We start from the raw sequence: 47,698 nt of genomic DNA on the forward strand, positions 1-47,698 counted from the left end.
GGATTATCTCAAGATGAGTATAGAGTGCAAGTCGTTTCTAGATCAGCATCAGGCGGAATGAGTAATCATTAAAATGAATAGGAATTTCCATATTATTGTGAACTTTTTATGAATACAGTAGGTCTACCCCTTTTACTCCTCCTACTAATGATTCATAAAAATAACTTTTATTTCGGGGATAATTAGTAACTAAATATCTTAATTATCCCCTCTTTTATCAAAAAAAGTCGATTTTTCACTTAAATTAACCAAATTTATCTATAACCATTACAAAATGGGCAAAAGTATCCGACAAAGTAACTAGTGAGCCTAATTCGATAATTATAAAACCAAATATCCAATTCTAATACAACTATAGGTAAACCATATTACAGTATGAAAGGATGTTTTATAATGTTCAGAAAGACACCGTTAGCCATGTTAATGGTGATAACTACACTAGTTGTAAGTACTTTGTTATCACCAAGTTCCGCTTTTGCAGATCGTACCGTAAATGGAACTGTTGTTACCCTAAGTAGTGGAGCAACGACCAATACAGGTCTCAATATCTATGTAGATGGTTCTGTAGCAACTGCTGGAACAGGGACAAAAGATGCTCCCTTCAAAACACTGATCGAAGCTAGAAATGCGATTCGTGCTAAAAAAGGAGTTTTACCTGTTGGAGGAATTACAGTATGGGTCAAGGGCGGCACATACAAATTCACTTCTACAATGGATATGAATGCTTCTGATTCTGGAGCACCTGGTAAATCAATCGTTTATCGTACCTATCCTGGAGAGAAAGTTATTCTTTCTAACGGTACATCTGTTGATCCTACACTTTGGAAACCTTTAAATAGTGAAGCACAATCCAGAGTTAATCCAAAAGTTAGTGCAAGCAAGCTAGTTGAACTGGATGTAAAAGCTTTAGGGCTTACCAATATTAACAGCTTTCCTGGAGGCAATTCATTCTCCGATAAATGGGGCATTATTGATCTGATTGTCGATCATGAACGTCAACCGATCTCACAATGGCCGAATCCAGGCGAAATGGCTGGTTCCAAACGGGCTGGTTGGACAACAGCTAACGGTTCCGCAGATGCTAAATCTTTTTACTACGGTGAAAATGGAATCCCGACAGATGGTAAGACTGATGATGAATTAAATGCAGATGGAACCAATCGTTCCGAGCGTTGGGCTGCTTCTGTAAATGCAGGACATGCTCTCTACCTTCAAGGCTTCTGGAGAACGGTCTGGAGCCCTGTGACAAGCAAAGTACAAAGTATTGATAATGCAGAAGGCAGTATTTCTTTGTTAGACACCCCTACAGGCGGTATGGGTTCCAAATGGAGTAAAGATATTGCTAACTCTAACCCTGTTTACCGTACAGGTGATGGAACAGAAGAATGGCGTGCAGTGAACTATCTAGATGAGATTGATGTTCCTGGCGAATGGGCACTTGATTTCAAAGATGGCAAAGTGTACTACTACCCTGATGGCGATATCAAAACAAAAGATGTAGAAATCGCTGATAATGCTACACCTATCATCAAAATGTATGCGACGTCCTACCTTCAATTGCTAGGCTTCCAATTAGAAGATAGCATGAGTAACGGGATTGAAATGCAAAAAACACACCATATTACAATTGCAGGTAATACGATCTTAAACGTAAGTGGTGGCGGTATTGTCGATTACTATGGCAGTTACAATTTGATCAAAAGTAATGATATTTACGATACAGGTGAATTCGGAATAAGTCTTGGTTATGCAGGTGATCGCACAACGACATTTACCAAATCCAATACACGTGTAACCAATAATCATATTCATCATACTGGTCTACTTTCTCACCTTGCAGGTATTATCGTACGGGATTCCAATAATGTATGGGTCGATCATAACTTGATCCATGATGTTCCCAAAGATGGTATTCGTTATGTAAGCAGTACAAATCTAACCTTTGAATTTAATGAAATTCATAATGCTGCTCTAGTTGAAAGTGATACAGGAGCTTTCTATACGGCTCAAGACTGGACTTCATACGGAAATGATCTTCGTTACAACTTTATTCATAACAATGTACGTGCCAACGGATTCTATGTGGATGGCGGCGATGCAGGCGATAACTTCTACAACAATATTATTCAAGGCTCTGATCGTGCATTCCAATTTAACGGTCATCATAATATTGGTCGTAACAATGTCGTGGTTGCTTCTTCCAAAGTACAGATCGAAAATCGTAGTGATGTACTCACAACTGATGTGGTAGCAAATGCGATTATGACGAAAAGTTATGGAGTCGGCAGTAGCTTTGCAGATGGATTGCGTGCTAAAAATCCTTCATCCGGTGTCTGGGCAGGCTTTGCAAGTGAGCTCAAAACACGTTATGGTTACACAGATAACTTATGGACAGATATCCTAAATGCTAACTGGCATCCAGAGTACTCTAATGGTTCCAAATTAGTAGATAATGCATTCGTTCAAGTCAATAGTATTATCAAACCCAAACTTGGAAATATCACTGTTGAAAAAAATAATATTCTGTCTAAAGTAGCAGATGCAAGCTTCTTCAATTACGGTCAAATGGACTTGCGTACTAACAACAGACAAATTCTTGAGAAATTCCCGAATTTGAATAGTATTTTCCCTCAAATCGGATTGCAACAAGATATGTACCGTATCCGTGTGGTAACTCGTGCAGAGACAGGCGGATTCACCAATCATTAAGTTAAATGGCCAAGATACAGCCGAACTTCTTTTGTAAAGAAGTTCGGTTTTTTGTTGTGTTTAGCTCTAGCTATACTTGTGCATGACATGAACCCATTTGATTAGTTATCCAAGCGAACGGGTAAATGCACTATGAATCCGAACGACACGAAGACGATACAGAACATACAGGAGGAATTCATCATGTTAGGTAAAAAAACAATTTTTATTACAGGTGCTGGTAGTGGACTTGGTAAAGGTGCTGCATTAGGTCTTGCCAAAAAAGGACATAAAGTGATTGCTTCCGTAGAAATTATTCCTCAAGTGACAGAGCTTCGAGAAGAAGCCAAAGCTCAAGGACTCGATATTGAAGTACTCAAATTAGATGTAAATAAACCACTTGATCGTATTCAATTGGAAAAATATGATTTTGACGTATATGTAGCGAATGCAGGTATTGGTGAAGGTGGCCCACTTGCTGAGATTCCAGTCGATAATATCCGTCAAATTTTCGATACCAACGTTTTTAACTCATTAGAAATGGTACAGATTGTCGCTCGCCAATTTGTCGCTAAAAAGAAAGGTAAAATCATTTTTGTCAGCTCTATCGCTGGACTAAGTGTGACTCCTTATCTTGGTGCATATTGCGCTTCCAAACATGCTGTAGAAGCGATGGCTCAAGCGCTTAAAGAAGAACTGAAAGAGTTCGGAATTCAAGTCGCTACAATCAATCCTGGTCCTTACAAAACAGGATTTAACGATAATATGTTTGAACAAAAAGAAAAATGGTATGATGAGAAAACCAACTTCACCAAACGTGCTGATTTGTTAAAAGGTGAAAAAATGCTAGCTCAACAGTTCGATCCTCAAGATATGATCGACAAAATGGTGGAAGTCATTGACGCGAAGCACCATCCTTTCCGCAATGTGTATCCAAAACCATCTGAAGAGCAAGTAAAAGAATATCAAGCAAAAATATGGGAAGAAACAGTATAAATCTTTTCTTTTCTAATCACTACTATCATGTATCCAAAGCACACAGAATGGGCATTTTGACTGCCTTCTCTGTGTGCTTTTATACTGCTAGAGCACTTTGAAGTACCTATCGCACTTCAAAGTGCGTACTTCTCATCTCTTCTATTATGCTGCAAGCTAATCATGTAACCTATCATGATTAAAGGAGAGCTCAAGATGAATACATCGATCAATCATTCTCGTAAAGTCGCTCTGGTTGTTGGAGCCAACGGAGTTATAGGTAGTAATCTGATTGACCACTTAATTACACTCCCTGATTGGGATATTATAGGGCTATCCCGTAGAGGCGGTATTTCAACAGATCGTGTGACTTTTGTATCGGTAGACCTTTTACAGCGAAGCGAAGTTGAACATGTTTTAGCATCATTTCCCACGATCACACATATTTTTTATGCGGCTTATCAAGATCGTCCAACATGGGCAGAATTAGTAGAACCTAATCTGAATATGCTGATTCATATTGTAGAAAGTGTAGAAGCCACTTCTCCTCAACTTGAACATATCAGTCTGATGCAAGGCTACAAAGTATACGGTGCCCATCTGGGTGCATTTCCAACCCCTGCCCGTGAAACAGATGCGAAGCCGATGCCACCTGAATTCAATATGGCACAACAGGATTATCTAGTGCAGCAACAACAAGGTAAAGATTGGACATGGTCTGCTCTTCGACCTTCTGTGGTATGCGGATTTTCAGTGGGTAATCCGATGAATCTAGCTATGGTGATTGCGATCTATGCGACGATTTCTAAAGAACTGCAAATCCCTTTACGCTTCCCTGGCAAGCGAGGAGCTTACCATAGCATTTTAGAAATGACTGATGCAGGTTTACTCGCCAAAGCAACCGTATGGGCAGCAACAACGCCTGCATGTGCTAATCAGGCGCTGAATATCAATAACGGAGATGTATTTCGGTGGGAATCCTTATGGCCTAAGATTGCTCATTATTTTGATATGGAACCGGCTCCGCCTTTGTCGATGAACTTAAACGATATGATGAAAGATAAAGAAGCTCTATGGGATTCGATCGTTAGTAGGTATGGATTAACAGCATATACTTATGCAGAGGTGTCTTCATGGGCTTTTGGTGATTTTGTATTTTCGTGGGATTATGATTTTTTTGCAGACGGTAGTAAAGCACGTCGTCTTGGCTTTCATGAGTATGTCGATACCGAAGAAATGTTTATCACTATTTTTGAGGATTTCCGCAAGCGTAAGATTATCGCCTGATCTTCTGTCGTTTGTATCGATAAATCAATAAAAGCCGACCTTAGGTAAGACAAAGGTTCGGCTTTTATTGATTTACATCACTTGAGGAGGAGACGATAAAATACGCGCTTGATCGCCATAGTGTTTATTCACATGCACTTCTCCCCATTTGCACATCATATGAAGTAACTCTGTTAGAGTCGTTCCGTATGGGGTTAATTCATATTCAACTTTGGGTGGCACAACATGATAAGAAGTTCGCAATACGGTGCCTGCTTCTTCTAATTCACGTAATTGCTGGGTTAGCATTTTTTGCGTAATTGCTGGAATTAACTTTTTAAGTTCACTGGTGCGTTTTTTACCAAATGTAAGATGGAATAAGATCACAGGTTTCCATTTACCACCGATCACTTCTAACGTGACTTCAACAGCAGTATGATATACTTTTTCTTTTTCTTCCATTATTGTTCCACCTTTCTAAGATAGTTAATTATTTAGTATACTTACATCTAAGGTATAACACGAGCGTATGGTATAGTTCTTTCTACTGTAACATAGCCTATGGATAAGAAAGGTAAGCTATTTGGTTTGGTAAACATTACTTTTTTATTACCATGAGTGTATTGCTCAAACCAAGTGCTGTTTGACAGTAGTCCTTTGTTCTACCTATACTAATGCCAACTCAATCTATACCCAAACATATATTATAAGGAGGTGGTCGCTTGAAAGCATCAAACTCGCGAATGATCCTTTTGGGGCTCGCTTTATTCGCTTTGTTACTAGGAGTACTATACTACAGTTTTCATACGAAAAACGATTCGTATCCGTTAAGTAGCGGTGCTGTGAAGGAGTCTGGAATGAATATCTATGTCGCCAAAACAGGGAATGATCAGACTGGAAATGGTAGCAAGAACAGTCCTTATGCGACTTTAAAACAAGCTCAGAAAAAGATTCGTGCCTATCAGGGCAAACTTCCTCAAGGAGGCATAACGGTCTGGGTGAAGCAAGGGAATTATCTGATGGATTCTAGCTTACAACTGGATCAAAAAGATTCAGGAACAGCCAGTTCTCCAATTACATATCGCACGTACACTGGAGAACAAGTAACGTTATCTACAGGCAAAACAGTAACGGACTGGCAACCACTCAGTCAAGAAGCTCAAGCTAGAGTTCATCCGAAGATTGATCCCAAGCAGTTAGTAGAATTGGATGTACGCAAATTAGGGTTTAAGCATATTAATGGATTTGAAGGTGGTACTTCGTTTACAGAAAAATGGGGTATCCTGAACTTATTTGCAAATAATCAAATGCAACCTATTTCCCGCTGGCCGAATACTACAGAAGTTGCTAGTGGACAACGTGCAGGTTGGGCGATTGCTCAAAGTGTCTATAATGCTCAATCTTTTTATTATCAAAAGCCCGGTTCATCGAGTGTAAATATTCTGGATGAAGATGGTACTAATCGTTCCAAACGCTGGCAAAATGCGATTCAACAAGGACATGCGATCTACTTACAAGGTTTCTGGCGTACACTATGGAGTCCAGCCAGTATCCAGATCAGTCAAATTGACCCTGCTCAAAAAACGATCAAGCTTTTAGATACCCCTCAAGGCGGTATGGGTTCTAAATTCAGTGCTCTCGTGTCTCCTTCTGCTCTATCGAGAACAACGAATGAGCAAAATGATAATAGTAGTACACCTTCTACTTATCGTGTCGGTGATGGCTCTGAAGAGTTCCGTGCACTTAATCTATTAGAAGAAATTGATACGCCCGGAGAATGGGCGCTTGATTTTAAAGACGGCAAAATTTACTACTATCCACCTTCTGACATTCATAAATTGCAGACCGTGATTGGCGATCAAGATTCACCGATTGTCAGTATGGATGGTACATCTTATGTGCAATTTAAAGGATTTACGATACAGAATAATATGGGCAATGGTTTTGAAATGAAACGAAGTCATCATATAACGATAGCAGGCAACAAAATTCATGATGTGAATGGCGGTATCTTAGACGTGGATGGTCATCATAATACATTCCGCAGTAACGATATTTATGATACAGCTAGCTTCGGAATCAGTCTGAATAGTGCAGGTGATCGGGCTACCTTATCTTCTGCAAATACTCGCATTACCAATAATCATATTCATCATATCGGCAAGCTGATTCATCTGGAAGCGATTATTATTCGAGATTCAGTCGGTGTGCGGGTAGATCATAATTTACTACATGATGTTCCCAAAGATGCTGTTCGTTATGTATTTAGCAATAAGCTGTTGCTAGAATACAATGAAGTTCATAATACATCTCTGATCGAAGGCGATACAGGAGCTTTCTATACCGCTCAAGATTGGTCTTCGTACGGCAATGTATTACGATATAACTTTATTCACAATAACAAGCGCTCCAATGGATTCTATGCTGATAGTGGTAGCAGTGGGAATACGTATCAGTATAATATTATTCAAGATACTTCCCGTGCTTTCCTATTTGAAAATGGTCATCATAATGTAGCAACGAACAATCTATTAATTGATGTCCAATCGCTTGAAATTAATGATCGTTCCAATCAACTCGATTATGGACTAAATAGCGACAATGCAAATCGTCTACGTGAACTACAACCTTTAACCGGAACTTGGAAAAAATACGGTGAACAACTTGCTGAAAAATACGGACTGCAAGGCAATCTATGGAGTAGCGTATTAAACAAAAAATGGAATCCGCAATATCCAAACGGCAGCAAGCTTAATCATAACGTTATTGTAGGTGCAGATGGACAAGTGAAATTACCGAAAAAAGGTGATGTAACAGCCGTAGGGAATACTACTGTGAGCAGCACATCCAAAGCTGGATTTTATAACCTAGCTACACTGGATCTACGTACCAAAAATGCGAAGATTCTAGAGAAATTCCCGGACTTGAATACTATTTTCCCAACGATTGGATTGTACAAAGATGATTATCGCACTCAGCCTTTTAATCGTGCAGATTCAGACGGTCTTTCCGATCATCAATCGACTTCTTAAATCAAACTTTTATTGATATTACTGACTGATCAGTTGTGCTTCGGTGCAATTGATCAGTTATCTTTTTATAGATTAAGATTTCGTCAGACACACTTGACAAGCAATCTACCAGTATGCTCAAATGGTTACAAAAAAGAAACTAATTTATGAATAAATTGAAATTTTATTAAGAAAGTATGAAAATAGTCTTTGCTAAATATGTATCTGTATTTTATTATATAAAAGCATCTAAAGAAATTACCAAATTATATGTATTTTAGGGGGTGATTAACTAATTAAAACAATGATCTACACCATAGCAGGGATAAACCATCATCCCAACGACATCAGTGTATCTAGAAACGGAGGGAATTTATATTTATGAAGAAGTTCCAGAAAATGATATCGCTCGCAGCTATTCTTGCTTTGAGTAGTGGTATAGCAGTTCCATATGCATCTGCTGACAAAGTTGGAAATCAAGAAGTGATTAATCTTGATAGCGGTGCTGTGACAAAAACCGGTTGGAATCTATATGTAGATACTGCCGGAAGCGATACCGATGGGAATGGCACAAAAGAGAAACCATACGCCACCCTCGAAAGAGCACGTGATGCGATTCGTAGCCTCAAAGGCGCCCTACCCGATTATGGAGTAACGGTCTGGGTCAAAGGTGGAGAATATGAATTTTCCAACTTGGAATTTACAGATGCAGATTCAGGTACGCCTGATAAACCGATTGTCTATCGTACCTATGCGGGAGAACAAGTAACGTTAACCAATGGTATTCGTATCAATGCGTCAGATTGGAAGCCTCTTAGCGCAGCTGCCAAAGCTCGTGTTCATCCTGATGTAGATGCCAATGCTCTGTACCAGCTAGATGTAAAATCGCTGGGCTTGAAGCATATTAGACATTTTGAAGGTGGCACTTCATTTACCGAAAAATGGGGAATCATTGATCTGATCTCTAACGGTATTCGTCAACCGATCTCACAATGGCCGAATATCACCGAATCGGTAGATGGACATCGTAAAGGATGGACAACTGCTAACGGTTCAGCGGATGCCAAATCTTTTTATTATGGTGAAGGCGGTATTCCTGAAAATGGAGATACAACGGACACATTGGATTTGGATGGTAGCAATCGTGCAGCACGCTGGCAGAAGTCTTTGTCAGAAGGTCATGCTCTTTATCTCAAAGGATTTTGGAGAACGGTCTGGAGTCCATTGACCAGTTCTGTACAATCTGTCGATACCAAGCACAATGTAATTACACTTAAAGATATTCCAGATGGCGGTATGGGTTCCAAATGGAGTGCTACCGTATCTGATTATGCATCTGCTACATCCGCTACAGCGAATACGTATGGAGACGATGCCAAGTCAGCTAGTGTGGCTCCATCTACTTCTGCGACAAGTGCGCCTGCGGCAGATGATGCTTTGCATGATACTGATTCTACGCCTCAATCGTATAAGCTGTTTAACGAACAAGGCGAATCAGGATCAGTAAGTTTGAAAGAAAATGTGACAGACGATTCTCAATTAACGACCGAAGCGACGGACTCGGAAAACAGCTTATCGTTACCTTCAGGCGTAACGGAACATACAGGTACCGATGCTACTGTGACAGAACATACCGCTGACTCCGAATCAGCCAACGTTTCTTCATCTGTAAAAAATGATGTCTACAAAACAGCGACAGCCAGCACGTATTTCGCACCTTCATCGTATTCATCCAAAATTAAAGCGCCTTATCGAATCGGTTCCGGTTCGGAAGAGTGGAAATTGATTAATTATCTGGATGAAATCGATGTACCGGGTGAATGGTCACTCGACTTCAAAGATGGGCAAATTTATTATTATCCGAAAGGCAATCTAAAAAGCCAAACGATTATTATTGCCGATCAAGAAAACCCGGTTGTCTCTATCAACGGTGCTTCCAACTTGGAAATGTTAGGGTTCACTGTTGAAGGCGGTATGGGGAACGGAATTGAATTGAAAAATACCGATCATATTACGATTGCAGGTAACACACTTCGTAATCTAGGTAATGGTGGGATTCTGGATGTAGATGGTACCAATAATCTTTTCCAGAGTAACGATATTTATGAAACAGGCGGATTCGGGATCAGTATTAACGATGCTGGCGACCGTAAAAAATTAACAGCAGCGAATAGCCGCGTTACCAATAACCATATTCATAATGTGGGTGATCTTACTCACCTCGAAGCGATACTGGTGCGTAATTCAGTGGGAGTCAAATTCGATCATAATTTACTGCATGATGTACCCAAAGATGCTGTCCGTTATGTGTACAGCAACAATTTAACATTTGAGTACAATGAAGTACACAACACTTCGTTGATCGAAGGCGATACCGGAGCATTCTATACCGCTCAAGATTGGGCTTCGTATGGTAATGTGCTGCAATATAATTTTGTTCACCATAACAAACGTTCTAATGGATTTTATTCAGATGGTGCAGATAGCGGTGATAATTATCGTTACAATATTGTACAAGGTTCCACGAAAGGTATTTTACTCAATGGACATGACAATATCGCAAATAACAATCTAGTGGTCGATTCCAATATGATTCAAGTCGATCAACGGGGCGATAGTAATTCTCATGGTGTGAATAGTATCTATGCAGATCAACTTCGAGAAATGAATCCAACCAGTGGTGTCTGGAAAGAATACGGAGCAACATTACAGAAAACGTATGGTTACGATCATCCGTTATGGAGTAGTATTCTTGATCCGAACTGGCATCCTGAATATCCTAATGGTACAAAAATGAATAACAATGTAATGGTCAATACCCCGAATATTGTGGTTCCCAAATTAGGTGATGTGAAAGTTGAAGGTAATCAATTTATCTCTACGGTCACAGGTGCAGGATTCTACGATTACAGCAAAATGGACTTACGTACCGACAATAAGACTATTTTAGCGAAATTTCCGAATCTGAATGAAGTCATGCCTAAAATTGGATTGAGTCAAGATGAATACCGTACCAAAGTCGTGACTCGTGCCGAATCAGGCGGATTAACCAATCACTAATCTAACCAGCTCTTCTATGCTTTGACCAAGTAGAACCTTTGAATCAACAGGCTGTTTGCCTACGATTCAAAGGTTCTTTTTTGTCTATACATTTCTTTTTTACATAGTTACTATATTTTTTTCATGGAAATGACTTGTAATTATTTTTGTCCATGTTATAATTATCTTAATATTAAGATTTTAAATATAAGCCGATTATGATTCATTCATATATATATTAGGAGGTTGACGATTATGGAATTATTAGGTATTCATCACGTCTCGATTATGACAGGTAAAGCGGAAAAAAATTACGATTTCTATACCAAAACAATGGGTATGCGTATGGTCAAAAAAGGAGTCAATCAAGACGATACGACGTCTTATCATTTATTTTATGGGGATGCTGTTGCTTCTCCCGGTACCGAACTAACTTTCTTTGATCTACCAGGTATCGGACCTAGCTATCAAGGAGTATCTAGTATTTCAGCCACTTCATTACGTGTAGCCAATACAGAAGCGTTGCAATACTGGTCTGATCGATTTGATCAATTGAATGTTACTCATGAAGAAATCAAACAACGGGCTGGACGGGATACTTTAGCGTTCCAAGACTTTGAAGGTACACGTCTTATTCTTGTAGCCGATAATGGCGAACAAGGTGTTGCTCCCGGCAAAGCTTGGGATCAGACTGAAGTTCCTGTTGAATACGGTATTCTTGGACTTGGACCTACCACATTGACACTTGCCAAACCAGCTTCTACAATTATGATTTTGACTGAAGTGATGGGATTCCGTCACACAGGCTCGTATCCTTCGCTTGCAGGTGACTTTGCAGATATTGAAGTCTACTCTACAGGTCAAGGCGGAGCAGGTGCAGAAGTCCATATCGAGACACGTCCTGATCTTCCGAATGCTCGCTTGGGTCGTGGTGGTGTGCATCACGTAGCTTTCCGTGTACCTGATGAATCCGAGTACGAACGTTGGGCAGACAAATTATCCAAATTAGGCATTCCTAATTCGGGTAAAGTCGATCGTCACTATTTCCGTGCTCTTTACTTCCGTGAACCCAATGGGATCTTATTCGAACTTTCTACAGATACACCGGGATTCGATATCGACGAATCTATGGATTCATTAGGTGAGACATTGTCTTTACCTCCTTTCCTTGAAGGTAATCGTGCACAGATCGAAGCTAATCTTCGTCCACTTGTACTCGATGAAGCTTAATGTATTAAATGAAATAGTATTGTTATCATAGGTTTATAACACAAAGAGCAACTCTTAACAGAGTTGCTCTTTTATGATTTAAGCATATTTTTGTAGCTGTGTCTCTTACTTCCCTTGAGAAGACGTCTGCTCAAGTTGCTCTGCTTGCTTCCGCTCTTCAAGATAGGCTTCAAATCGCTCAGGATGAACCACTTTACGCATCAAATGCATCGGTCCTTCTCCTTTACCTGCATCTCTAGAACGGATACTTTCATATCCTCTACGTTCATACATTGGCAGTAACCATGGATGTTTCTCCGCAGTACCCAGTGTAACCGCAGGCGCGCCTACTTCATCACGGATAATATGTTCTTCTACCCAATTGAGTAATTTGCTACCTGCACCTGTTCCTTGTACATTCGGATCCACTGCGAACCACATAATAAACGGTAAGCCCGTCTCAGCGGTTAACTCTTTGACCCGTTCAGGATCAGCTAAAGTCACTGTCGCTACGATCAAGCCATCTTGCTCTAGTACATAGCATTTATTGTGCGTAATATTATCTTCAATTAATGCTAGATCAGCATGAGCTGCTGGCCACGTTAATCCTAATTCACGAATAGTCACATATGCTTCATATGTGATATGAAGTACACGCTCTGCATCTTCTACGGTTGCCAAACGATAAATGTCACTCAATTCTGTCACCTCTTTATTCCGACTATGTTCATCAGATTATTAAATATAATCTAACATTGATTATACCACTTTTCTAATTGATTTTTTCTATAAGTAATTTTCTATAAGTAACGATGGATGATATGAATCCTTATTTTATATGATCTACTTATCGACAATCGTTAGACGATTCCATGTGTGTTGCCAATTTTTTTGTTGAACACGTTGCTGATAAATATGAACGTCTCCGCGTGTCTGAAGAAAGCGTGGATTGACACGTATCTTCATTTCAAATACATCTTCAAGTCCACAAGGAGCGACAAGAATCACTTGATCATCTTCATCTAACCGTACTCCTAATGCTGTCGCAGTTTCGGGAAAGCATGAGATAGCATCTACTGTAGAGGTGTAAGGCTCAATACGATTGGCGATATGCATTCTTGCTTCATTTTTGACTGACCACGGCACTGCTGGTTGCATACAGGATAATTGGCGTTCCCACTCTTTTTCATTATTTTCATCCAGCTGGTTGGGATCGTAATAGACTACATCAATATCAGCAAGTACTGTGCGAGAGTCAATCTGATGTAACCTATCCCAGATCTTCGAACGGACAAATCCTGCACATACCCAGCTATCCGGCAGATCCAGATGTCGTACACTGCGCAAAATATCCATCATCCAACCATCATCTTCAATCCATTGAACAATCGTCTGCTGCCTGCTTTGCTCTTTGTCACTATCATATGTAGACATGTCTGTAGCTCCTCTATACCCTGAATTGTGCTCCTATTTATACGGTTGAATCACTGAGCTGTTGTTGGATTTCATTTACCATATATTCGGCAAATGCTTGTAACTGTACAGGTTCCAATCTTGGATCATCTATACTGCCACTATACATATCAAGGCAAGCACGAATAAGCTCAGAGTAGGTAGAAGGCAATGCAGAGATTCCCCATTCCCCTCCTTCTTTTTTCGATGACACCATATGTTCTTGAAGAAACAGCAAGATCCGACACAAATTAAGTGTGTAATATACAGGTGAATCTATTATATCTGTAGATACATGTTCTATATCTAACAAAAGTGATTGAATATACAAATGAGGGTCGATTGGCGCAAATACTGCGGAGATCTGTTTACCATATAAGGTTAGACCTCGCTGATATGTAACAAAAATATGAGCTGCTATATCGGTATCTGTATCCCCTCCGCAAATATAATGCGTATCTGTACGATACTTTTCGCGGTGATGGGCTGAATAATGGAATTCAAATGGAGTCGGGTATACAAAAGGATTTATATCTTTTTGCAATAATATACTCAACTCGAGCCCGTTGCCGTATATTAAATCTTCTTCTACTATTAGAAGTTTTTGAGCGATATCTAATTTCAATTGCTGACTGATTGCATCTTGTACCACAATTAACAAATCAATATCACTCTGTTCAGGATTGAACTCACCCATCGCCAAAGAACCATGTAGATAAATACCGACTAGATTATCTTCTAATACTGTTTGAAATAACTCTGTAATACCTTTAAGTTTATAGGCATGATCTGAGATATGAGGCTGAATATTCAATATGATCGGCTCCTTTTCAATACCCTATTTCACCAAAATATCCTTCTATCTTCTTCCTTTTAGATGGTATCGTCAACCATAGACAAGGATCTATCAAAAAAAGCATCCCTAATGATCTAGGAATGCTTTTTGCTATACTATTTTACTGATAATCTACATCTTCGGTGAAATGAATCTGTTGCAATCGTTCTTGAATCCGCTGAATCTCAGCTGATGTTAACGGTGCGTTAGGCGCAATCTTATAATTACGTCCAGTCACATAACTAACTTCAGTATGACTGTCAAAAGCATATGGGGTCTGCGGAACAGGCGTTTTTGTATAATCAGTAAAATCAATCACTGACCATGCTTGATCTCCATCGTGCTTGCGCAAAATTAGACGCTGATATTGATTCTCTGTCCATAAATAACGAGTATCAGCTGGAGAATTATTACCATCTAGTGCCGTCGTATAACCGGAACCTCTGAACATCAATGTAAATTGAGCTTGAGCATTGGTAGAACCTGACTTCGTTCGATACGTTTGCCCAAGTTCATTGATCCCTACAATATGCACATTACGTCCTGCTGGAAAATGATCAACAAAGTCTTTCCATCCATTTAGCAAATTATCATGACGTAACACCCAGTTTGTATCAATCACAATAGATAGATAGTTAACGGTGTTCATCATTTGATAAGGATTATCGACATATTGCTGCGCAGTATACAATTGCGGTTCAGCATTAGAGTCTTTGACATACGGATCACCCGGATGAATCGTCCACCGGGAAGACTTTTCTACATAACGTGAACCGATAGGATCGATTGTTACTGGATTCATAAAGACGGCTCCACTATTATCTAAACTTCCCTGTGCAGGCACCAATGGATTATGCTCATTCGACCAGTAAGGCATCAATGGCGAACCTTCTCCAAATAATTGATTTACATTATATTGCGTCGCTGCCCAGCCCATATAGGATGTAATCTCAAAATGATCTTTGAGCCATGTCACTTGCTCGGGATTGACAGCAAAGCTAGATAATGAAGTTGGACGATATGCCGCTGGAATACTTTCAAATACCGATGGTTGTCCGACTGTACCTGATTCATGCAATGTATTCATAGCATTATAGCGATACATATACAACCACTCATTCATCTCATTGCCCCACTGTGCTAACGTATAGTGATTGTTCGGATAACCAGACAAAATACCGACTTCATCTCCATACAGATCAACATACTGTAAGACTTGATGCAATTGAGGACGATTGCTTTCTTGAAAAACAAAATTGTTATCGATTGCCCATGTCAGATGTACATTCGGATCAATCTGAGCAAGCATACTTCGCATCTGCTGCATTTCAGCTAGGGTAGTTGATGAACCTGATCCACCTTCTAACATCACGGATACTGCAAAATATTGTTTTCTACGCTCACCAGCCACTACGTTCAACTCAAATTCTTTATGGAGATATACACTAGTCGAAGGTGATGTCACACTGATTTGGACAGGAATCGTGCTACCTATCGGTGGAATATTATGCACATTGATAATCCGTCCTTGCTCATCAATAATACCCGTATTATTTTCAAATCGAATATGAAGATCGGCTGGCAAATGTTCAGAAGCAATCGGTTGACCATATACATCTTGGAGCACATACCGGATACGCCATGAATCTGGCTTAATCGATACCGATTGATCTAACGTATATGTGTCCAGATAGACAGAACGAATCACATAATCTGGCTTGTATTCCGGTTCTTCAACAGGTGGTGTCACTGGTGGTGCTTTGATTGTCACCATTATCATGGTCTCGATCTTAAGATCAAGCTTCGCTTGTGGTGAGACAATATGAAGTTGAACAGGAATTAATCCGCCTGTGGCTGGAATATGTTCAGGATGAATAATTTTGCCCTGTGTATCAAATATATTTAATGGATCTTCGAATTGGTATGTCAGATCGGATGAGACTCGTTCAGGTAAAGCAATCTTCTGACCCTGATACCAGAAATAAAACGACAGTCGATATGCACTATATGTTGCAGGATCATTCCACAGTACAGGCGCTTCTATATTCACCCGATCAAATACAAATGAAGATTCCACTGGAGGCAACACAGGAGGTGCGACGGGCGGCACAGGCACTTCTGGATCAGGACTAGGGTTGTTGCGATCATGGTCTTTGTCTTTAGGATTTGCCCGGCTCCCTGTAAGTTCAGGCGTACTATCTACAGAATTTGATCCAGACGTTGGTTCAGAATGATCTTTTTCTATTATTACAGGTGGACGCTCGGGAGTCAGTACAGGTGGAGTTGCCTCTGTAGAGCGGCTTGCTAACAATTGCTGTGCACGCTCCTGTAAGTTATCCCCTGATTGCAGTACCCGATAGGCTACCAAAATAGCCGCTTGACGTTGTACAGGTTGCTTGGGCGCAAAATGATGTTGCTCATTGCCTTGCATCAGTCCTAATTGCTCCATTAACCACACACTAGATTTCGCATAATCTGAAATATCGGCTTGATCTTCAAATGTCGATACATTCGTCACCTGTTGCTGATCAGTTAAGCCAAGATAACGAGCGTACCAGACAGCGACATCTTGACGACTAATCGGTTGCTTTACACCGAATTCGGTAGCACTGATTCCTTTGGTAATATCATACTGATATAAAGCACTAACATAAGGAACTGCCCAAGGTGATACATCGGTAAAAGGGAGTACCGTTCCAGGTTCTGATGTCCAATTTAAGCTTTTAACAAATACACTTGCCCATTCTTGTCTAGAAATAGAGCGTCTCGGCTGAAAGCTGCCATCCTGATAGCCTGTAATGACTCCTTGTGCTGACAATGACGTAATAGCATCAACAGCATAAGATTGTCTAATATCTGTAAAGGCTTCTTTGCTCATCGCTGATATATCGGTGGCATTAGTACAGAACAGCAATACAATCAACAAACAAGCTATATATTGCTTCATATGTGTTGACCCCGCTTTGGATATCATATAATTAGTTATAACCTGTTCTATCTCAAACAAGCTATAACGTTGTATTCACCTCCAAACACATCTTATGAACCTATAATTTGAAATTAAATTAATACTTTAGACCCATCTAAGTAAGTAAATATATTTAATCTAGGGTAAAAGTTGAGTAACTATACTACTAATTTATTTACGTATATATCGAATTATACAACAATTTATCGGAATATTAAGGAAAGGTTTGAAGAAAAATCGAAAAAAGTCGTTTTATTATAAACGACTTTCTTCATTTCCCTTCAAATAGTTCATGCGAGGAAGTTAATTTTTATTTTCTTGTCTTCTACGTCTTAATTCTTCAGTAATTTTGCGTCCGGTTGGTGTCTGTGCTAATCCTCCGCGGGCCGTCTCACGATGCTCACTTGGCATAGAACGTCCGACTTGTAACATCACATCGACCACTTCATCTGATGGAATAGCGCTACGCACTCCAGCAAGTCCCATATCTGCCGCTGCTAACGCATTCACTGCACCTAATCCGTTACGAACAATACAAGGAATTTCGACAAGTCCAGCGACCGGATCACAGATTAATCCCAGTGTATTTTTGAGAGCCAATCCTACAGCATGCATAGCTTGCTCGGGTGTACCTTTACGCATCTCGACCATCGCTCCTGCTGCCATCCCAATTGCTGAACCGACTTCTGCCTGACATCCACCTTCTGCGCCTGAAATCGAAGAATTGTTGGCAATCACATAACCGATCGCTCCTGCTGCAAATAGTCCTAGAACCATATGAGCATCATCCCATCCAAAACGTTCTTGCGAACTGACAAATACGCCAGGAATAATGCCACATGAGCCTGCGGTTGGTGTAGCAATAATACGACCCATCGAAGCATTGACTTCAGATACAGCTAGCGCATACGCCATCGCACGAGTAGCATCACTGCCTGAAGAAGTTTCTCCACTTAACATATACTCATGCACACGGCGTGCATCTCCGCCCGTTAGACCGCTTCGTGAAACGGTATCTTCTGTAATTCCGCGGTGTACTGCTTCTTTCATCACTTGATAGTAATCTGCCATCTGCTGGATCACTTCAGGTTCACTAACCCCTGTTTCTTTTACTTGTTCTTCAATCATCAGTTCCGCAATCGTGAGTGAACGTTCTTCACATAACCGAACAATATCTTTTAACGTGCGAAATTGCATATTCTATACTCTCCTTTGTCTTTCATTTACTTCAAGTCTATAACAGCCGCACGAGTTACATAAGGCAATTGTAAAATACGATTCAACACATGCGGATCAGGCGCAGTATCCAATTCGATAACAGTCATCGCTTCACCGCTACGAGCTTTGCGATCCACATCCATAAATCCAATATTGAGTTCCGCATCACTAAGTGTGCGTGTAATATCAGCCAGTACACCTTTACTATCCGTGTGTTCTACAGCAAGCATCGGATACTGACCAGAGCCTCGTACATCGAATCCATTTAATTCATGAATCTCAATATTTCCGCCACCGATCGAAGCACCTGCTACTTCAGCTGTTTCTGTTCCATGCTGTACAATAATTCGCACAAAGTTAGGATGCGGATAATTGCCTGTGCCTTTATCAAAAGAAATCGTTATCCCTTGACGATCGGCTTCTTCTGCTGCATCTGGTAAGCGATCATCATCGGTATCATAATCAAGCAGACCACCGACAAGTGCTAGATCTGTACCATGTCCCCAGTACGTTTCTGCAAACGAACCATACAAAACAATCTTTACATGCTCAGGGCATGCTCCTAAAAAATGACGAGCAGCTCTTCCTAGGCGAGCTGCTCCTGCTGTATGTGAACTAGACGGTCCTACCATCGCCGGCCCTATAATATTGAATACATTTTTAAAACGCATAAATTCCTCTTCTCCCTTATCACCAAAATATGCGCGCACAAAAAAAGACAGGGAATAGCCCGCGCGTGGCTTATTCCTCTGTCCTCGTTACCTGAGAGTTTGGACCGAATCGTATCGGTTGTACTCCTTGGGTGGCTGGTATGCTCTCTCCAGAGTTGCATCCGATAGCGGTTCGGGTACCTGAGAGATTAATCAATCATCGCCAAATGATTAACTTGCTCCTTCGGTGGTGGATCACATACATCCACAGACTCTCCCTCTATCTTCATGTGCAGTTATTTATTTGAATGGTTCGTTATTAGTTAAATCACGTGAATACGTTCGATACCTTTAGCTTAATTCAGCACACCTGACACTGTCAATTGATTGATTTGAAAAAGGATACTTTTGTGCATAAAGACAACAAAGTCCTTTCCCGATATGCTCGAAAAAGGACTTTGATAGGACTAGCATAGTATCATTTATCTATCTATACTTGTAGATACAACTATCCTCGTAATAACGATTCTGCGCCATCTACAAATATCTCTGTACCTGTTACATGTGAAGCTTCACTAGAAGCCAAGAATAGCACTAGATTAGCCACTTCTTCGATTTTACCAGGTTCGCCTTTAAGCGGATGATCGCCTTCTGGGAATTCCATTGGAATTTCGACTTCTTTTAGATCGTCACTTGGATACGTATTGTCGTCGATTTCGGTATCGATCGCTCCCGGACAGACCGCATTAACTCTGATTTTATAGCGTGCAAGTTCTAGCGCCGCCATTTTCATAAATGCTACTTGTGCTGCTTTGGTTGAAGCATATGCAGAGAATCCTACATTAGAGAATACACGATTACCATTAATTGAACTTGTAATAATAATACTACCGCCCTTTTCTTTCAAATGAGGGATAGCGTATTTTACAGTTGCAAATGTGCCTCGTAAATTAATCTCTACCGTTTGATTCCAATCATCTATTTCTAATGTTTCGATAGGGGCTTTGCTACCATTGATTCCTGCATTCGCAAATACAATATCCAACTGACCTGCTTCAGCCACTACTTGTTTCATAGCACTTTCAATCATTTCTGGTTTGGAAATATCGCACTCAATCACATATGCTTTTCCGCCAGCTTTTTCAATTTCGGCTTTGGTTTCTTCTGCATTTTCAGGCGTACGATCTAACATATATACAACAGCACCTTCTGCTGCAAATCGTATCGCTGATGCTTTACCTATTCCTGATCCGCCACCTGTTACTGCTGCTACTTTACCTACTAATTTTGTTTCTGCCATGTGGATAAGCCTCCATATTTCAGAATGTGTTTGTACTAGATAACTGTTTTTTGATACTCACAACGTTATCTGTTTTCCTATTGTAAGTACCCTAGCAGACAGAACAATGAAACAGATGATAACGTATTATTCGATAGAATGTGCAGAATCATTCTTTTTGGGCTTCGGTAAAAGAACAGAAAAGACAGAACCTTCATTCGGTCTCGATACAAAACTTAATTCACCCTTATGATCGTTAACAATTCGTTGCGTAATATATAATCCAAGCCCCGTTCCTTTGATTTGATGTTCAGACGCAGAACTTGCTCGGAAAAATTTTTGGAAAATACGAGCTTGATCTTCAACAGGAATACCTATTCCTGAATCTTCTATAGATACACGAATCTGATGAGGTAATTCTTCAATCACAATATGAACAAGCGATTCAGCAGATGAATATTTAAGCGCATTGCTGATTAGATTCTGAAAAACTTGAATTAAACGATGATGATCACCGGTAATAAAGACTTCATCGACCCCTTCATGATGAAGAATAATACGATCTCTCGAATCTGGATTCCATTGATGACAGATTCCTTGTAACAGTTCATACAGAGGAATATACGTCATATGATATTCGGCATGATCTGCTTCGATGCGCTGAATATCGAGGAAATCATCTAACAAATGAGACAATCGTTGCCCTTCTTGATGAATCGTTTCTATAAAAGTATGTCTTTTCTCAATCGACATATCCTGATAGATCATTAACATTTCGATATATCCCATCATCGCTGACAGAGGAGTACGCAACTCATGAGAAACAACACTAATTAACTCATTTTGCATTTGTTTGACCTGTTCTTCTTCTGTACGATCCCGAAAAACAAGAATAACACCATGTTCAATCTGTTGGACGGTATCGGTCACTGGAGTGACATAAAGCGATAAAATCTTTTCATTTTTCAGCAATACAAGCTCGCCTTGATTCCAATGAGGTTCACCATTTAAGAATTGTTCTAACTTTTCAATCCATGATGCTGTACCTTCAATCAGTTGATCTTCAATATGATGTAACAATTGCTGTACCGAGTAGCCGGTATAATCTTTGATTTTGAATAGCGATAACATGGTAGGATTGATAAAAGAAATGATTCCTTTTGAATCACACATCACAATACCTTCTTGTACCGATTCAAGTAGATTCCCTGTAATACTTTTCTGCTTTTCAGCTACACCCTGCTCTTCTCGCAAGCGATCATTAAGTGCTTCTAATTGACGTTCATGCTCATTGCGCTGTGCACGTTCTTTTTCCTGCTGGGTTAAATCATGTACAAAGAAAGTCTGAAAAGAAGATTCTTCTGCCAAAATTTCACTACGTGTCAGCTCCACCTGAAAAGGCGTATCATCCGAGCGTATCGCTGTAATAGAATGATTGGAGTCTTCCTGCTGACTTGTGTCGATAACCAATAGATCTGATAAAGGCCTGCCAATGACCTGTTCACGACTGTACTTGAACATCTGCTCTGCCGCAGGGTTAAATTCTGTAATCTTCATCTGATGATCGGTTGAAATAATACCGTTAATCGCATATTTGAGAATAGCCCTTTTCTGTGATTCACTTTCAGCCAGATCAAAAGTACGTTCGACTACACGAATTTCTAGATTTTCTTTATCCCGTTGAATTTGCAAAAACTGATTCTCCAACACAAGCGATACCAATTTGAAGTTCTCGATCAACGCATGAAATTCGGAAATATTGCTGTTAGGCCAATCAATAGGCGTATCTTTAACCAATTTACGTGGAATATTGTTAGACGCTTTAGCTAATTCCAGTAAAGGTTTGGTAATTTTGCGACTAATCGGTCGTGCTAACAAAATCGCAATACCAATAACGATCAGAATCGTAATAATACTCTGAATATAAAATATATAAATACGTTCTAAATAAAACGCCGCTGTCAATTTTAAAAGTAATCGATAATTATGATTTAGTGGAATATCCATAACAAAGTACGACTCCTGCCATCTCTCGATCAGGGTTAACCGATTTAACGGAAAATGATGAAAAATTCTTGCTCCGTCTGCTGTTTCTTTAATCATCAACGATTCATAACTTCCATCTTGAACGAGTTGTTTTGTTGTCTTATTATCTAGTGTGCTGTATATGGACGAACCTAACGGACTAACCAGAACAGAATCAATATAGAAATTTTTTTTATATTTATTCATTAACGGTTTGACTGTACGCATATCCGAAAAACTACCTTCAATATCTTGCTTATAAATATAAGAAGAACGTTCCAAATACGAAGAATACAATCCTCGAATGTCTTGAAATTGCTGATGACTGCTCACGGTCAATAATAGCAACGACGTAAAGATAACAAAGGCAATTAAATACTTAAAAATAATTCGCCCCAACGAAATTGTATACGTAGGCTTAATATCTATTTTGATACGACTTATAATACTTTCTAACAAAATCGAAGCGATCAATAAATTGATAATACTGTTAAAACTTTGTTCCAGAATAACCAGTGTCATCATCTTGATTCCCATTTCATCAAGACGGTACTGGTACATTAAGAATACTAAAGGGAGTCCGATACATCCCCAGAATAAAAGATCGCCTTTAAACAAAATACCTTTATTAAACCACTTAAAATAAAAGTACAAAAACAAAATTTCCAAGCCAAACAAGCCGGTCATGAAAAGATAAGACCCGCCAAATCCAAAAGGTATATTTATAGCGAGTAAAGCAGGCACAGCAAATCGTAATCCGTAGAGACGAAAAATAATCAAAAGTGCTGCGCTGCCCAGTGCAAATCGTAAATTTAAAGATAAATCCCATTTAAAATAATTACCTGCTATGCCCAAGATCGTTAAGATGATTGTTCCAATCCAAGGCGATCGGAACCAAAGAAGTATTCTGTATTTCATGACTAACGGTCCTTTCTACCACGGACAGCAGGTTAACCCGAAAGACCTTCTGATAACAAAAGATCTGGATTCACTCCAGGATATTCGTATCTAAAAATGTCAGTCTCCGATACAGCTTTCCCTATCTGTGACTCAATAAATTCCAGTTCGCCTTCTGAAGCGCTAATATAATGTCTTATCCCAGGCTCTACGACAATGACATCACCTGGAGATACTATAGTTAGGACTCCATCAAGGCAAATCTTGCCTATACCTGATACAATAGTCCATACTTCTTTACGTAACTTATGTTCATGATAACTAATCGATCTACCTGACGTGATGACTACACGTTTAGTCACTGTTTCAAGTCCACCTTCATCTTTACGATGAGAAAGGATTGTTTGTTTTCCCCAGAATCTTTCTTCAAAACGTGGGGCAATTTCTACTTGCCCGACCATATCTTTAATGCCTGTTGCATCTTCCCGATCGGTAACTAATATGCCATCAGGTCCGGCAACCACGATAATACCTGGCACATTCCATACACTCACGGGTATATCTAATTCGTTGATAATTCGCGTCTTATCAGATAACGGAGAAATGTATCCTGAACCCGTGACATCAAAATCCATTTCACGAATTAAAGAGTCCCATGTTCCCAGATCGCGCCATTCTCCATTAAACGGTAATACTGATATATGACTTGTTTTTTCTACAACAGCTACGTCAAAGCTTGTTTTTGGTAACGACAAATAATTGCTTAGTAAATCATTATAATTGGAGTTCCATCCTTGATGATCCATATGATCTAGCAGAAATCCTAAGCGAAATGCGAATACACCGCAATTCCACAATGCCCCTTTATGTATTAAGGATTGGGCAGTGATAACATCTGGTTTTTCTATAAATGAACAAACACCAAAATATTCCTTATCCACCATATCAGACAACAATGGTACAATATATCCGTATTTGTCTGAAGGCTCGGTAGGAGAAGCACCCATAAGAACTAAGTCATCACCAGAATTCTCTAAGATAGATGGAAGCTTACGCAAATGCTCAAAAAATTCATCACCGGCATAACCGTCTACTGGCATAACTCCTATCATTTCATCACGTTTGGCACCGGCATGATGATATAAATATGAAGCTGCTAAAGCGATTGCTGGAAAAGTATCCCTTTGCGCAGGTTCTTCGATAATGGTAGCATTTATACCAATTTGTCCTCGAATCAAGTCAGCTTGATGCCCACTAGCCGAAAAATAAGCTTGCTCGGATAGCCCTGCATCTTGTAATTGTCGCCATATGCGCTGAAGCATACTTTCAGGCTGACCTTGATGGCGAAGAACGGGAAGAAATTGTTTGGGACGATTAACGTTCGATAAAGGCCACAGACGTTTACCTGACCCACCGGACAACAATATCATGCGCATATATGAAACCTTCTTCCAAAAAAATTGTAGTAAATCTTAAAAAACTGTTCATTTTAACTGATTATGCCGAAAATAAATGTAAAGAGTCGAATGATACTATAGTCCTATTCCATTTTCTCATGTATATTTTAAGAAAGTTCTCTTTTCTGTATAAAATTTCATGCTAATTGATTCGCATTTTTTTAACATTTGGATTACTTTCATTATATTCAAAAATGAAATAGTACTATTTTATTGAAATTCTGTTCTTGATTATTCTATACATGGTATTTAAATATTGTCCTATTAAACATGTTATAGAATAGGAAAAGGGAGATATTCAACAAGCCTATTATTTTTCATACAGGAGAGTGACAGCGATGTCTATTAAAGTTCTTCTTATTGAAGATGAGAAAAGTCTGGCAGATATGATTGCATTTTTTCTTCAAGAAGAAGGTTACCTTACCGAAATGATTCATGATTCCAAAGACGCTATTCAAAAGTTGTTTCATTTCAAACCCGATATTATCGTAACCGATCTTATGCTTCCTGATATGGATGGAAGTGAATTAGTCAGTCAAATCCGCAAACAATCTACCGTACCTGTATTGATGATATCTGCCAATACGATGCTGAATGAACGGATCAAAGCACTGGATAATGGTGCAGATGACTTTTTGTGTAAACCATTCAGTCTCAAAGAGCTGGATGCTCGGATCAAAGCCTTATTACGTCGAAGTGGCCCGACCATTATTAATGAACCTAAAGTCAATGTTTCGAAAGACAAAAAAGGTCGTATTTCTGTGAATGATTATCGTCACAGTCTGTTTGTAGAAGAACAAGAAGTTGAAGTGACACATATTGAATTTGCGATTATGAAAGAACTTTATAATTATCCAGGTAAAGTATTTACCCGCAATGAATTGATGGATCGTATTAAAGGAGGAGATCGCGCTTATCTGGATCGTACCATTGATGTACATATTTCCAGCTTACGCAAAAAGATAGAACGCGATCCCAAAAACCCTCAGCATATCCGCACCGTCTGGGGTACAGGATACAAATACGTGATGTAACGAAAAGCACATCATTTTACATTTTATTACCGTCGTTGCCTTCGCTTTTTCCAGCGTTGGTAAGGAAGAATACAAGCAATACCTGCTAGAATACCTATTGCAAATAGTATCCAGCCTATCCGATAAGCAGAAGCAAGAATAATAACAACTGTTCCACTTCCGTTTCCTTCGGTGATAAATCCGGTTGTGACTCCGTTAACAGCCAGTCTGGCTCGCTGAGTCTCTCCGTTTAATCGGAATTCCCAGAGCGGATTAGGCGATTCAGTCTCACGAATCAATACTTGATCATGCGCTGGATTGCTCAAGATGAAGCTTCGTTCCATCGAGTTCTCACGAGTCGCTTGGACTGTTGCTTTGAGAGTAGGAACTGTAAAGAACTGATTGATATCCTCACCTTCAAATAACATGAATTGATCGACCATAATCATCGCTTTATACGGAATAATGGAGTAGTTTTTCATTTGAAAAGAACCTTTTACTTTTTGATTCGCATGCGCCAGCACTTGGAACTGCATCATTGCAGTTTCGGCTGGCGCTTTTATGATTTGATCATAATGATTCCACTTGTTTTTATCCTCTTCTTCCACTTCATTGATATAGGTAGTCTGTAGAATTTGAGAATTAGCATTGAGGAAGACTAATTTCATATGACGCTGTTTGATCTGTTGAGACACAGCATCCAAAGTGACTGAATATTCTTCCAATGGTTCAGCTTTCATTTTCTGAGAAGCGTAAATATTCCAATCGCAAGAGTAACTAGGTGCATACTGGATGGTGATCCCGTCTTTAGATATCACTTTGCGTGTCTGTCCGGGCTGAATATCTGTCATACATTCTGCTGACGTATTCTGAAGTAAACTTTCATTATTCTCTTCACTTGGCAGTACTTTGACTTCATCCGCTTTCATCAAGTGAAGATCTTGCTCATTGGTCAGCGACGGTACTTGACTATCCAACACTAATTTCAATTGATACGTGCCTTTGGTTAGCAGTAAATGATTCCATTCAATACGTCCATAATTACGAAGTAAATGAGGAATACTTAACTTTTGTTTGGCAAATCCATCTTGATCCGGTAACGTTTCGATCACTGTATTTTTGATCGTGTCTGGATCGGTTGATCGGGTATATACTTGATCGCTTGCTATTTTGCGAGAAATGACTTCTCCTGTTTGTTGATTGATCCATTTCATCGTCAAGCTTCCTTGATAGCCTGAAGGAATATTTGCCAGAATCGATGTCGAATACTCTGCTGTTTTGAGAATATCTACTTTTTTCTGCAATGTTCCTTGTTGATAACTGATTCCTTTTCCCATACTTAATAAAGGAAAAGCACGTTCGGTCTGCGTATTGCCCTGTCCTGCAAAATCATTCTCTGCTTCTAGAGTGAAAAATAACTTACCTCGTTTCACTGCTTGCTCTACAGGGAATGATAATTGATCCGCTCGATCGGTTGGAACAACAGCCAGTAGATTGATTGCATTGAAGCCTTTAATATTGTTTACTGTAATGGCTGAATCGCCCGCAGGGAAATGATGCTCTCCCAAGTCAATCCATTCAAATTGATTGCTACCTTCATGTTGTGTGTTGATATTGACTTGCTTATCAGGCATCCCAAATACCAATTCTCCACCTTGCTTATTCATAAATATCCGAGCATATACATGAGCTGTCTGCTCTTGATCTAACTTTTTGTGCATTGTAAATGTATTAGGCTTACGATATTGTCCTAGATCAAGTAGCTGAATATCATGAATCCACCAGTAATTTTTTTGCTCCGGACGCTGTTGAGTTAACAGATCAATTCGCATCCATTTGCTACCCGGTGGTGATACATATTCCCCGTAGAAATTAACACCGTTAAAGTTATTTTCTTCCGAAGGAGCAACGACATAACTCACTCCAAGTTCATCCATATGTTCATCGTAAAATCTCATTTTGACATGCATTTTATTTGTGCCTCGACCTGAAGCGGTGATATTGAATTGATAAGGATTGTTTTCTTTGGCTTCGATCATGCCAGATTTGGCAACTTGCCAGATATTATTGGCATCTCCTTTGATAATTTCTCCGTGTAGTGTAGGCACATCATTTAACTCATCTAATGGATTCGCCTGTACACTGAACATTTGCGGATTATCAGGTGTAAAAAACTTTTCAGTGCGTAATAATGAATCAAAATCGACGACTGTTCGTCCTTCAAGCTTACTCATCTGATAGGGTTGTACATCTAATTTTTCACTGGCAAAAGTGACAGCAATTCCTGCATCCATTTCCATATCAAATGAAAAGTTTTTAATATTTTGTGAGGACAGATACCAGAGCCAATCATTCGTTGAAGCAAATGTTTTGGACCATTTTAGAAAAGCATTACCATCTTCAATCGCATCAAATGGGCGTAAATAATCTTCTTCTGGTAATTGTGATAAAAATAAATCGTTATATGATGAAGCTTCTACATAATCACCTTTGTTTACCGTCTGAATCGTATCAAGCTTGGGATTAAGTGTACTGAACAACACTCCAAATTGATTGAAATTAAAGCCGGGCTGATGACTATAACTTTCCAGTCGACTATATCCATAAGGCGTAATCACTTTGGCAGGCAAAATATTCATATATTCAGGAGCTTGGTCCAATTGGAATATCGAAAAGATCGAATTCTGGTAGGTGCGCTTCAATCCTGCTTGATCTTCCAGCATGGATAACTGGAATTGTTGCCGCTTCTCCTGTCCTTCATATTCGTTATGATAGACAAGTTGATTGATACCAAACGTTGAAAACAATGAACCCATTTTCGAACTTAATCCATTGTCCAACATATACTGCAAAAAGTTCATATAATACGTAATACTCGGATCATTACCTTCATGGTGAAAGATTGTATTTTTGGGCGAAGAATAGACTTGGAAATCACCTGTTGCTTTCTGCATCGATGTCTCGCTTTTATTCCAATAAGGTGTGGCTACCCCGTTAAAACCTTGAATCATATTATCTGCAATGGGGAAATATAACGCTTTGCTATCATAGCGATCAGGATCGGTTAATTTGTTCGCCATTTCGGTATACTCTGCGGGTACTGTCACAGGCTTATAATACCCTTCTACAAATTGAGTCCGTAAAGGTGTAACATAAATCGCCAGACATACCACTACAGCAACAAAAGCAGTATGTTTGAATATACGTTGTAACCTTGACGAGCCGAACCATTCAATCAGCTGAATAATCCCAAACGTCAACAACACACCAAAATTCAAAGCAATCAAACCGATAAACTTATTCGGATCACGGAATACAGAACCGATTACAGGTGTCTTGGTGACTAAAATGACAAAAAATCCAGCAATCGAAGGAAATGTCGTTCCAGTAGCAGCAATTAAAAAGAATAAAGTTAGCAAAGTAAAAATCAAAATAATCGGATTTTTGTGTGAACGTGTAACCATTGCATAGCCGATCAGTAATAACAGAAATCCACCGCCGATATAGAAAATAAGCGGTAAACTGGATAAAGGAAACATAGGCCACCAATAACTAAGTAAATAAGCTACATTTTTGAGTGTACTGTTACGACTGAATAATGATAAGGTATCGACCACATTGATATTATGTTGTGACGCTTGCGCATCCATAAGAATACTTCCCATATATAATGACAACCAGTAAAAGCTTAACAATCCAAAAAAACAACCAAAAATAAGCCATTTACGAGCAAAGTTAAGATACAACAATTTCAAAAATGCCCAACCATTTTGTTTATACGTCCATGTTAATTTGATTAATAACAGACCGGTAAAAAATGCTAGATAAATCATTCCAAAAAAGAAATAATGAATTGCAGCAGCACTTACTGTAAACACAGCCGCTAACATAAAAAGATCGATCCAATTACGCTGATATAACTTATGTAGGTTGTAATGATAAATCTGTTGTTTCTGAAACTTCGGATCAAAGCTACTAAAGAAAAAGCGTAATACTAAAGGAAACAGGCTATATCCACACAATAAGTAGATATGTTGAATACGAAACACTACCCACGGATTCAGCGCGTAAAATAAAGCTCCGATCACAATCGCAAAAATACGTGTTTTAGTAAAACTAGGTGAATAGTACACACTGACCAGACGCTTTGCAAAAGCATACATGGAGAACGCAGATATAAATAACAAGCCCGTAATAAACGACTTGAGCAAAACCGGGCCACTTTCGCCAAAAGCAAGTGATAATAAATAAAACGGTAAAATGTAAAGGATACGTGGTGCATTAAACAACGTAGATGTTGACCAGCGTTCATTCCATACTCCTGCAATCTCTTCCAAATAACGATGAGAAGTCGCTCCAAAAGCGATATCGCTAAATACAATCTGTCCTGAACTGTAAATCGGAAGCAAAAATAAAAGGATAGCTGCCAGCATAATCAATACAGCGACCAGATCATAACGATACATCTCGATCCATTTTTTCATGTGACAGCCTCCTTTCTTCGCTTATTTATAATCGATCAACGTCTTAATTGGATAATCGCTTGCAGTCCGCGATCTGTATTACGTAATTTAAGTCGTCCACCGATCGTTTTCAGAAAAGCATCCATATGATACAGACTGAGTGTGTCGGCATTATTATTTTGAGAATAATCAGACTGGAAGTAGTTCCAGCGCATCTTATCATCAATCCCTCCGCCGGTATCTTCAATCGTAATCAGAATCTCTTCTTCATCCATCAGAGAACTGACTTTAAGTGTTTTGTTCACTCGCTTCGATCTTGGAGCAAAAGCACCGTGTTCACTCACATCAGGAGGTGCTTCATAATGCTGAGCCATGGCTACAACTGCATTTTCAACCAATCCTTGAATCGTACGATATAACATCGCCGACTGCGCCGCTATTGGAGATACAGGTTCTTGCTTGACGACCACTTCGACCCCTTTCATATCAAGAGCACGATTTGCCCATTTCAACGATTCTGTGATTACTTCATTCATATCTGTAAAATTAATACCTGCTGCACCATGCATCTTCTGCTCTAACTCTTCACGAAGTTCCTGCACAGATACGGCAAGCTCTGCAATATAAGATTCTTGCTTCAATCGTCCTTGAGTAAAGTTCTGATTGAGCTCTCGAAAAAATTCAAGTTCTGCACGTGAAGCAGAATCGCCTCGGCTGGCTGATGCTTCTAGATTGTCTGCTAAGTTGTTATAGAAACCCAGTAATTTCAGATCATCGCCACCGGTTAAACGGGTGGTTCGATTCTGTAATTCTTGTAATTGTTCTTCCATGGATTGCAACATCGGCAAGTAATACGTATCCTGCTGTTGACGCAAATCTTCTTCACGACGCTGATCTCGAACTTGAGTGTTTACCGTATTGTCTTTGATCACGCGTCTGCGGTAAAACACCATCACTATCGCTGCGATCAAAAAAACAGGGATATAGATCAACACCATTTGATTGCGAAATGCTTTTACATTTTGAGCCGTATCATTATTGATCTCATGTACAGCGACATAAAGAGCATGGTCATCATTAATGCGACTGAACCCGATACCATATTTAATATGGTTATCTTCGATGATCCCTGTGTTACCGTCTAGTAATTTTTTGGTAACTGCTGTAATATCGACTCTACCGATATCTGTTGCATTATGAGAGCCGACTACTTTGAATTCTTCGTTATAAATTAAAGTCTCGTAATGTGTAGAATCAGCAATGATCCGTTGACTCAACATTGATGTATCAATAGCACGCACAGCAAATCCATTTTGATCGGTTCCTTTGATACGACAAATCATATATTGGACAGGTTGATTATTTTCGGTTGTAAATCCTGTGATTCCACAGCCATTTTGTAACGTTTGTACTTGTTGAACAGCACTTTGCATAATGGTATTGTTACGACCGCCTATAATCTCATATTGATTGGTAAGCACATAAAATTCGCCGGGGTTACGTGTAATTCCACTGGTATACGCTCGCTTGCTATTATCCAATATATTTTTACCAATAGTAGCGGCAAGTTCATTCAATTCCACTTGCCATGTCTGATATTGATTGTTCATATTGGTTGAAGTCGCTTGCACAATATCTTGCAATTGACTTTCGTTAATCTCTGTGATCTGAAGCTGATACTCATGAACAGCGAACCACTGGATTGCAAATAACAACAGCGCTACAATACCCATAACGACGGTATATAGAATCAGTCGTTGCCATGCTGGTCTGACAAATGCCCAACCTTTCATTGCCGTACCTCTCCTTTATTCTGCTCCAAGCGGTGAATGATCGCTTGCATGAGACATTCCAATTCAAATTTGGCTAATGGTAATCGTGCACATAATAAGCGCGGTGTTCGGCGCTGAAGCGCGGCAAAGCGAGCCGCATCTTCCGGTTCTCCATTACTGAGGAGTAGCAGTTCGCAATGCTTCGCGATATACAGAAGATCCAATTCTTCTTCGGTATACTCGCGAAGATTCACGATATATACATCGTATTGTTCATCCATATGTTTAAGTCCTTGAGAGACTGTTAATGTCAGATTAGCATGTTGATTGCCTTGATATTGATGAAATAAATGCATCCCTTTTTCCCAGAGTGCATGCTCGGCTGAACTGAATCGTTCACAGAATAATCGTAGTTCACAAGCCACACTAGTATCTTTCAAAAATGCCAAAACATTGATATTATACATGTAGTTCCTCATTTCTGAACCTATGATTGGAGTTATCCAGAGCTTATGAAAACCCAAAGTATTCTGTTTGTTGACGATAATAAGATGGTCTTAACGATTCTAGAACGTTGGTTAGAAGAGGAAAAATTTCACATTCATATGGCGAATACGCCTAAAGAAGCACTACGCATTATTGAGCAACATCCTATTGATGTTGTTGTATCTGATCTGTTAATGCCCGGTATGGACGGACTTGCTTTTTTAACAATGATGAAAGCAGATTATCCTCATGTTGTCCGTATTATTTTATCCGGTCATTTACATACTCAATCAATGCTATCTGCTATCAATCAGGTAGGTATTTTCAAATTTCTAACCAAGCCATTAGAACTGACAGAAACACTTAAAAACATTCTGTACGAAGCGTTACAGCAATCTGAACGAAATCTATTCGCTTATCATGCTGAACAACAGTTCGCTAATCATTTATCGGCATTTATTACAGATATGATGAAAATAACGGATCAACCGTATGTACTGATCAATCATAATCATCTGGTTATGGCTAATCATCACTCGATGAATCAAATATATCCGGTAGGACAGTCGCTTCTGCATCCTGTCCATGATGGGATTCATCTTGCTGCACATGATGTATATATTGCACGGCAAGAACTTGAGCATTATACGAGTGATCTCTGCACGATTCACCAATTAGTATTTAAAGATACGATATTGCGTGTTATTTATTTTCATTAAGAGGTGCAGATTGGGTAGAATGGGAACTGCTTTTTAGTAGTGCAGTTACCCCGAGCACACTGAGACAAATATACATCCAAAACATTCCGGCAGTTAACAACGGATGACGCAAATATTGAAGTCTATTCGCACGTGAATACAAGACAGGACGGAAAAAGTACCATCGTTCTAACGCTTTACGAAATCCGCCTTCTTCTGAAGAAATAGTCTGATCCATAACCGAAAAATAATATGCTTTTTTACGTAATATATCGCTAAGATATATTTGTTTTTCATCATGATAAATACGTGTACATACAGCACGGCGAATATCTCCGCCTTCTTCTACATAACGCAGTGTCGGCTGAATTTCTTCGAAAGCAATCTGATCGGCATTAAAGCCACCGGTTGACTGATATGCATTCATGCGCCAGAATCGTGCGGCTTCAATCGAACGCTTACCTAATGTTTCTCCTGCATTATTAATGACATTACGTTCAAATACTTTGACTTTGGAAAAGAAGTTAGTCGCTGTCGAATAGGCTTCTTCAGGGACAACAAGTGCTCCCACCTGAGGATGACCATCCAAAAACGATACACACTGACTGACCAGATCTTTTGCCAGAATCATATCGGAATCGATCACCAGTATACAATCAGCATGTAATCGCTGCGCTTCTGCAATCGCTGTTACCCGTGCTATACCACGTTCACCATGCGGTAATTCTAATACAGTAATAGGTACAATACTCTCTTCAGCTAACTCACGTATCACCTGCACCGTGTTATCGCTAGAGCCATCATCAGCAATAACAATATGAAGCGACTGATGATTCTCCTGACTCATACAACTTTGCAGACAAGTGACCACCGTCTGTTCATTATTGTACGTGGAGAAGAGAATGACGACTTTGCTCATGCTCTTGTGCCTCCTTTACCAAATGATCTACAAACGTATCGAATGCAGCTCCTGTATGATTGAAATGGAACTTTAACGCATACTCATATGCACGCTTACGCATCCCTGCATAATCTTCTCCGCCCATAGCTGCACGTTCCATTTGCTCGGACAACCCTTTTACATCTCCATGAAAACAGAGATACCCTGCTTTGCCAAAATCGGTTGCATCGACAAGTCCTGGTGAATTACTCACAATACTTGGTGTACCGACAGCCGCCGCTTCAGTAACCGTAAGTCCCCAACCTTCACGCAATGATGGGAAGACTAGTGCTTGGGCACGACTCATCAATTCAAGCTTACGTTCTTCCGACACAAATCCGTGAAAAATCACATCCACTTCAGGATCATCCAATTCACCATAGGTTAATCCATATTGATTCATGATCGGCAATAACGCACATTGCACATACTCTTGATTGGTACGACCAGCGATCCATAATTTAGCTTGCGGAAATTTCTTTTTCAATTCGCCGAACGCTTGGAATACCAGATCAATCCCTTTATATTTTACAAATCGTCCTACATACATAAAAGTAGGTTGAGCTTCTTTAGGCAAAAATTGCTCGGGTTGCCAGTGTTCGAACTCAATGCCTTCTGGTAATAAATGAACACGCTTCGCATCGAATCCTAATTGCAGTAGATCATACCGGGTCGAAGGCGATACTGTGATTGTCTGATCCTTTTGAGCTAACTTCAGCATCCTGGGTTCTAAAGCATGACCAATATGATTCAGTGGAAAGCTAGCATTTTCATACCAGATTTCACGTGTTAACTGGTGAATAAAGAATATACGCTTTGCAGGTTCTACCCAGAATGAAGTGAAAAATTGATGTGTATTGGATTGATTCACTACATAATCAATTTCATTGCGATGCTGGCGATAATAACGAATCGCATGACCGATAACGCTATAGATATTGCCCTGACGAATATAAGTCACTCCATCGATCTCTTCTTCAGCAGGTAACCCTTCAAATTGAGGAGCAAAATGGATAAAACGATATCGACTCTGTTGCGAACGTTTTAACATTTCATGAGTGAAAATTTCTGCTCCTCCGCTTTTTGGAGAGCGAATATCACGCCATGATAACAGTAAAATAGTAATTTGATCTTTTTTTACATAAGTAGAATCCATAATCTTGCTCCTTCAATTCAAAATAGTTGGATCATGTTGTTGCCTCTTTTGTGCTGGCAACGTCTGTTTGGAATATAAATAAAACCACGCATCAATAATAAAATAGATAGATAAAATGCTATATAACCACAGTTCAGCACGTAAAAAGTCTTGCGGGCTTTGATGCCACCATCCAAAAGAAATCAATAAAGCAGCCGCACCTGCTAACATGCCCCACATAAATTTGCGTCGACCGATTAATACATGAACATGAACAAAAAAGAGCACAATCGAGAATAACCAGTACACCCAACCGCCTAATACCAAATATTGTTCTGCCGATTGGTAAGCTTCACCAAATAACAACGGAATTGATAATGGGAATATAAAAGTAGTTCCGATATACACACCAATCGCTGCACAGATCATTAGAACGCTATAGATTCCAATCAACTTACGCAAACCTTGCTTGTTGTCGCCATTAGCGCCTAATTTGGGAATAAAGGCAGCAATGAGACTATAAGAAACGTAATAGACGAGCTGACTGTATTTCAAAGCAATTGCATAACCACTACTTTGTACGGGAAAGTAATGTTGTACAAAAATCATATCGATTGAAATAAAAAATAAAACGAATAAATTGGTCATCAAGCTATCTGTAAAATCTTGACCGAGTGACTTCCAAATCCCTGATAACTTTGAATTCCCAGCTGTGACCGAGAGCGCTGTATTTTGCCGCACACTATATATCCAACCGTGAATTAAAGCGAATAACATGCCTGCACAACTACCAATCAGAACAGCTGCTAATGTAAAGCCCAAAACAGCAAGTATAAAAAAGACAATCAGCTTCCCTAACACTTCAATATAATAATTTATATTTAGCGCTAACATACGTTCTTTGCCTTGCATATCACCACGGGTCATACTCACAATCGTATGCAAGAAAACAAGTATGTAGAGTAACAATAAAGAACCGGAATCTACACCAAGTACAGAACGTAATACAGGCAACAGCATCAACAGGATAATACATGAAGTGAAGCTCAATATAATCGGTGTTTTGATTAACAATGAACCTAAAGGTAATTGCTTGAGCGACAATGTACGATCTTCTTTTGAGACCACTTTAGCTGTTAATAATTGAATTGATAATCCTAGAACAGACAATAAAGCGAATAAAGCCAGTAACGCATTTGCTTGTCCATAAGCAGTCCCTGTTAAATACCAGCTGGCAGCGATATGGAAGAAGAAGTTGAATCCATTCAGCAATACATTAAAAAAAGGAAAAAGCATAGGTCTTATCCGACGAATCACATTAACGCACCCGCCGATCCAGTCGCCAGATATCGATTAAAGATCGCAAAAAGCGAACTGAATCTTTCCACACTTCAATATGTGAACCTTCACGGTCGATACATTTGACAGGAATCTGTAATACACGCAATTGTAATCGTTTGGCGATAAACATCATTTCTAGATCAACTGCAAGTCCAAGTTCTTGCTTCAAATGAGGAAACATTCGTTTGACAGCAACAGAACTCATAATTTTGAGACCGGTCTGCGAATCAATCACACCTGATGGTAAAAATGGTCGACAAATCTGTCGTTTGCAAAAGCTAACCATCGAGCGAACAAAAGAACGATTTTCAGCCGTCATATCTTTGGTTCCAATCACCACATCGTAATAGCCTTGCCTTACCACATTAATCATTTTGGCAATATCTTCAATAAAAAAAGAATCATCCGCATCTACAAATACATAATAATCAGCTTCAATCGTGCGCATACCTTCTAAATACGTTCCAGCTTTGCGTGTATTCCGCTCTAACTGCTGTGCTTTAAATAATGGACTGGCATTACGATTGATTCGGTTGATCACCATACTCGTGGAATTTTCTAATGATTCTAATAAAAGCTGTGTTCCATCCAAGCTTCCATCATCAATCACATAAATAGAGCCTTCCACTAGATGACTTCGAATAAATTTTTGTAATCGTTCAGCGAATTTTTGCACATGACTGAATCGCTCTTCTTCGTTATATACCGATAAAATAAAAGCGATATGCGGACTTTTAGCTGGATATTCGGGATACAATAAACTTTGAATTTCAGACAACATTTCTTCACTATGATTCTCTTTCCAATACAACAACCGTAATCGCCCTACTCCTGTAATACGCACTAGATGTTGGTCACTAACTGGCTGCGATACATCAGTGATTAACAATAATGCCATTTGTGGAAAATACAGTCTGATCTGATTAGCCGTGTGCACGGTTCGTTCAGGATCTGTATACGCAATTACACAACAACGTGCGGTTTCGTAAACTTCCAATTCATCTGGATGGTTACAAAATGACGTTTCATAGAAATAAATAACATTTTCGTAGTCAATATTTCGGATATGATCCGTAAAAATGGTTATATGCCCCTGCATGATAGTACCCTCCGTTTAGTGCGGATACCTTATTTTGTCGAAAAAGGATTAAAAATGTTTTTATTTTAGTATAAAAGTACTAGTTCTATTTTTAATACTTTTTTAATAAAATTCCTATAAATCGCTTATATTAAAGCGTACAAAAAAATTAATAGTAAAATATCAATATATTAAGTTTGTTATCTTTAGACCTATTTTTCTAAAAAAATAGAAATTAATGGTTCTTTTTTACTAGTTCTTAAGGGCATTTTTGTTGTCAATAGGAAGATTTTCGAGTAATCATTCCCAGCTAATCAGGGATAGAGTATAATCATGAAGGCATAATTTTATTAAAATATGTACATGATTATACTTATATTTAGGAGCGCACCTATGAATTCACATGCAACCTCTAAGAGTCCTGCTATTCCTCTAGAACTTCTCTACGTTATTGGCATTATAGCTATTTCTTTTTCGTCGATCTTTATCCGGTGGTCAGATGCTGAAGTATCTGTGATCGGAATGTACCGATTGTATTTCACCAATTTACTGTTATTACCGCTTGCGATTCGTTATCGCAAAGAACTATTTCGGATTCAGCCCAAAACATGGCTGATGCTAGGTATATCAGGGTTGATGCTTGCGCTTCATTTTCTACTTTGGATGGGATCGTTACGTTTAACGACCGTTGCTAGTTCTACTGTTATTTTGACACTTGAGCCTATTATGGTGGTCATCGGTTCTTATTTCCTTTTTCGTACACGTACCAATCGATTTATGATTATCGGTATGGGTATGGCGGTGTTGGGATCAGTCGCTATTGGGTGGGGAGATTTCGCTCTGTCGGGAACAGCGCTACAAGGTGATATTTTATCGTTTCTGGGTACAATTGCTGTAGCTATACATATGCTAATCAGTAAGCATATCCGCTCTCATATGGAAGCTTTGATTTATAATTTCTGGGTGTTTTTTATCGCAGGTAGTGTGATGGCACTTTACAATGTGTTTCATGATATTCCGTTTACCGGATACGCAGCTAAAGACTGGGGTGTATTCTGGTTACTTGCGATTGTGCCCACATTGTTCGGACATTATTTGTTTAACTGGCTTTTGAAATATATGAATGCTGGTGCTGTGTCTATGGCGGTATTGGGTGAACCTGTTTTTGCTTCCCTTTTGGCTTTCTGGTTGCTAGGAGAATCGTTAACAGGGACTCAATTGAGCGCTGGCGTATTGATTTTACTTGGTGTATGGGTATTTATTCGCTTTGGAAAAGATAAAACAGAAGCGCTTGTTCCTCCTGATCTGATGGCGACAGAGGAAGAAATGGTGGAGCGTGAGAAATAAAATCAACTATGATGCGCAAACGATTTGTAATGAATGGGAGTGGGACACTGCGGGAAAAGAATCGTTCTTGTCGTCGCTGTTAAGGACAGATATCTTGATGGACTGCTGGGCAGTCGATATCTGTCCTTAAAGGCGAGCGCTTCGCTCTTTCAGCACGATTCTTTTCCCTCCGTTTCGTGGGGGTTGATCATTTTTAAAACCTTTAAGAATCTACAATCTATTATTTATTATTTAGAGTTTAGGGTTTAGGGTTTATAAAACTACAAATACTATAACGGTGTTGAGTTTTATTTCTTTAATGGGATTTAAGGATATAAAATGAATTAAAACGAATTAAAATAGATTAAAAAAAGGCTGCTTCCTTATGAGGGAAGATAGCCTTTTTATCTACTTTTACGTGTGCGCTGAGATTGTCGTTGGTTTGTGCTTTGTTTCCACGGAGATAATAGAATCTGAGGTTCACTTTCGATGATGTTCATAGCTTCTTCGTGATCATTGGATTTGAAATCTTCAATCAGTTGAATCAGATCATTGCGATCTAGTAATGTGACGGCATTGACACCGGCAAGTGTTTCACAAGCTTTGGTAAAATAAGAAGATGTTAATACGATACACTTCTCTGCTTCATAATAACGCATGGATGAATAAATTTCCTGTACAGCACTCAAACCAATTTTATTATGTTCGGCATAGCATTTGGCTTGCAGTACATTACGTATTCCTTCTCGATCGGTAAAAACTAGATCTGCACCAAAGTCGCCACTGCTTTGTGTTTTGTATGTATCTTCATATCCTAATTCAGTGAACAAGCGATATAAATATCGTTCAAATTCTGATCCTTCCATCTGGTCAATATCCTGCATAGTAATACGGTATGGATCAAGTTGTTGACGGCGTATTCTAGCTCTTCTGCGAGATATGCTTTTGATCGTGAGTATAATGATGAGTAGAATAACTACCGCAATCAGTGCGTAAATCCCGAGCGAATATTGGTCAAATATCTGGTTGATATTCATGATGTGTGGCTCCTCTTATTTATCGTTATTCTGAGTGTAACAAAAAAAGACTTTAACCGAAATACCAACGTTACACTTGAACGTCTACGACTAAAGCCTTTTATACAAGAAAAGATTTATAGATATAGGTAATCAATAGAAAGATTAATAAAAGAAATTAATAAAAACAATCATTACAATTAAATATGTCTTATGTGGTGAAAGGTCGTATTTCGATAAATCTACTTCTACTCAGGCTTATGTTTGATACGTTTTTTACGATTAGGTTAACTCTTATGCTCTACAATATAGTCAATATACTCTTTAGCACTTTGATCAATTTGTTGATCTGTTGCTTGAAAAGATGCGCCGAACATAGCGAAGTGTGGCAATGCTATCGCTCCTACATGCTGCATACTTGCTTGGAACGGACTGATTAATTGTTCTACTGTAAAAGTAACCGAACCTTCTGGATCATAATTTTCCTGCTTATCTCCAATAGACATCGCTAAGCCTATCTTTTTCCCTTTCAGCTTATCCCCTGCTGATCCGTATGCCCATCCATATGAGAAGACATCATCGAACCACTTCTTCAGTAAAGGTGGATAGCTATACCAGTAGAATGGAAATTGTAAAATAATATGATCATGAGCTTCCAGTAATTGTTGTTCCTGAGCTACATTAATATTCCAATCTGGATATGCTTGATATAAATGATGAATCGTCACTTGATCCGGGTGTTGAAGTAATTCCTGATGCCAGCGTTGATTCACTTTGGATGTTGCAAGATTCGGGTGTGCTAAAATAATCAATGTTTTCATACGATATAATTTCCTTTCGTGATGTGAGAATATTGCCATTATGATATAGCTTGACCCAAAAGAAAATACACACAATAAAGTCATGTACTTACTTTAAAGTGTGTATAGACTTTATCTACGATCTGATGTAACAATAAAGAATCAAGCTTATGATCGATAGGCTATATAGCTCAATAACTACAAGCAAATGAGCTCAAACGGAGGAAATGAAGAATGAAACAATATCATCTAGGCATAGAAGCCACCCTTGAAATCATCGGCGGAAAATGGAAAGCGTTGATTATCTGTTTGTTAATGGCATCGGATGCAATGCGTACTAGTGAATTGCAACGTAATATTCAAGGTATTTCGCAAAAAGTACTGATTCAGCAATTACGTGAACTTGAACAAGATGGCTTAGTAAGTCGATACGTCTATCAGCAAATGCCTCCTAAAGTTGAATACTCTTTAACAGCATACGGCAGAACAGCCAATGCTATTGTCGAAGTGATGTGTGCATGGGGCACAGAAAATATTAGTCTTCGTCAGCAACAAGGAGAAGACATTGAACTATTAGATCATGAAGTAAAGCGAAATGTTAAATAGGATATATGAGCATCGACTTCAATATAAGAATGACTTGCACCATAAGAGGTAAAATGCAAAAAAGTATAAAGAAAAAGCCATCTATAAGATGGCTTCACTTTTAGCAATATATGCACGATAGCAGATTATTTTTTACTCACTTTTAATTTCACACTGGTATTACTGTAGATCGCTTTGACGCTGTAACCTTTAGGTAATCCTGTTGTTGTAATCGACGAGAATTGTCCATGTTGTACAGATTTCTTATTGATCACAATCTTCATACCATTAGCAGGCACATAGTTATTAGTAAAGTTCAATTGTAGCTTACCGTTATAACTAACTTTTCCTTTGATTTTCAAAAGATCGGCTTTGCTCTCGATATTCAGTTCCAGTGTACCTTTAGGTGTTTGTTTGAAATTACCATCAATCGTCCACATGCCAGCTGTTTGTTCAGCAAGCGTACCGCCTTGGTTGGTGACATTTCCACGTCCAAATGCTGTCGCTGTTGTTCCTTCGAGTGTGCCTTGCATAACCGTTGTATTTCCACTGAATGTATTTTTACCTTCTAGATAAAGAGTACCTGTTCCTTTTTTGATCAAACCGCCTTTACCTGCGATAGCATTACGCCAGTGATCTTCCTGATTGAATCCACCTTTGTAAGCATCCATCGTTACCGTAACATTACTCATAAATGCACCATAACCATCCGCTGCGGCAAATAAATTCAAACGTCCCCATCCTTCAGCATCATCCAATACAGGATAACCAGATGGAATCCCTGTTGTTGCTAATACGGCTCGGCGCTGGTTATCACTTAGATACGGTTGACGCGTTTCTAATAATACCTCTGCCCCTTTAGGTACAGCGATCGGTTGGTTTTTGGCATACACTTGCGGGAATTGGTACGTTAAGCGCTCGGTATACATTTTTTTATTGGCTTTGTAATCACTAAAGCGATCTGGCGCTGTTCCTGTTTGCGTCATTAATACTTTTTGCGCTTGTTGGTATGCTTGTTTCTTCAATTCTTTATTTGCCGGATCATTCAAAATAGCCGCCGACAAAGCCGTTGCCATCACACGTCCACCCATTACATCAAATGGAGAATGCATTCCTGCAACAATTCGGTTGTTACCAAGTTCAGAAGCACGAGTCAGTAACTCCTGATAGCGTTCAGGCATAGCATAAGCCATCGCAAAAGCACTTAAATAGGCTGCATTGGTATGCCCACTCGGGAAGCCACCATCTGAGGTTGGATCAGACTTAATCTGTGGCACTAATGTTGGAATCACGATCGCTGGTGAATCCCAACGGAAAGGACGTTTGTAATTAAAAAAGCTTTTCGCGGGATTCGTAGATGAATAATCACCACGTAACTTGTTCACTAGACTTACAACACTACCCAAGCTAGAGTTCGGATCACCTGCATTGTTGCCTCCATCATCATACTTTTGCGTTGTCGCATCTGCGGGAACATCTGTAATCGTTGTCGTTGCGCCTGCATCTTTGCGATATACATCTGTAAGCGAACCTAGACCTTCGATCACACTGTAACTCTGGTTACGACGATCATCCAGATAAGCCGCTTGAGCTTGACTGGCTGTACGTTTTTTTGCTATGTCGATAACCATCTGAATATTCTGGTCTAAGATTTTAGCATTTACGGCTGTACCTGAATCCCAAGTAGCACCCGGTGTCCATAACTTTTCAAATCCAGATAATACACCAATAGCCGGATTAGATGTTGCAGACATATTGTCTTTCGTATTGTTTTTGTAATTGTCTACAAAATAACCCGATTCTGGCTTCACTGGTGTCAATGCATCTTTCGCTTCTGCTGCATACGAAGAATGTCCACCGACCGTACCTGCCAATACCGATAACGTCAGGGATAATCCTAGCATTTTAAATTTAGATAATTTCATAATAATGTAAATCCTCCTCAACAATTGTGCATCTATGTACTTTCCACATCTTACGGTAATTTTGTTAACGCTATGTTTGTTATTTATATTAAGTTTGTTAAACGTCTTTACGAATTCCAAATAGATACCTGCTGCAATATCATGTACACTATACAAAAAGATATTATTTATAAAAGGAGATACATATAATGCAAAATATAGTATCAATGAAATGGTTACTTGCTCGCTTGTACGAACCCGATATCGTCATTGTAGATTGTCGGTTCTGGTTAAATGACAAACCTGCGGGTGCGGCGGCTTATGAAGCAGAACATATACCGGGTGCAGTCTATCTCGATCTGGAAAAAGATTTATCGGCTCCAGTGACAACACATGGTGGTCGTCATCCATTACCTGATGTCGATCAATTAGCACTTACACTTGGCAAAGCAGGCATCCATCCAAATAGTCGTGTCGTGATCTATGATGATAACAAAGGGATCAATGCCGCCAGATTATGGTGGATGCTTCACTATGTAGGGCATCAGCAAGTGTATGTATTGAACGAAGGATTTACCACTTGGAAAAATGCGAAGTATCCTGTGACTAGCGATCAACCTGTTGTGATTCCAACCACATTTGTCGCACATGTACAGCCTGATATGTTAGCAGATATCGAAGAAGTTCGTCAGGTGTCTCAAGCTTATCGTTCTACAGAGGCGACTCCTTCTGTCCAGACTCAGGATAAAGATTCTTTGCCTACATTGATTGATTCTCGTGAAAACAAACGGTATCTGGGACTTGAAGAACCGATCGATCCCAAAGCTGGACATATTCCAGGAGCGGTGAATTATTTCTGGTTAGATACTCGTCATGATGAAGAAGATCGGTATGACGATGTAGAGCAGTTGGAAAAGCATTTTGCAGGATTGGATAAAGAGCAGTCGATTATTGTGTATTGTGGTTCTGGAGTGTCGGCTTGTCCGAATGTGTTGGCGCTGAAAGAGGCTGGGTATAAGAATGTGAAGTTGTATAGTGGAAGTTGGAGTGACTGGATTAGTTATAAGGAGAATCCGGTGGCGACTGGAGAAGATATATAACATTTAAAAAATTCAAAAAGGAGCGACTCCAAGTCTAGATTAAGACTTAGAATCGCTCCTTTTTCTATTCTATTTAACCTTATTCCCACAAATGCTTCATCTCTCGATATCCAATATCCCATGCCTTTTCGTTTCCTTCTAACGTAATCGTAAGCACGTCGGCTTGTTCGAAATACCACTCGAATATCTCAGGCTTATGCTTTTGATATTCAGAGGAATAGGATAAGATTTGCCGTCCGTCTACAGACACACTTATACTTCCTTGGAAATCGGTTTGGTCTGGAATTCCATATTGCAAATAAAAATAAAATTCTTTGTCATTAAACTTGTAACTATATGTTTCTGATTTCTTACCGTTAGTGTCATATACATTGAATTGAGGAGTGATTTCCTGTCCACCTATTTTGAAGGGGAGCGATTTCGTCTTTTTCGATGTCACTCCACTGCTATTTTCCCATTCGTTTAAAGCAACAAATGATCCCGGATTTTTAGCAAAAGCTTTATCGATTCCAGCACCAATTCCCCATGTTACGATCAGTAGCAAAGCCGTAGAAATACCCATAGAGATAACGCTTCGTCGAACGTTTTTAGCACGTATTCCAATGCTGTAAGCTGCGAACCCGATCACTGCGCCAGTTGAGTTTTTCAAAACATCGCCCATATCGAAGCTTCCAAGTAAAGTCAAAGCCTGTATCGTTTCAAGCACAAGGATAGAAAATATAAACAAGATAATGAATCTAATAAATTTTATCGAATACAATAATGGAATTAAAATGCTAAATGGAATAAAAGCCGCCATATTTCCTAGACTCACCATATCCATTAGTGTCGGATGCAAAAAGTCTAATGGATTAGGTAATTTCAAAAAATTATCGGGTGCAAAGATAAATGTATAACTATCGGATTCAGAATCGCTTCTGCCGAATGCAAAAAACATAAAATAAAGAATAAAGAGCGTATACAGTAGTGTTATGGTGAGAATAAGTTTGCGTCTTTTTAACATTGTCGGCTCCTTTAGAAAAAACTTTTTTAATACTCTGTATAAAAGACGGACTCTTGTTTCCTTTTGTATCCATGTCTTAGGAGTCTAATATTGAACAAGTCATCAAAATCAGAAAAATCTTTGTAAAATAGCAAAAAGAGATTGATCCTACACCGCGATCAATCCCTTACATATTCATTGCCCATTATTGTGGTTATCGATTCAGATGAGTATACGTACGGAGCTAAGAAGGATTCAGTTACTCCACTGTTTGTATCCCAAAACGGCAAGATTCGGATTCATACTTGAAATAAAAATTCGAAATTTCTTGTAATCATTTCGTGGTAATGTCATATGTTGCTTTTGGACTTTGGAACTTGGTTGAAACGTAGTTACAAATACAGATTCCCAACCTTTAGCTGTTTCTGTTTCCAGACTGAATACTACTATTTCTTTATTTTGACCTGGAAATGGAAATGCAGTGAATTGCACATCTGTCATTCCTTCTGCATTAAAACTTATCGTCGAATGAGGTGTAGATTCAGCAGTAAAACCAGAGATAACATAATAAGCAAGATCAGGTACCGGATCTCCTGGCTGTGGAGGTTCTGGAATTGTAATCGGTCCAACCTGTATGCTACTCGGCTGCATAACACTTGAAGCACTCTCCGCAAAAGCAGTAGACTGACCTGAAATACACATGGTGAATAACAAACCTAAAGTCATAACTGGTATAGACCCTTTTTTTACCAGCAATTTTAACATTTTCATTATTCTTCTCCACCTTCATTTGTCAAAATATTCAGCTTTATGCCGTGACGAGCTATGATGTTCTACGCTCACCTCTTTTCTTCATATGTCCTATCTCCTGTGTACATTTTCAAACTAATTAACTAACTAAGTACACCTTTAATATAGAATATTTAGAAATATATGTATATAAAAATTCTAGGATTTCTTCTGCTTCTTTTAATCACAACCTAAGAGATACTAGCTTATAAGAAAGAATAGATTTTATAGTTGGAACATGATTTGAAAGAAGCTAGGTATTGGATTGTCATAACGCCCGATGAATATGGCTTATGTTGTACTTATTAAAAGGGGGTTGTATTTTAAAATATAAAGATATTATGTTTTTTTACCGATAACAAAATAAAAAGGAGTTGACAGAATGAATGATATTATTCAAATTGCAAAAAGTAGTAGCTGGGTAACTCTCATACCCATTTTAATATTTATCTCTAATTTTATAGTATTATTAAAAACAAATAGGGCGGAACGATTAAGACTCACTTCTAAACAACGCCTGAAAATAAATATTGCGACAATTGTAGTAATGTCTTTAACTAGTAGTGTAATACTATCGATTATTGCAGTTGTAAGTCCTGAATTCTCTACCAAACATTTTGTAGCAATCCTAATAATTACTTTTATAATATACTTAGTTCTTTTTACTTGTTTATATCCTTTAGTAGAACATATAAACAAAATACATTTTTATATTTTAGACTCTAACAACTCTAGACTTTACATTCAGCACATAACTCTAGACAATAAGGTGTTGCTATCTTCAACGCCCTCTATTGGTAGCAAATTTAAAAAAGGAGCGGTATTTTTTAAATCTCTTGATATATTAGATGAGAAAGAGATTCTCTTCATCTCAAGAAAACAATTAAAAGAAGACCAGCTTTAAGCCAGTCTTATGTTTGGAACTAATGAATTAAATTACTATTTTCATTCTTAAATGAATCTTTAATTTTTTCTTCGGTTTTATATAATATACTATCTTTTTAAAACATATCTTCAAGTAGCTGATCTTCAGATTTTTCTAAAATATTCCATACAATTGAAGCAGATTTTAAATTATCAACGTGATCTGAAAATGCGTCTGATAGAGTAGTGACTTTAATTTTGTTAATTATCTTCTTTAAAGAAGCATTTGTTAAATTATTTATATCTATATTTTTAATAAATTCCACAAATTCATTGTATTTCAATTTAATATCAATAATATCTTGTTCTATAGATTTCACTTTATTTAATTTTGAAATAATAATTTTCTTATCTAACTGAAGATTGTCATTACGTTG

Annotated in this window: 37 protein-coding genes and 2 riboswitches (1 of these 39 only partly in view); of the genes, 14 read left to right on the top strand and 23 right to left on the bottom strand. The window is 38.9% G+C overall.

Annotation, left to right across the window (positions count from 1 at the left end):
• From PaeCFBP13512_RS02265 to PaeCFBP13512_RS02280, 4 genes are all read left to right on the top strand, one after another.
• Positions 1 to 72, top strand: the end of a protein-coding gene (locus PaeCFBP13512_RS02265) for a right-handed parallel beta-helix repeat-containing protein (RefSeq protein ID WP_137220804.1). Its footprint begins 2,382 nt before the window's first position; only the last 72 of its 2,454 coding nucleotides appear in the window; its start codon lies off the left edge, out of view; its stop codon occupies positions 70 to 72.
• A gap of 321 nt (positions 73 to 393) precedes the next feature.
• Positions 394 to 2,709 carry a right-handed parallel beta-helix repeat-containing protein gene (locus tag PaeCFBP13512_RS02270; RefSeq protein WP_069329879.1) on the top strand — a complete coding sequence of 772 codons (2,316 nt, stop codon included), beginning with the start codon at positions 394 to 396 and terminating at the stop codon, positions 2,707 to 2,709.
• A gap of 183 nt (positions 2,710 to 2,892) precedes the next feature.
• On the top strand, positions 2,893 to 3,684 hold the full coding sequence (locus PaeCFBP13512_RS02275; RefSeq protein WP_069329880.1) for an SDR family oxidoreductase: 792 nt from the start codon (positions 2,893 to 2,895) through the stop codon (positions 3,682 to 3,684).
• A 195-nt stretch (positions 3,685 to 3,879) separates the two neighbouring features.
• Positions 3,880 to 4,950, top strand: a complete 1,071-nt coding sequence (locus tag PaeCFBP13512_RS02280; protein WP_137220806.1) for an SDR family oxidoreductase — start codon at positions 3,880 to 3,882, stop codon at positions 4,948 to 4,950.
• Positions 4,951 to 5,022: 72 nt separating this feature from the next.
• Here PaeCFBP13512_RS02280 and PaeCFBP13512_RS02285 read toward each other — a convergent pair whose 3' ends face one another.
• Positions 5,023 to 5,391, bottom strand: coding sequence for a winged helix-turn-helix transcriptional regulator (locus PaeCFBP13512_RS02285; protein ID WP_069329882.1), 369 nt, complete (start codon positions 5,389 to 5,391; stop codon positions 5,023 to 5,025).
• Between the two features lie 260 nt (positions 5,392 to 5,651).
• Here PaeCFBP13512_RS02285 and PaeCFBP13512_RS02290 point away from each other — a divergent pair, with 260 nt between their 5' ends.
• The 3 genes from PaeCFBP13512_RS02290 (at position 5,652) to PaeCFBP13512_RS02300 (ending at position 12,209) form a co-directional block, all read left to right on the top strand.
• Entirely contained in the window at positions 5,652 to 7,961 is a 2,310-nt protein-coding gene (locus PaeCFBP13512_RS02290) for a right-handed parallel beta-helix repeat-containing protein (protein WP_241669246.1), read from the top strand.
• Between the two features lie 360 nt (positions 7,962 to 8,321).
• Positions 8,322 to 11,000, top strand: coding sequence for a right-handed parallel beta-helix repeat-containing protein (locus PaeCFBP13512_RS02295; protein WP_069329884.1), 2,679 nt, complete (start codon positions 8,322 to 8,324; stop codon positions 10,998 to 11,000).
• 234 nt (positions 11,001 to 11,234) lie between these two features.
• Positions 11,235 to 12,209: a ring-cleaving dioxygenase gene (locus tag PaeCFBP13512_RS02300; protein WP_069329885.1), complete on the top strand. Its 975-nt coding sequence runs from the start codon at positions 11,235 to 11,237 to the stop codon at positions 12,207 to 12,209.
• Positions 12,210 to 12,314: 105 nt separating this feature from the next.
• Here the strand turns inward: PaeCFBP13512_RS02300 and PaeCFBP13512_RS02305 are convergent, their stop codons facing one another.
• The 9 genes from PaeCFBP13512_RS02305 to PaeCFBP13512_RS02345 form a co-directional block, all read right to left on the bottom strand.
• Positions 12,315 to 12,887: a GNAT family N-acetyltransferase gene (locus tag PaeCFBP13512_RS02305; RefSeq protein WP_137220808.1), complete on the bottom strand. Its 573-nt coding sequence runs from the start codon at positions 12,885 to 12,887 to the stop codon at positions 12,315 to 12,317.
• A 144-nt stretch (positions 12,888 to 13,031) separates the two neighbouring features.
• Positions 13,032 to 13,622, bottom strand: coding sequence for a nucleotidyltransferase family protein (locus tag PaeCFBP13512_RS02310; protein WP_137220810.1), 591 nt, complete (start codon positions 13,620 to 13,622; stop codon positions 13,032 to 13,034).
• 37 nt (positions 13,623 to 13,659) lie between these two features.
• Positions 13,660 to 14,454, bottom strand: coding sequence for an aminoglycoside adenylyltransferase domain-containing protein (locus PaeCFBP13512_RS02315; protein WP_241669247.1), 795 nt, complete (start codon positions 14,452 to 14,454; stop codon positions 13,660 to 13,662).
• A gap of 142 nt (positions 14,455 to 14,596) precedes the next feature.
• Positions 14,597 to 17,422, bottom strand: coding sequence for an S-layer homology domain-containing protein (locus tag PaeCFBP13512_RS02320; RefSeq protein ID WP_137220812.1), 2,826 nt, complete (start codon positions 17,420 to 17,422; stop codon positions 14,597 to 14,599).
• Positions 17,423 to 17,746: 324 nt separating this feature from the next.
• Complete coding sequence (sdaAA, locus tag PaeCFBP13512_RS02325; protein WP_137220814.1) at positions 17,747 to 18,640, bottom strand: L-serine ammonia-lyase, iron-sulfur-dependent, subunit alpha; 894 nt, start codon at positions 18,638 to 18,640, stop codon at positions 17,747 to 17,749.
• Between the two features lie 26 nt (positions 18,641 to 18,666).
• A complete protein-coding gene (gene sdaAB / locus PaeCFBP13512_RS02330) occupies positions 18,667 to 19,332 on the bottom strand; it encodes an L-serine ammonia-lyase, iron-sulfur-dependent subunit beta (RefSeq protein ID WP_137220816.1) in 666 nt (221 codons plus the stop codon).
• A 76-nt stretch (positions 19,333 to 19,408) separates the two neighbouring features.
• Positions 19,409 to 19,487, bottom strand: a riboswitch (glycine riboswitch).
• A 3-nt stretch (positions 19,488 to 19,490) separates the two neighbouring features.
• Positions 19,491 to 19,601, bottom strand: a riboswitch (glycine riboswitch).
• A 218-nt stretch (positions 19,602 to 19,819) separates the two neighbouring features.
• Complete coding sequence (locus tag PaeCFBP13512_RS02335; RefSeq protein WP_069329890.1) at positions 19,820 to 20,611, bottom strand: SDR family oxidoreductase; 792 nt, start codon at positions 20,609 to 20,611, stop codon at positions 19,820 to 19,822.
• A 126-nt stretch (positions 20,612 to 20,737) separates the two neighbouring features.
• Positions 20,738 to 23,533, bottom strand: coding sequence for a PAS domain-containing sensor histidine kinase (locus PaeCFBP13512_RS02340; protein WP_137220818.1), 2,796 nt, complete (start codon positions 23,531 to 23,533; stop codon positions 20,738 to 20,740).
• A gap of 32 nt (positions 23,534 to 23,565) precedes the next feature.
• The gene (locus tag PaeCFBP13512_RS02345) at positions 23,566 to 24,948 is read right to left on the bottom strand and encodes a sugar phosphate nucleotidyltransferase (protein ID WP_137220820.1); all 1,383 of its coding nucleotides are present in this window, start codon (positions 24,946 to 24,948) and stop codon (positions 23,566 to 23,568) included.
• 359 nt (positions 24,949 to 25,307) lie between these two features.
• Between PaeCFBP13512_RS02345 and PaeCFBP13512_RS02350 the strand changes: the two genes are divergently transcribed.
• A complete protein-coding gene (locus tag PaeCFBP13512_RS02350; RefSeq protein ID WP_069329893.1) occupies positions 25,308 to 26,003 on the top strand; it encodes a response regulator transcription factor in 696 nt (231 codons plus the stop codon).
• A gap of 26 nt (positions 26,004 to 26,029) precedes the next feature.
• On the opposite strand, the gene PaeCFBP13512_RS02355 is transcribed toward PaeCFBP13512_RS02350, so the two are convergent.
• Genes PaeCFBP13512_RS02355 through PaeCFBP13512_RS02365 form a run of 3 tightly spaced genes read right to left on the bottom strand, consistent with a single transcriptional unit; the run spans position 26,030 to position 32,684 of the window.
• Complete coding sequence (locus tag PaeCFBP13512_RS02355) at positions 26,030 to 30,466, bottom strand: hypothetical protein (RefSeq protein ID WP_137220822.1); 4,437 nt, start codon at positions 30,464 to 30,466, stop codon at positions 26,030 to 26,032.
• Between the two features lie 35 nt (positions 30,467 to 30,501).
• Positions 30,502 to 32,238, bottom strand: coding sequence for an ATP-binding protein (locus PaeCFBP13512_RS02360; RefSeq protein ID WP_137220824.1), 1,737 nt, complete (start codon positions 32,236 to 32,238; stop codon positions 30,502 to 30,504).
• The gene (locus PaeCFBP13512_RS02365; protein ID WP_069329896.1) at positions 32,235 to 32,684 is read right to left on the bottom strand and encodes a hypothetical protein; all 450 of its coding nucleotides are present in this window, start codon (positions 32,682 to 32,684) and stop codon (positions 32,235 to 32,237) included. The genes PaeCFBP13512_RS02360 and PaeCFBP13512_RS02365 overlap by 4 nt, the downstream gene beginning before the upstream one ends.
• Positions 32,685 to 32,729: 45 nt before the next feature.
• On the opposite strand from PaeCFBP13512_RS02365, the gene PaeCFBP13512_RS02370 reads away from it, so the two are divergent.
• On the top strand, positions 32,730 to 33,422 hold the full coding sequence (locus PaeCFBP13512_RS02370; RefSeq protein WP_137220826.1) for a response regulator: 693 nt from the start codon (positions 32,730 to 32,732) through the stop codon (positions 33,420 to 33,422).
• Here the strand turns inward: PaeCFBP13512_RS02370 and PaeCFBP13512_RS02375 are convergent.
• Genes PaeCFBP13512_RS02375 through PaeCFBP13512_RS02390 form a run of 4 tightly spaced genes read right to left on the bottom strand, consistent with a single transcriptional unit; the run spans position 33,406 to position 37,916 of the window.
• A complete protein-coding gene (locus tag PaeCFBP13512_RS02375) occupies positions 33,406 to 34,320 on the bottom strand; it encodes a glycosyltransferase family A protein (protein WP_137220828.1) in 915 nt (304 codons plus the stop codon). The genes PaeCFBP13512_RS02370 and PaeCFBP13512_RS02375 overlap by 17 nt on opposite strands.
• Positions 34,283 to 35,497, bottom strand: coding sequence for a glycosyltransferase family 4 protein (locus PaeCFBP13512_RS02380; protein ID WP_137220830.1), 1,215 nt, complete (start codon positions 35,495 to 35,497; stop codon positions 34,283 to 34,285). The genes PaeCFBP13512_RS02375 and PaeCFBP13512_RS02380 overlap by 38 nt, the downstream gene beginning before the upstream one ends.
• 12 nt (positions 35,498 to 35,509) lie before the next feature.
• A complete protein-coding gene (locus tag PaeCFBP13512_RS02385; RefSeq protein ID WP_441343312.1) occupies positions 35,510 to 36,772 on the bottom strand; it encodes a transporter in 1,263 nt (420 codons plus the stop codon).
• A gap of 22 nt (positions 36,773 to 36,794) precedes the next feature.
• Complete coding sequence (locus PaeCFBP13512_RS02390; RefSeq protein WP_069329901.1) at positions 36,795 to 37,916, bottom strand: glycosyltransferase; 1,122 nt, start codon at positions 37,914 to 37,916, stop codon at positions 36,795 to 36,797.
• Positions 37,917 to 38,288: 372 nt separating this feature from the next.
• Between PaeCFBP13512_RS02390 and PaeCFBP13512_RS02395 the strand changes: the two genes are divergently transcribed.
• Positions 38,289 to 39,242, top strand: coding sequence for a DMT family transporter (locus PaeCFBP13512_RS02395; RefSeq protein WP_137220834.1), 954 nt, complete (start codon positions 38,289 to 38,291; stop codon positions 39,240 to 39,242).
• Positions 39,232 to 39,372 carry a hypothetical protein gene (locus tag PaeCFBP13512_RS23150; protein WP_161594191.1) on the top strand — a complete coding sequence of 47 codons (141 nt, stop codon included), beginning with the start codon at positions 39,232 to 39,234 and terminating at the stop codon, positions 39,370 to 39,372. Before PaeCFBP13512_RS02395 ends, PaeCFBP13512_RS23150 begins: the two co-directional genes overlap by 11 nt.
• 253 nt (positions 39,373 to 39,625) lie before the next feature.
• On the opposite strand, the gene PaeCFBP13512_RS02400 is transcribed toward PaeCFBP13512_RS23150, so the two are convergent.
• The gene (locus PaeCFBP13512_RS02400; RefSeq protein WP_137220836.1) at positions 39,626 to 40,258 is read right to left on the bottom strand and encodes a restriction endonuclease; all 633 of its coding nucleotides are present in this window, start codon (positions 40,256 to 40,258) and stop codon (positions 39,626 to 39,628) included.
• A gap of 266 nt (positions 40,259 to 40,524) precedes the next feature.
• Positions 40,525 to 41,058 (bottom strand): NAD(P)H-dependent oxidoreductase, encoded by a 534-nt coding sequence (locus PaeCFBP13512_RS02405; protein WP_137220838.1) that lies wholly within the window; start codon positions 41,056 to 41,058, stop codon positions 40,525 to 40,527.
• A 213-nt stretch (positions 41,059 to 41,271) separates the two neighbouring features.
• Here PaeCFBP13512_RS02405 and PaeCFBP13512_RS02410 point away from each other — a divergent pair, with 213 nt between their 5' ends.
• Positions 41,272 to 41,643 (top strand): winged helix-turn-helix transcriptional regulator, encoded by a 372-nt coding sequence (locus tag PaeCFBP13512_RS02410; RefSeq protein WP_137220840.1) that lies wholly within the window; start codon positions 41,272 to 41,274, stop codon positions 41,641 to 41,643.
• 125 nt (positions 41,644 to 41,768) lie between these two features.
• Here PaeCFBP13512_RS02410 and PaeCFBP13512_RS02415 read toward each other — a convergent pair whose 3' ends face one another.
• Positions 41,769 to 43,547, bottom strand: a complete 1,779-nt coding sequence (locus PaeCFBP13512_RS02415; RefSeq protein ID WP_137220842.1) for an acid phosphatase — start codon at positions 43,545 to 43,547, stop codon at positions 41,769 to 41,771.
• Positions 43,548 to 43,735: 188 nt separating this feature from the next.
• Here PaeCFBP13512_RS02415 and PaeCFBP13512_RS02420 point away from each other — a divergent pair, with 188 nt between their 5' ends.
• On the top strand, positions 43,736 to 44,626 hold the full coding sequence (locus tag PaeCFBP13512_RS02420; protein ID WP_137220844.1) for a sulfurtransferase: 891 nt from the start codon (positions 43,736 to 43,738) through the stop codon (positions 44,624 to 44,626).
• 79 nt (positions 44,627 to 44,705) lie between these two features.
• Here PaeCFBP13512_RS02420 and PaeCFBP13512_RS02425 read toward each other — a convergent pair whose 3' ends face one another.
• A complete protein-coding gene (locus PaeCFBP13512_RS02425; protein WP_137220846.1) occupies positions 44,706 to 45,629 on the bottom strand; it encodes a VanZ family protein in 924 nt (307 codons plus the stop codon).
• A 234-nt stretch (positions 45,630 to 45,863) separates the two neighbouring features.
• A complete protein-coding gene (locus PaeCFBP13512_RS02430) occupies positions 45,864 to 46,379 on the bottom strand; it encodes a hypothetical protein (RefSeq protein WP_069327549.1) in 516 nt (171 codons plus the stop codon).
• A 400-nt stretch (positions 46,380 to 46,779) separates the two neighbouring features.
• Here PaeCFBP13512_RS02430 and PaeCFBP13512_RS02435 point away from each other — a divergent pair, with 400 nt between their 5' ends.
• Complete coding sequence (locus PaeCFBP13512_RS02435; protein ID WP_137220848.1) at positions 46,780 to 47,301, top strand: hypothetical protein; 522 nt, start codon at positions 46,780 to 46,782, stop codon at positions 47,299 to 47,301.
• 97 nt (positions 47,302 to 47,398) lie between these two features.
• Here the strand turns inward: PaeCFBP13512_RS02435 and PaeCFBP13512_RS23155 are convergent.
• Positions 47,399 to 47,698: hypothetical protein (locus PaeCFBP13512_RS23155; protein ID WP_206665591.1), on the bottom strand; the 300-nt coding region annotated here is incomplete at its 5' end.

This window comes from Paenibacillus sp. CFBP13512, from assembly GCF_005233705.1.
Lineage (GTDB): Bacteria > Bacillota > Bacilli > Paenibacillales > Paenibacillaceae > Saccharibacillus > Saccharibacillus nuruki.

What these genes read in the sequence shown, in the direction of transcription:
- PaeCFBP13512_RS02270 (WP_069329879.1), top strand. Translation starts at nt 394, where the DNA reads ATGTTCAGAAAGACACCGTTAGCCATGTTAATGGTGATAACTACACTA.
- PaeCFBP13512_RS02275 (WP_069329880.1), top strand. Translation starts at nt 2,893, where the DNA reads ATGTTAGGTAAAAAAACAATTTTTATTACAGGTGCTGGTAGTGGACTT.
- PaeCFBP13512_RS02280 (WP_137220806.1), top strand. Translation starts at nt 3,880, where the DNA reads ATGAATACATCGATCAATCATTCTCGTAAAGTCGCTCTGGTTGTTGGA.
- PaeCFBP13512_RS02285 (WP_069329882.1), bottom strand. Translation starts at nt 5,391, where the DNA reads ATGGAAGAAAAAGAAAAAGTATATCATACTGCTGTTGAAGTCACGTTA.
- PaeCFBP13512_RS02295 (WP_069329884.1), top strand. Translation starts at nt 8,322, where the DNA reads ATGAAGAAGTTCCAGAAAATGATATCGCTCGCAGCTATTCTTGCTTTG.
- PaeCFBP13512_RS02300 (WP_069329885.1), top strand. Translation starts at nt 11,235, where the DNA reads ATGGAATTATTAGGTATTCATCACGTCTCGATTATGACAGGTAAAGCG.
- PaeCFBP13512_RS02310 (WP_137220810.1), bottom strand. Translation starts at nt 13,622, where the DNA reads ATGTCTACATATGATAGTGACAAAGAGCAAAGCAGGCAGCAGACGATT.
- PaeCFBP13512_RS02320 (WP_137220812.1), bottom strand. Translation starts at nt 17,422, where the DNA reads ATGAAGCAATATATAGCTTGTTTGTTGATTGTATTGCTGTTCTGTACT.
- sdaAA (WP_137220814.1), bottom strand. Translation starts at nt 18,640, where the DNA reads ATGCAATTTCGCACGTTAAAAGATATTGTTCGGTTATGTGAAGAACGT.
- sdaAB (WP_137220816.1), bottom strand. Translation starts at nt 19,332, where the DNA reads ATGCGTTTTAAAAATGTATTCAATATTATAGGGCCGGCGATGGTAGGA.
- PaeCFBP13512_RS02335 (WP_069329890.1), bottom strand. Translation starts at nt 20,611, where the DNA reads ATGGCAGAAACAAAATTAGTAGGTAAAGTAGCAGCAGTAACAGGTGGC.
- PaeCFBP13512_RS02340 (WP_137220818.1), bottom strand. Translation starts at nt 23,533, where the DNA reads ATGAAATACAGAATACTTCTTTGGTTCCGATCGCCTTGGATTGGAACA.
- PaeCFBP13512_RS02345 (WP_137220820.1), bottom strand. Translation starts at nt 24,948, where the DNA reads ATGCGCATGATATTGTTGTCCGGTGGGTCAGGTAAACGTCTGTGGCCT.
- PaeCFBP13512_RS02350 (WP_069329893.1), top strand. Translation starts at nt 25,308, where the DNA reads ATGTCTATTAAAGTTCTTCTTATTGAAGATGAGAAAAGTCTGGCAGAT.
- PaeCFBP13512_RS02355 (WP_137220822.1), bottom strand. Translation starts at nt 30,466, where the DNA reads ATGAAAAAATGGATCGAGATGTATCGTTATGATCTGGTCGCTGTATTG.
- PaeCFBP13512_RS02360 (WP_137220824.1), bottom strand. Translation starts at nt 32,238, where the DNA reads ATGAAAGGTTGGGCATTTGTCAGACCAGCATGGCAACGACTGATTCTA.
- PaeCFBP13512_RS02365 (WP_069329896.1), bottom strand. Translation starts at nt 32,684, where the DNA reads ATGTATAATATCAATGTTTTGGCATTTTTGAAAGATACTAGTGTGGCT.
- PaeCFBP13512_RS02370 (WP_137220826.1), top strand. Translation starts at nt 32,730, where the DNA reads ATGAAAACCCAAAGTATTCTGTTTGTTGACGATAATAAGATGGTCTTA.
- PaeCFBP13512_RS02375 (WP_137220828.1), bottom strand. Translation starts at nt 34,320, where the DNA reads ATGAGCAAAGTCGTCATTCTCTTCTCCACGTACAATAATGAACAGACG.
- PaeCFBP13512_RS02380 (WP_137220830.1), bottom strand. Translation starts at nt 35,497, where the DNA reads ATGGATTCTACTTATGTAAAAAAAGATCAAATTACTATTTTACTGTTA.
- PaeCFBP13512_RS02385 (WP_441343312.1), bottom strand. Translation starts at nt 36,772, where the DNA reads ATGCTTTTTCCTTTTTTTAATGTATTGCTGAATGGATTCAACTTCTTC.
- PaeCFBP13512_RS02390 (WP_069329901.1), bottom strand. Translation starts at nt 37,916, where the DNA reads ATGCAGGGGCATATAACCATTTTTACGGATCATATCCGAAATATTGAC.
- PaeCFBP13512_RS02395 (WP_137220834.1), top strand. Translation starts at nt 38,289, where the DNA reads ATGAATTCACATGCAACCTCTAAGAGTCCTGCTATTCCTCTAGAACTT.
- PaeCFBP13512_RS02400 (WP_137220836.1), bottom strand. Translation starts at nt 40,258, where the DNA reads ATGAATATCAACCAGATATTTGACCAATATTCGCTCGGGATTTACGCA.
- PaeCFBP13512_RS02405 (WP_137220838.1), bottom strand. Translation starts at nt 41,058, where the DNA reads ATGAAAACATTGATTATTTTAGCACACCCGAATCTTGCAACATCCAAA.
- PaeCFBP13512_RS02410 (WP_137220840.1), top strand. Translation starts at nt 41,272, where the DNA reads ATGAAACAATATCATCTAGGCATAGAAGCCACCCTTGAAATCATCGGC.
- PaeCFBP13512_RS02415 (WP_137220842.1), bottom strand. Translation starts at nt 43,547, where the DNA reads ATGAAATTATCTAAATTTAAAATGCTAGGATTATCCCTGACGTTATCG.
- PaeCFBP13512_RS02420 (WP_137220844.1), top strand. Translation starts at nt 43,736, where the DNA reads ATGCAAAATATAGTATCAATGAAATGGTTACTTGCTCGCTTGTACGAA.
- PaeCFBP13512_RS02425 (WP_137220846.1), bottom strand. Translation starts at nt 45,629, where the DNA reads ATGTTAAAAAGACGCAAACTTATTCTCACCATAACACTACTGTATACG.
- PaeCFBP13512_RS02430 (WP_069327549.1), bottom strand. Translation starts at nt 46,379, where the DNA reads ATGAAAATGTTAAAATTGCTGGTAAAAAAAGGGTCTATACCAGTTATG.
- PaeCFBP13512_RS02435 (WP_137220848.1), top strand. Translation starts at nt 46,780, where the DNA reads ATGAATGATATTATTCAAATTGCAAAAAGTAGTAGCTGGGTAACTCTC.